Below are 53,235 nucleotides of genomic sequence, written 5' to 3'. Positions count from 1 at the left end.
GCCGCCCTCCCGCCGCCCGCCCGCATCGCCGTATCCCCTTGAAAATCCCGCCCTTTTTCCCCAATCCCGCGCGCATCGGCGTGCCCGTGCGCACCGCCCGATCTCCCGCGTCACCTCCATGCGACGCTTTTCCACGACTTACATCACCCCGCGCGCACCGGGCGCGCACTTGTGTCATACCGATGCGCCATTCGTGCAACCCCTATGCGAAAACCGACCAAATCCCCATCCCCCGATCCCCACTTCCGCGTCACCCCCCCCGTTTAGCCGCGAGCCAACGGCGAGCGCTCGCGGAAGCGCTATCCTGCGGGTCGCGGTTAAACGGTCGCGTTGATTTGTCTTGCATCGTGCGGCGGCGGTGTTGGCGGATGGTCATGGATGGATGATGCAGGTGAGAAATCGGGGAATTGATGTTGACCCTGGTCCGGGCGGGGGGTAGGGTGAGGTCATCGGGTTTAGGCGCAGTTCTGTTGTCGGCAAATCAATCGCGGCAGGCGTGACTGGAGGGTTACGCGGATGGACGTCAAACGACACGGGCGCGTGGCGGGTTGTGGCATCGGGCCTGGCGGGGCATCGGGCTGGGCCGGCGGAATGCGGGCGGCGATGGGGTTGTGCGTGCTGCTGGCGATGGGGCCCGGCGCGAAAGGGGCGCAGACGTTTTATGTGGATTTCGTCGGACCGGGCACGGCTGCGCCGGACGAGATGTACACCTACTCGGCGCCGCAGATCGAATTCGTGATCGACTATCTCAACACGCGCTTCATGCAGCACGGGATGACGTTCATCGCGGGCGAGCGGCCGGATGCGGAACTGTTCAGCGCTTCGCTCATCACGCTCAACACGCCCGGGTCGTCCAGCGGCGCCGAGCACATCGACTTCCGCAACGAGGACCACCACGATCACGCGGACATCAACGCCTACACGACGTTCACGACGTTCCTGGGCGTGGCGAGTCCGAGCGCATCGGACATGGCGATCGGGACGGCGAACCTGATCGGGCACGAGGCGGAACATCTGATGGGCATGCGGCACCACGATGCGCTGACGCCGGTCGGTGCGGGGCTGGGCGCGGGGATCGTGCCGGGCGATTTTTCGCCGAGCTATCCCGGCCCGTCCGGCGCGACGGGCAGCGGGATCACCTTCGCCGACCTGCACGCCGGCGGATCGCTCTCGTATGCGACGCTGACAAGCGATCTGTACGTCGGGGAGCGGACGGCGGCGCGACTGGCGGCGGCTCAGTTTCCGTTCACGCACACGGACGAGACGGCGACGATGAACCACATGGTGAGCACGGCGATGGAGGTGCCGACGCCGCTGATCGCGCTGCCGTATCCGTATCGTCCGCCGACGCCGCCGGGCGAAGCGGAACTGGTCGCGCTGAATGTGAACATGGCGAGCGTGTCGGGCATGCTCGATCCGATCCCCGACACGGGCGCATTCATGGGCGACTACTACAAGTTCTTCGGATCGGCGGGCCAGCGCTGGACGATCGAGGCGATGAGCTACCTTCTCGAAGAGGCAAGCCGCTACGCCGACAACGCCGACGTCGCCATCGCGCTGCTCGACGGGCGCACCGGGTTGCCGTCGGAAGGCGAGTTGATCGGCTATTACAGCGGGTCGGCGCTCAACGATGACGATGACGACAAAGCGCCGGGCGGAGGATCGTATCTGGGGTCGACGCTGCTGGATGTCATTTTGCCCTACACCGGGTCATACGTCATCGAAGTCTTCGCCGCCGGGCCGTCGCTCGGACTCGGCAAGCCCGGAACCGACGGCGGGAGCTACGAACTGTTCCTCTACAACACCGCCCCGGTCGCCATCCCCGAACCGACGAGCGCGATGCTTTTGACGATCGGCGCACTGACACTGGCGCGCCGGCCGAAGCGCTCCCCTTCGGGTCGCGGCTAAACGGTCAGATCGCGCGGCGGCGGCGGGTCAGGGGGGCGAAGGTGAAGAGCGTGAACAGGAACACCGTCGTGGGCTCGGGCGTGGGCAGGGCGAGCGTGTTGGGAAATTCGCCCGAGGCGGAGAAGGTGTCGGTGCCGTCGGGGGCGATGTAGTCGGTGTCGAGGGTGTGGGAGAAGTCGAGCGTGGCCGAGACATTCTGATACGACGAATCGATCTGAAGTTCGGTCGTGAGCTGGGCGACCCAGTCAAAGTCGCCGCCGGGTTCGAAGAAGTAGTCGATGAGGGCGTGGCCGGTCGCGTCGAGGGGGACGACGTGGGCGGGGTCGATGGTGAAGGGCGTGATGGCGTCGCCGATGTACCAGTATTCGAAGGCGATCCTGTTGGCCTGGACCTGGTTGTTGAGGTCCTGGACTTCGGGGCTGTTGAAGTCGCCCATGTCGTAGTGATGGTTGAGCTGCTCAATGAGATCGAGTGTGCCGGCCTTGTAGATGTTGAGGGTGAAGGCGGTGAAGATGTCGTTCTTGGGCTGACCGGCGGCGTAGCTGGTGGGGATATCGACGTCGGGGATGGACTGGGAGCCGGAGACGTTGAACTTGAATTCGCCTTTGGAGCCGTTGGACCAGAGGTAGGGCGTGCGCGTGCCGGCGTTGACGGCGTAGAACGTGTCGGCCATGGTGCTGATGACGGAGGCGTTGGCGTCGGATCGTCCGAGGGGGACGACGACCTGCGGGTTCTGTGCCGCGCCGAGCGCGAGCATGGAGAGGGCTTTGAGCTGGCCGGTGGCGAGGGAGGCGACGCCGTGGACTTCGTCGGTGGTGGGCTTGGCCTGGAAGTTGCCGTTGCCGTCGCCGTAGGCGAGCGTGTGCGTGCCGGCGGCGGAGCGGTCGAGGGTTCCGCCGGTGTAGTCGGTCTGGCCGTTCTCGACCATGTCGAAGTTGACGCTGGTGGCGGAATTGATGTAGACGGAGGTGTAGTGCGTCACGGGCGGGGCCATGACGACGGCGAAGGACGCGGGGGCGAACGCCAGACAAGCCAGCGCGGTAGCACACGCCGCACGACCCGAACGCAACACATTCGATACGAACATCCGCGACTCCTCCCCGCCCGGCAAGCGGGCTGAGCAATAGCGCCACTTCCACCACGCCCGGACACGACCGCGGCCACACGCCGCCGCCCGCGCGGTTTCGCAAGCGCGAATTGCAAAGCCCATGCCAATGCGATCCCCCGCGTCATGGTTCGATTCAGGCGATTCAACCTGCCGCGCGCGCCAATCCGGCACAGCGCGGCGGGGCGCCGGATGATCCATCACGGGACAAAATAAGTTAAGAAACTCGGGGGAATTCAGGGGTTTGTCATTGACGCGGCGCCTTGAAGCGAGAACAGTTTCACTAAACATATCGCGTCCCCAACGAGCCGCGCGCGTCAGCAAGCGGTCGAGCCCGCGTCCAATCACGTTCCTTGACCGCTTCCTCACGGTCGCGGCTCGTTGGGACCGCCATTATATTTGTGAAACCGCTGCTAAAATGTGTCAATGCATCCCGCGCGTCGAGCCCGAGCAATCAAATCGCTCTACATGACAATCGTTCTCGTTTGCTTTAGCTTCGTCATCGGCGGACTCGGTTTCGCGGCGATGGCGGCAATCGGTCTCTGGATTGACGTTGGACAGGTTGATTGGGGATTGGTATTGATCGTCGCCATTGCCGGCGGTGTCGCTGGAGTTTTGCAGTTCATTTTAGATTTCATTCGGCCTCGCCATATGCGTCGGCGATATTCGAAACATCCGGACCTACTACGGATGCGCTCTCGGCGGAAGGGCGCGGGGCGAACCACTCGGCCCATGCGATGAGGCGAAGCGACATGGCGGTCGATTCTACTGCTGGGCGGCGTCTTCGGCGAGGAGTTTTTCGATGACGTCTTCGACGTGGGACGTTTTGACGCCGATGATGCGGACGATGCCTTTGCGGTCGATGAAGGCGTAGGTGGGCCACCACATGACGCGGAAGGCGGGGGCGGAAGTGTTGTTTTCATCGCGGGCGGTGGCGTACTGGATGTTGTGCGCTTTGGCGGTGTCCTCGAATTTTTCCTGACCGCGCGTCGAGCCGCACACGCCGACGAAGACGACGCCTTTGTCTTTGTACTTGGCGGCGAGTTCGTTGTTGTGCGGGATGGCGGCGAGGCAGGGGCCGCACCATGTGGCCCAGAAATCGAGGACGACGATTTTGCCTTTCATGTCGTCGGCGGTGACGGGGCCGTTGATCCAGTGGGAGAGTTCGAGCGCGGGCATGGGCTTGCCGATCAGTTCGGCGTGCCTGGCGCGCTGCTCATCGGTGCGGTGCCAGGTCCAATCATCGGGAAATTCGCCGGCGAAAACGAGGGAAGTCAGCAGGGCGAACGCGGCGAGGATCGCGAGGGTGCGGCGCATGGGGCGGCTCCATGATCTGGTGCGGCGGATGCGGGATTGTAGGGGGGAAATTCCTGATGGGGTCAAAAAGAAGACCCACGCTTGAAAAGCGTGGGCTTCGGAGGGGGGATTCATCGTGTGACGATCAGCGGCGGCGGCGCGCGGCGGTCAGTGCGAGCAGGGCGAGGCCGGCGGGGAGAGCGGCGGGGGCGGGGACGCCGGTGACGAGTTGCCGGGCGGTCGGGTCGTTGGAGAGGGTGATGAGATCGACGTTGCCGCCGACGGTTCCGCCGGAGCGGTAGGATTCGACGCCGAGGGTGGTGATGCTGGTGGTGATGATGTTGATGGAGTTGAGCGTGGCGGTCGGGGCGCCGAGGTTGTTGACATCGGGGTCGATCCAGACTTTCAGATCGTCGTTGCCGGCGGTGTTGATGATGAGGTTTCCGAGGACGAGATGGGTGGTGTTGAGCGTGAAGACGCCGTTGAATGCGTTGTCGGTGGAGCCGATGAGTCGGAGGTTGTTGTCGACGGAGATGATTCGGAATCCGCTGTTGCCGCCGGTGCCGTAGGTGGGGTTGAATTCGATGCCGCCGCGTGCGCCGGAGACGGGTATGAGGAGGAAGGAGAACCAGACGTTTCCGGTCATCGCGGTGGTGAAGGTTCGCGAGTCGGCGGAGGAAGTATTGGCGTCGCCGCGGAGGGATTGTGCGGTGCCGGATTGGGTGAGTGCGAAGTTGGTTGAGCCGGGGGCGGCGAGGTCGCCGGCGATGACCTGGGGATTTGTCGAGCCGGCCCAGTTGTTGGCGAACCCGCTGCTTCCGGCCTGCCCATTGAGGTTGCCGGCGGACAGGTCGTTGAAGGTGATCTGGACGGTGGAGCCGAGGGCGAGGGACGGCAGGACCCATGCGACTGCGACCCACAATGATGCAAACACGCGCGTCTTCATTCGATGACCTCCCATAGTCGATTTGTCTCGTTCATCCATCCGTCGATGCGAAATGTGCCGCCGGTCCGCCGACGCCTCTTGCGAAGCGTCCATTATAAAGGACGGGCCGGTGGGGATTCAAGGAAAAATTCCATGTGGATCGTGAGCGAAATCGGGCGATGAGGCGGGGTCCCACGCTTGAAAAGCGTGGGCTTCGGCGGCTTGGCGGGCGAAGGTACAATGGCCGCGCCATGAGCACGCGACCGGCGATCAACGATCCGAAGTTCGACGACCTGGAGCGCATCGGCAGCTTCGAAGGCGCGGCCCTGCGCAGCGAGCGCGTGCGGATCATCTGCATGATGGTCGTGCTCGTCGTGTTGGGGGTGCATGGCGTGCTGCGCGTCTTCGATCCGGTGTTCGGGACGACGACGGTCGGCTGGATCCTCGTGTGCGTCACAAGCACGTACCTCGTCATCGAAGCGGCGATGCTCGCGCATGTGCAGCGGCTGATTCTCGCGGACCGGGCGATCAAGCGGTCGGTGCTGATGGGGCTGGCGGTGGTGGAGTGTCTGATGCCCACGCTGGTGCTGCTCCTGGTGTATCGGATGGTCGAGATCAATCCGCGCGTCGTGCTTGTTTCGCCGGGGTTTTCGATTTATCTGATGTTGATGCTGCTGGCGGTGCTGCGACTGGAGCCGATGTTGAGCGTCGTCGTCGGCGCGACGGCGTGCGTCGGGTACGGGTATACGGTCGTGACCGTGCTGTCGGGCTCGGGGAAGTTCATCGACGACGGGATTCCGCCGGTGATATTTCCGACGCAGTTGCTCGTGCTGGTGCTCGGCGCGGCGTCGTGCGTGTATGTGACGCACCGCGTGCGGCGGTACGTCGTGCTGGCGGTGCGCGAAGCGGAGGCGCGAAGGCAGCGCGAGCGGCTGGAGCGCGATCTGCAGATGGCGCATCAGATTCAGCAGCGCCTTTTGCCCGACGAAATGCCGCGGGTCCCCGGCTACGAAATCGCCGCGTTCAATCGGCCCGCCGATCAGACCGGCGGCGACTATTACGACTGGCAATCCCTGGCGGACAACCGCCTGATGTTCTCCGTCGCCGACGTGACCGGGCACGGCATCGGCCCCGCGCTGATCACCGCGGCGTGCCAGGCGTATGTGCGCGTCATGGCGATGGAGTCCGCCTCCGTCGAGCGCGTGCTGGAGCGCGTCAACGAACTGCTCGTCAAGGACCTGTCCGACGGGCGATTCGTCACGCTCGCGCTCCTCGAATACGACTTTGCGCAGCATGCCGGTCGGCTTCTTTCCGCCGGTCACGGCCCGACGTTCCTCATCACCGGCGGCGACGGACGCATGAAGTCCATCGCCGCACAGGGACTGCCCCTGGGCATCGCCGCCGGCGTTCCGATGGATCAGCCCATCGCGATCGCCCTCGAAGTCGGCGACGTCATCGCCATGTTCTCCGATGGTTTTTTCGAATGGGTCGGACCCGAAGGCAAGCAGTTCGGCCTGTCGCGCCTCAGTGCCGTCATCACCGAGCATCGCCACGCCTCGGCTCAACAGATCATTGAAGCGATGGATCAGGCGATCACACAGTTCGCCGCGGGGCTGTCGCAGCCGGATGACATGACGGCGCTATTGATCAAGCGCGTGGGGTGAAGGGGCGGGGGGACCCACGGTTGAAAACCGTGGGCTTCAGGGGGATGTCGTCGGCGGATCGGCGAAGATGGCTTCCGAGCTGACGATGTCGCCGCGCTGGTCGGTGGCGTTGAAGAACCACATCTTCGCACCGGCCGGCGGAGCGGGAGCCGTGAGGTGATCGCCTTCGATCGTCGCGGGGACGGTGATCCACTTGTGCTTGTTCATCGCGGCGTCGTCGATGGTGTAGTTGAGCACGGCGGAAGTGAGCGGCAGCGGGGCGGTGAATTTGCATGTGATCTGTTGGCCCATCACGACTGGCGCGTCGAGCTTCGCAAGGTCCGGCCCGTGCATCAGGCGGGCGTCGATGAAGCGGGCGATCTCCGGCGGGGCCCAGCCGGCGGGGTGACTGTGCGGCATGTTCACCGTCACGCGCACATTCCGATACGTCTCGCGCGGCACGGTATGCACGCTTTTCATCAGCGAGTCGAGCGGATACGCGAAGTCGTTGGTCCCATCGACGAAAAGAATCGGCATCGACACCGCCGGCAGATAACGCGACGGGTCCCAGAGGTTGACCCACTTGTCGCGCTGCTGCGGCGTGAACTTCTGATTGAACCACGGGAGCCAGACGCTGTTCTCATGCAGGTACCCGCAGCCATAGACCGGCACCGCGGCTTTGAATCGCGCATCGACGCCGGCGACGATGCACGTCAGATACCCGCCCCATGAAATGCCCGTCACGGCCGTGCGGTCGGTATCGACGAGGTCGAAGCTGCGGATCAGCGAATGGGCGCGGATGACATTGGCGACGGCGTGATACTCCCATTGTTCGGTCAGCGGCTTGTCGATGGCGCCGAACTTCTCCGCGTCCGTCTGATCGGGTCCGCCGTCGGGCAGCGCGGCACGATTCTTGCGATCGTTGGCGTCGCCGGTCCCGAGGGGCATCATGCCGCCCAGGTCCATCGCGATCGCCGCATACCCATGTTTCGCCCACAGTTCGACCCATTCGCGAAACGCCGACCCGCCCCCGCCATGCACCAATACCACCGCCGGCAACATGTGCGGCTTGTCCACATGATTGCCCAGCGTCGAGGGATCCGCGTAATATGCAAACACGCGCGTCGCATGACCCTGATACGGCTCCCCCGCATAAAACAACGACCGCACCGGCCCATCCGCATCGATCCATTCAAACTGCGGCACCTTGTCCAGCTCCGCAATATCCCACGGCGTCGCGGGGGGAATGGCATGCGCGTTCGAAACAAGCGAAGCAAAAACGAGCAAAACGATTGCTATGCGTCGAATCATGCGGCGCTCCATCGGTGGCTCAGGCAACGTCGGATTAATCAGCTTTCCTGGCGCGACTGATCATATTCTTCACTTGCGGACTCGTATTAATCGGATGGATTTGCGTATCCGGATGCTGATTGGCGAACACTCGGAATATCTCGTCGGCAAATGCTTGCCCAATCGACTCCACGCCTTTGAAGTCCAAGAACACTTCGTCAAAACGCTCAAAGCGCGAGACAACACGCTTGGCCTGCGAGCGCGAAATCAAATTCTCGTCCCCGAATTTCGCCAGTTCGACCGGAAAATGCGTGCGATTGAATTGATAATCCTCGCCGGAGAATCGATCGAAGACGTCCTTGAGAGTGACGTTTGTAAAAGGGTTGATCGTCATCCTGATGCCCGTTCCAAACCCCGAGTCGGCCTCATCCTCAAGCACCCAACTTTCGCCCGAACGGCTGACACGACAGAAAAATCCGTTGGCAATCATCGTGAACACCTCACAACTCCGAGATGTAAGAACGTGTGTGAGAAGGGGGCGTTTAACGAGCCGCGACCGTGAGGGAGCGGTCACGGCGCCGCTCATTGTTACCTGTTTCGACCGCTCCCTGACGGTCGCGGCTCGTTGATCCATGGCCTTCTCACACGCGTTCTAAAGAAAATGCCTTCACCTGTATGTCGGGACGGGTCCGTTGTGAATTTACCTTTCGCCAATTCAATGACGGCATCACGTGGATCGGTCAGATTGAGGGCATCACCGATTTTCTTGAAAATACCGATACCGTTGTCCACGACGCTCAATTCCACGATCGCCGCGGTTCTGATCAATTCGATTCGAACCAGCGAGCCATTCGAATGGTCGATCGCATTGTTGACCATCTCTGTCAGACCATAGTGGCAAAGGGTTTGAATCTCATCGGGAAGGTCATTTACTAACGGCGCGACAAAGTTGGTCCAAACACGGTCTTCTTCAAGCATGCCGTCGAGGGCAAAGGTATCCTTCCAGTGCCTGAGCACGCGCAGTTCATAGACGCGCCGGCGTGTCTCACCGCGTGCGACAAGTTCGCCGGCGTCGACAAGCTTGCGGAGATGCCGACTGACGGCCTGACGCGAAATCTGAAAGTGAGATGCCGTGAAGGTGGCGATATCCGCGCTGTGGTCTTGAACAGACGTGAGAATGAAACGTCGAACTTCATCATGGCCGGGTTTGTGAACCACGAAGCTATTTTACCCAATTGTCAACATCAGCGGATAAGAATGTTGACAATCGCCGCAACCCATTGATGATGATGATTTAATGTCGGAAATGTCGCCGGCCTGTGAGGATGAGGGTGGTGCCCGATTCGTTGCAGGCGGCGATGGTTTCGTCGTCTTTTTTGGAGCCGCCGGGTTGGGCGATGGCTTTGACGCCGGCGGCGATGAGGAGGTCGGGGCCGTCGCGGAAGGGGAAGAAGGCGTCGGAGCCGACGTAGGCACCCTTGGCGCGTTCGCCGGCTTTTTCGATGGCGATGCGGCAGGAGGCGACGCGGTCCATCTGCCCGGCGCCGGCGCCGACGAGGGCGTTGTCACGCACGAGGCAGACGGCGTTGGACTTGATGTGCTTGACGGCGGTCATGGCGACGCGAAGCTGAAGGAGGTCGGCGTCGGACGGGGCCGGGCCGGCGGCGTGTTTCCATTCGCTCAGGTCGAACGGCGCGAGGTCGCGGCTCTGGATGAGCAGGCCGCCGGTGATGCGTTTGGCATCGTACTCGGCGGGGTCGCGCTGGGCGGGGGCGGGCAGGGGGCCGGTCTCGAGAATGCGCACGTTGGCCCAGCGTTCTTTGAGCAGGGCGAGGGCGTCCTTGTCATAAGCGGGGGCGATGATGACTTCGAGGAATTTCTTGCCTTCGACGATCGCCTGCGCGGCGGAAAGGTCGATGGTCTGATTGAGCGCGACGATGCCGCCGAAGGCGGCGAGGGGATCGCCGGCGTAGGCATTGGTGAACGCCTCAGCGGGCGAGGCGGCGATGGCGAACCCGCAGGGGTTGGCGTGTTTGATGACGGCGGCGGCGCAGCGCTCGGCGGGGTCGATTTCCTTGACCAGCTCGAGCGCGCCGTTGGCATCATAGAGATTGTTGAAGCTCAGCTCCTTGCCATGAAGCTGGCGCGCCGCGGCGACGGAGGGTTCGGTCGCGCGGGGATCGACGTAGAGCGCCGCCTGCTGATGCGGATTCTCGCCGTAGCGCAGCTCCATCGCGCGCTCCAGGCGAATGAGCTTGGACGCCGGGAAGGCGGCGGTGGACGTGCCGGCCATCCACTCGGCGATCGCGGTGTCGTAAGCGGCGGTGCGTGCGAACGCCGCGAGGGCGAGTCGGCGGCGGAGGGCGAAGGTCGTCGCGCCCTTGGTGCGGTCCAGCTCGCTGACGATCTGGTCGTACTGCTTGGGGTCGGTGACGACGGTGACGGAGCGGAAGTTCTTGGAGGCGGAGCGGATCATCGACGGCCCGCCGATGTCGATCTGCTCGATGGCCTCGTGCTCGGCGACGCCTTCTTTGGACACGGTCTGCTCGAACGGATACAGGTTCACGCAGACCAGGTCGATGGGTTCGATGCCATGTTCTTTCATGGCGGCGACGTGCGACGGCTCATCGCGCAGGCCCAGGAGTCCGCCGTGTACGCGCGGGTGCAGGGTTTTGACCCGGCCGTCCATCATCTCGGGGAACCCGGTGACCTGGTCGATGGTGGTCACCTTGAGCCCGGCTTCTTCGAGCTTCTTGGCGGTTCCGCCGGTGGAGATGATCGTCACGCCCAGATCGGAAAGCTTGCGCGCGAAGGGGACGAGGTCCGTCTTGTCGGAGACGGAAATCAGGGCACGTTTAATTGGGACAAGGTCGATCATGATGGGAGTGCGGAGTTGGGAGTTCGGAGTGGGGATTGAAATACAGATCGCGGTCCCGGTTCGATGCAACCCGCAATCTGCAATTCGAAATCGATTTACCTTGGTGTAAGCTTCATGATCACACCATTGAGACGGATCAGGTACAGGTCGCCGTCGCGGGGGGCGCTGGCGACGATGTGCTGGACGGCGGGGACGGGGACGGATCGGACGATGTCGCCCTTGACGGGGTCCAGGAGGTCGACGCGGCCGGGGTTCATGATGTAGAGCAGATCATTGTGAATCCCCAGCGGCCGGGCGTGGGGCATGTCCTTGGTGAAGAGCTTGTCGCCGGTGATGGAGTCGAGGCAGACGAGGCCTTCGGAGGGGACGTAGGTCAGCAGATAATCGCCGACGAGCGTGGGCGGCGTGATGAGGGGGTCACGGGCGTAGTAGCGCCAGCGCTGGGTGCCGCTGGTGCGTTCGAGTGCGTAGAGGGATTGATCCTCGGAGGCGACGTAGACCATCAGATCGCTGGCGGCGGGCTCGGCGCTGACGCGTCCCCACGCCTTGGTGCGCCACAGGACGACGCCGGTGAACGGATTGAACGCCACGACGGCGCCGAGGGAGTCGGTGGTGATGAGGGTCGGGCCGGCGATGACGGGGTTGGTCGACACGGCGGAGCCGACCTGGTAGGTCCATCGCAGAAGGCCCTGGCTCACGTCCTGCGCGAAGACGACGCCGGTCGGGGAGCCGAAGATGAGCAGTCCGCCGACGACGACGGGCGTGGTGTTGGAGACGTAGGCGAGGGGGAAGACCTTCAGGAGGTCGCCGCCTTCGATGTCGTAGACGTAGGCGTGGATTTCGGAGCTGATGACGACGCGTTTGTCATCGCGGACGGGCTTGGAGAATCGCTCGATGTCGGAGCCGACCTTTTCGCGCCAGAGGATTTGTCCGGTGTCGGCTCGGATGCACGAGAGGATGTTTCCGGTTTCGAAGGTGACGAGCTTGTCGCCGAGGAGTTCGGCGTAGATGAGGCGCGAGCCGCGCGGGACGGCGAGGTTGCTGGTCCATTGGATGCCGTAGCCCATGTCCGCGGCGGTCTGGGGCTGGACGAGGAGTCGGCTGAGGATGCTCGTCTCCTGCTCGCAACCGCCGGCGCCGAACAGGGCGAGGATCAGAATCACGCTGGCCAAAGCTCGGCATCGGGTCATGCACCGGCCTCCGAATCGGCGTCCGGGCTGGGGTTGATCAGCTCGGACAGTTCCACTTGGTATTGCTCTTCCACGCAACAAAGCTGTTGAATCCGCCTCAGGTCGTCCTCGATGCGCTCGGCGAGTCGGAACACGTGGGGCCGACCGGCCAGGCGATTATTGAGGTCCGCAATCATCGGCCGCCAGTCACCGTCGTAAAGCTGATGCTTGAGCGTCAGCAGCAGCTTGTGCTCAGGCGTCAGCGCCGCGACGAACCGACGCAGCGGCTCGGGCAACCGATCAATCGCAGCTGGCTCTTTCACCGGCATGGGACACTCGGCTCCCGGGCGGCTCAGTATCGCCGTAAATGACCGATTGGTCAAGGGCTAGTGGGATGATCACGACCGAGGCGGGGGGGACTGAAGTCCCCCCGCCTTGGGGGAGTGAACGGCGTTAAGCGAGCGCAAGACCGTGCACGTGCACGTGCACGATTTGACGCATTGACCGGCCGGGCCTGTTGATCGGCAGATTGAGACAATTGATTCTGTCAAAGGTATTGGGGAGAATCGCATTGATCCGAGGCCGCATGTACAAGCTTCGGGATGGAGCAGGTCCATGACTCAGGCGGCCTTCGGCGGTGTTGCATTTTCCACGGACGTCGAGCTTTGGCTTGAATGCGGTGCGGCCCGTATCCCGCTCACGCAAGTCGCCCCGACATTCGTCCGCACCGATCATCCACGCGATCTTCCCGCGGGTCGTGCGACCATCATCATCAGTGTTGACGGACAAATCCAGTCCGTTCCAGTCATTCTGTGCAACGGCATGAAGTCGTCGGACGGTGAAACAACGATTCGACCCAATGACGCCGTGCCATTCTGAATTAAAGACGGATCAGGCGGCGCCGGCGTCGGCGGGCAGCGCCGCAGCGGCGAGGGCGGGCCAGTCGATGGGCGCTCCGGCGGCGGTGCGGTCGTAGATATGGTGCATCCGCTGCGCGTAGCGATTCAGATCAAAGCATTCGGTGGCGGCGGTCTGAGCGGCTTGCGAAAGCTCGCGCCGGCGGGCGGGGTCGTCGGCGAGGCGGCAGATGCGCTTGGCCAGTTCGCCGGGCGAATGCGGAGGGGCGAGCAGGCCGGCCACATCAGCTCGGACGTACGCCCGCACATGTTCGCTGTCCATCCCCGCGATCGCTTTGCCCGCGAGCATCGCCCATGCCAGCGGCAGCCCGCCGCCGACGCCGATCGCCAGATCGCAGCCGTCGATGACACGCCACAACTCCGCCAGGTCGGGCGTGATGCGCATCCGTTCACCGCGCCGCGTCGCATCCATCAGCCGCCGCGCACGCTCCGAAGCCGTCGAACCGGCCCGCAGCATCACGCGCAGTTTCCGGCCCGCTTCCTCGACAAGTCCGACCGCCAGCGCGCCGCGCAGTTCGTCCTCCGGCTCCGCCGCGTCGCCGAGCACGGTCGCCATCAGCATCGTCTCGTCGGTGATGCCCCATCGCATCCGCATCGCGCGACGGTCGCCGCGCTCGATCCGCCGTGCGTCCAGGCCGGGGGGAATGATGTGTGCTTCGAGCCCGCAGCGCGACGCGATCGCGCCGGCGATCGGCGCGTCGATCGCCGTGAGCGTCATCGCCCGGCGGCGAAGCGCCCGGCGCATGAGCCAGCGTGCATCGCTCGCCGTCGGCATGTGCGCGATCGTCGCCGTCATCGGTGATCTGATTCCGCTCATCGCCCCGATCGCCGCCGCCCGCAGGGACCAGGCATGCACCACATCGCCCGGCTTCGTCCGCCGCAGGGCGCTGCGCAATCGCATCGCCGCCAGCGGACCGGCTTCGACGCGGCAAAGTTCATGGGAAACCCCCGCCAGCGCCCCGGCCAGATCCTCGCGCAGCGCCGTCACGGTCTTTTCTTCGCGGTGATCGATCAGATGAACGATGTGCATGAACGAACGACCTGTGCTCGCCCCCGATTCGGGCTCAATCCTCAAACCCGCTGCCGACTTCCCGTTCCTTGTGTTCGTAGAACAGCTTGCCCACATCCTCCGCCACGCGCTGGGCCAATCCGCGGGCCAGCACCAGGTCCGTCCCGTCGGTCGCGCCCTGCATGTTCTTGTAATACTTCTGCACGCTCACCGGGTAGCCCAGATTGTCGCCCTGCGGGAAAAGTCGCCGGCCGGTTTCGACGTCGATGACCTTGACGCGCACCGCGGCGGTCGGTCGGTAGATCGCCTGCGACTCGGTCAGATCGAAGCCCTCGACCATGATGTAGATCACCTGCTTGGCCCCGACCTGCTTGCCGATTTTGTCGATGGGCCAGTTGGAGAAGTTCTGCTCGTTGACGCGCAGGTCTTCGATCAGGTTGGGCGCGATCACTTCGCTGACGACTTCGTTTTTCTTGAGGTCCGCGCCGATGTTGGCGGCGATGACGGGCGCGAGCGTGGCGTTGGGAATCAGCCGATGCGGGTCATCGACCATGACGACGGTCGATTGCTTGGGCAGCTCGAACACCGCGGGAATCTTGGGGCGGGGCAGGACATTGGTCGCCACGAACGACCCGACCTCGCATCCCCCCGGCGACAGCGCGAGCGTCAGCGTCAGCAGGGCGAGGATACCGGCGGGAATGCGGGTCATTTGGCGTCCCGTTCTTCCTTGTGGTCGTGGAACTTGCCGACGACGCCGCGCGTGAACAGATCGAGCATGCCCAGTCGGATCGTGCGTTCGTCGGCGTTGACCGCGCCCATCGGTTTGTCCGGCGGATAAGCCGCGGTCACGACGGTCGAGTACGCCAGATCGTTGGGGTGATCGGAGTCGGTGGCGGCGACGCTGACGGTGCCGGTGATCGTGCCGCGCCACAGGTGCATGTTGCCCGGCTCGTGGAGTCGGTAGTCGCTGATGTCGATGAGGACGAGGCGATTGACGTTGAGGCGCTTGGCCAGATCGCTGTACGTCGAGGTGTTCCAGTAGATGTTGCGCTGCTGGAACTCGACGACCTGCTTGGCGTCGACGACCTGCACGCCCGGCACGCTCGCGGCGAGCTGCGTCGTGAGCGCCTGCGCGATCTCGAGCTGCGCCATCGGATGCTCGAAGAGCGTCTCGAGCTTGGCGTCCACGAGCACGGCCACGCGCTGATTGTCCAGCGCGGCGTACTCGGCCTTGACATCGATCGGCGGCGGCGTCGGCGTCACGCCCTGCGCCACCCATGCGACCGCCTCGCAGCCGCCCAGCGCTCCCGCCAGCACCAGGCCCAAAAGCATCATGCAAAACCGTCGAGTCATGTTCCGGTCGCTCCTGTGACGATCAGCTTGTACATCCATGAAACCGCGATGACGCTCAGGACGATGAGCATCGTGCGTCCGGGCCGCAGCCACCCGCGCGTGAACCGCCCGCCGGTGTTGCCGGTGAGCATCACGTAGAGCCCGACCCAGATCGCCATCGCCGCCGCCATCGCGCCCAGTCCGCCCGCCGGCTGCGTTTGGATCGCCGCCAGCACGTGTCCGTGCGCCGCCTGCGTGAAGGCGGTGGTCATCCCGCAGGTGGGGCAGAGCATGCCGTGCGCTTCGCGCCACGGACACGCCGGCAGCCCGAGCTGCTCGTGCGTCCCGAACCCGGCCGGGTCCGCGTGAAGCGTCGCCGCCGTGCCCAACAGCACCGCGCACACCGCCGCAACCGCCCCCGCCCAGACTCGCACATGCACTCGTTCCATCGCCCCACAGCGTACGCCTGTACGCCATTTTCAGCAAGCTCCCGCCGCGGAGGAGCACAGCGACGCCAGCCCTGCGAAGCGCTTCGCGAAGCAGGGAGCCCCGGATCGCCTCCCACTCCGCACTCCCCACTCCCAACTCCCCACTCCTAAAGATTCGGCGTCGTCAAAAGCTTCTGCGCCGTCTGCATCATCTCACGCAGCGAAGTCGACTCAACCGTCACCTTGTCCAATGGCCCCGTGATCCGAACCGTCGTGACCTGCGACGCCAACCCCTTGAGCAGCGCATCGACATCCCTCATCATCGGCAGCGTCACATTCTTAAACGGCTGCAACGATCCGATCGCGTTCATCTTCACCGTGCCCTTCATCCCGCTGGCGATGTCGTCGATCCGCCCATCGAGCAGAATCTCCGTGCCCCGATTCTCGTAACGCAGCTTGTCGATCCACAGCGTCCCGCCCTCGAGCCGCATCGACGCCCGGCCGGACCCGACGGGATCCATCTCGCCTTTGCCCATGATTCCCAGCACGCCGCCGATGATGTCCGTGTGACGCAGACTCGAATCGCGGATCGTCACGTCCGCCGTGCCCACCATCGCCGCAAGCGACTGCGTCGGGCCCAGCAAGTTGATCGTCCCTTCGAGCCGGCCCGGCACCGCGTCCTTCTCGTCGTCGCTCAATGATGCATTGAGCACGTTCAGGTCCAGGTTCTCAAAATCCATCCGCACATGGTCGTACCACTGCCCGTCGCGCCGCCGCAGCGAGGCCCACGCCTTGACCTTCCCGTCCGCCATCGACCAGCTCGCTTCGTCGATGATCGCGCGCTGCATTGAGGCGAACGCCGTCAGCGTCCCGCCGCCGATCGGCACATGGCGAATCGCCATCGCCTGCGTCGGGGACCAACGCGCATCAATATGCATCGGCCCGGGCGCCCGCGGATCCGTCGATGGGCTGAACTTTATCTGCATCTCCGCCGCCCCGTCGATCATCGCCGCCTCCGGCCACCACTTCGCCGCCGCGCCCGGCTTTAGACCCGTCCCGCTCAAGACCCCCGTGCTCTGCGTCCAGTCCCGCCCGTCAATCGTCGCCGCGCCGCGAATCCGGCCGAACGCCAGGTCCGCGTCGATCGTGCTCAGCACCAATCGCTCATCCGCCAGCACCCCCGACAGTTTCACGCGCCCCATCGCCTCGCCCGACATCGACACCGCCGCGTCCAGCGTCATGTTCCCGCCCACCCGCGGCTCCACCACGTCCGCATCAATCACCACATCCCCGCTCACCGCCGCCGTGATCGCCTCCGACTCGACCGGCCAGTTCGCCGGCTTCAATTCCGCGTGCAGCGTGCGGCCGTCATGAAGATCGAACGTCGCCCAACCGGCCGCTTCCCCCGCCCCGCGCGTCAATCGCACGGGGTCCAGCCGCAGCACCCCGCGCTCCGTCCGAAGCTCGCCCGTCATCGTTTCGAACGCGATCGCCCCATCCGAAAAATCCTTCACCGACCACGACCCGCTGACGCTCGCCTGCGTGACCTGGCCCCGCGGCAGACGCACGCGCAGCTTCCCGCTCGCCGCCCCGCCCAGCTTCAGATCGCCATTGACCCACATCGACAGCTTGCCCAGCGAAACGTCCTCCGCCGCGATGTTCAATCCCGCCGACTGCTCGTTGAGCACATACTTGCCCGACACGCTCGCCGACCCGCCCAGCAGATCGAACTTCCCGGTCTTCGCCGCCACGACGCCTTCGTCGAGCGATACCTCCAGCCCTGTCGAAATGTCGTCGACCTTCTGCCCGCTCACGCTCAAGCGCTCAATGGTCAGCACGCCCGTCGCGTCCAGCTTCGCCTTCCCGCCGACCGCGCCGCCGATGTCGCCTTCCCATGCGTAGCTCGCCGACGTCGTGTCGTTGGCCGCGTATTCCCCGCTGATTTTCACCGCCAGCGTCATCGGCTTGTCCGCCCCGAACGTGTAAGCGCCCGATCCTTCCGCCGTGAACTTCTCGCCGCGGGCGTCGAAGCGGTCCAGCGCGAGGGTCTTCGCATCGCCGTGCGCCGCCGCGCTGGCGTCGATCACGCCGACCTCGCCCGCGTCCAATTGCTTCACCGCCGCGTCGGCGTGCCACTGCCCGCTGTCCATGTCATATTCGCCGCTCGCCCGCAGAGGCGCCGGCGACTGCGCCGCCAGTTCGGTCACTTCGATCTTCGAGCCGTTGATGCGCCCGTGCGCCGCCGCGCCTTGGATCGGCGTACTGGCGCCCGATGCGTCGGTCCAGTTGCTCTTGTCGGAGGTGATCGACCATGTCATCGCCCGCGGGTTCTCGCCCGTCGCGCTGAGCGTCGCGCCGCCCGTCCATTGACCCCGCGGCGTCCGGGCCGCGCCTTGGGCCTCCGCCGTGATGCGCCATCCGTCGAGCCCGCCGCTTTCGATCCGCACATCCGTCTCGCCATGGTGCGCCAGGTCCATCGCCTTGACCGCGCCCGACCAGGCCGCATGCACCGCGCCGCTCCGCGTGCCCCATGCGTACTGCCCCGTGAGCTTCGCGCGCGTGTCGCCGGCCGTCACGAAAAGCTGATGCGTCTCGACGTGTTTCATGTCGATGACCAGCTCGCCGCCCTCGAGCGTCGCCGCCGCGCCGTCGCCGTTTTCGATCGTCACCCGGCGGGGGTTGATCGTGACGCTGCCCGAGCGCATCGCCATCGACATCGCGCCGCTCAACCGTTTCGCTCCCGCCCGCGCCTCCGTCACCGTCAATTCGCCCAACACCTCGGGCCCCGACACATGACCCGACCATTTCGCGTCGACTGACGCCGGCTTCAGATCATCGCTCAGCCACAGACCCATCACCTTCGCCGCGTCCGTCGCCTTGACGGTCAACTCATGCGTCATATCGCCCGTCGTGCTGAACCGACCCGCCACGTTCAACTCCCCCGGCCCGCTCAGCGCGATCTCGCCGGCGCCCGGCCCGAGCGGGTCGAGTGTGAATTTGATGGGGGTCACCGTTTCACGCCGCCCCGCCCGGTCGCGCACATCGAGCGCGAGGCCGTCGATTTCAATACGCGGCAGAGCCGTCGCGCCGCCGCCGCTGGTTGATGCGCTCAATAGATCGACGAGTCGCTCGATATTCCATCGCCCGTCCGCGCCCTGCGCGATCGTGACATGCACGGGGCCGGACGCGGTGATGACATGAACCTGCGCCGCCGCGCCGAAGAGCAATCGCAGCACGCCCGTGTGCCGCACGGCCAATTGATCAGCCGCGAAGATCGGCTCGTCGCCCGTCGGCAGACGGATCGCGACATCGTGCAGCGTCGACTGACCCGACCAGCTTGTCGTCATCGACCCGATCGTGAGTCGCAGACCGGTCGAAGTTTGAATCTCGTCGACGACCATGTCCCGCGGCGTATCGGTGTGCAGCTCCCATGTGACCGTGCCCGCACCGAGGAGCGCGAGCACGATGAGCAGGATCGCGATTCGTACAAGCCATCGCACCACGGCCGATCACTCCAGCGGTTTGGTCGTGGGGATGTCGCTGATGCTTTTCGGGCCGGACCCGAAGAACCACCAGTCCTCGCGTTCGCTTCGTCCGACGTAGGGGCCGGACGCGGCGATGATCTCGCCCGTGTCGGTCCAGTAGGCGACCAGCGCGATGCTGGCCGTGCCCCATTGGCGCGAATTTTTGATCAGTGCCAGCTCGGGCGTGCTGATGGGGATCGCCGGAGCGCCCGCGGCCGTCGCCACCGCGCCCAGCGGCAACGCCGGTATGCCCAAGAGAAATTCGTATCGATCAATGCCCACGCCCCCCGACCGCACCTCGACGACGACCTGCGCCTTGTCGCGCGACAAAGCCATCTGACAACCGGCCATCAGAAGCTGCGCCCGCACGTCGCCGATCAGGTACGGAAATTCCTTGGCGGGCATGTATGTGTCGTCGACATACACCGTCCGCCCCCGCAGCGCTTCGCCGGACAGTTGCCGCACCGCGTCGGCGGCGGCGGTGGACATGAGAAACTGCTCCGTCGCCGTGCGCGGCGGATCCGTCACGCGCACGGACGTGCAACCGCCCGCCCCCACGCCCAGCAAAATCAGGATGACCATCATTCGCATCCGCATGAACCCTACAGGGTAGGCCGATCGCGTGTCCCTGTAAACGCTGTGTCTGAATTGGGAGGGAGGCCCCGCCCCACTGAAGCGGGGCGGGCCGGTCACGGATTTGTGTCCGCCAGCGCGCGGTCGAGCAGTTCGATCGGGGGCGGGAGGTCTTAGCGGACGGTGTTCCAGAGGACTTGCAGATCGATCTGGTCGTAGGCGTGAATGAGGACGTTGCGCATGGTCACCGCGTCGCGCCAGGGAATGGCGGCGTAGCGGGACTGCATGTCGCGCGGGACTTACGCCGCTGCTTCGCCGACGATTTCGACGAGGCGGACGAGACTCAATTCAAGCATTCGGTCATGGCGAAGATGGTCGATGTCATGGTCGGCGAGGAGTTGGACGGCTTCGGCGGCGTGATCGCGCATGTGTCTGAGGCGCACCGTCGGATCATGCTGCGTCATACTGAACCTCCGCCTCGCTGAGCACGCGATCGCGGAAGTATCGGCTCAGACTGCCGGGCGTGCTGAGATGAACCGGGCGATCAAACAAGTCGGACAGTTCGTGCTGCATGGCGGCCATCGCCATCAGACCCGCGCGGGCGTCGGGCTCGAATTCGACGAGCACATCGACGTCGCTGCGTGGGGTAAAGTCATCGCGCAGGACGGAGCCGAAGAGCGCGAGGCGGCGCACCTTGTGACGTTTGCAGAAAGCCGCGATCGTGCGTGAATCGATGGTCAATCGTGCGGGCATGGCGGCACCTTGCCATGATTATATCGTCAGATCCACTTGAGGAGTTTGGGGGCGAAGTAGGTGAGGATCAGGTCGGCGCCGGCGCGTTTCATGGCGGTGGTGACTTCGACGGCGGTGTGCTGGAGATCGAGCCAACCATTGGCGGCGGCGGCGTGGATCATGCTGTACTCGCCGCTGACATGGTACGCGGCGACGGGCAGGTCGGTGGCGTCGCGCACCTGACGCAGAATGTCCAGGTACGTCGCGGCGGGTTTGACCATCACCATGTCCGCCCCCTCGGCGATGTCCAGCTCGAGTTCCGTGCGCCATTCGCGCGAGCGGCGGTAGTCCATCTGATAGCCCCGGCGATCGCCGAACTGCGGGGAACCTTCACCGGCTTCACGGAAGGGGCCGTACAGCGAGGATGCGAATTTGACGGAGTAGCTGAGGATGGCGGTGTCGGTTCGGCCGGCGGCGTCGAGGGCCTGTCGGATCGCGCCGACCTGACCGTCCATCATCCCGCTGGGCGCGACGATGTCGGCTCCGCTTTCGGCGAGGACGAGCGCTTGTTTGCCGAGCAGGGGGAGCGCGGCGTCGTTGTCGACGGTGATGTCCGGGTCGGCGTGCAGGGGGCCGCAGTGTCCGTGATCGGTGTACTCGCAGAAGCACAGGTCGGCGATGAGGGTCACGTCCAGCCCGGTTTCGCGGACGTGACGGAGCGTGGTGCAGACGGGGTTGGAAGCGTCGAGCGCGGCGGAGCCGAGGGCGTCCTTGTGATCGGGGTCGGTGACGCCGAAGAGAATGAAGGACTTGAGCCCGGCCCCGGCCTGCTCTTCGATTTCCTCGGCGGCGCGGTCGGGCGAGAACTGCGACACGCCGGGCATGGACAGGACGGGCTTGTTGATGTTCTGCCCATTGCGGACGAACAGGGGCATGCACAGATCATCGGGTGTGAGCTTCACATCGGCGACCAGATCGCGCAGCGCCTTGCCGCGGCGCAGCCGGCGCGGACGGAGGTAGGGACGGTAATCGGGGGAGTCGGGCATGGAAGAAGTATAAGGCAGGGGAGGGGGGAATGTTTAGCGACGCCGCTTGCGGCTGGTTTTCGGCGGGAGGAGAAGCACGCCACGAGCGGCGTCGCTCAACGGGGAGCATTTTTTCGTGATACATTCACGCGCATGGGTGAGCCGTCGCTGGGTCGCAATTTGAGTTTTCATCTGCTCTGGTCGAGCACGTTCGCGAGCGGGGTGGGGGACCGGATGGCGATGTTCGCGGCCCTGTCGCTGCTGGGTTACGCGGGCAAGGGGGTGGACAATTCGTCGATTCAGTCGGGGATCGATTTCTTTTTCTTTCTGCCATATCTCTTATGGAGCCCGATCGCGGGTTGGATCAGCGATCGGTTGCCGCGGAAGTGGGTGCTTTTCGCGGCGGATGAACTGAGGGGTGTGGCGGTGCTGGGGGCGTTTTTGTTCATGCCGCAGATGCGCGGGGCGGCGATCGAGGTGAACGATCGATGGATGGTGTGGACGATGATGGGGGTCATCGGCGTGATGGCGGCGACGTTCGTGCCGGCGAAGTTGAGCGTCGTGCCCAACGTCGTCGGCGAAGCGATGCTGACGCGCGCCAACGCCGCCGTCGTGTCGATGGGCATCATCGGCAACCTGATCGGATTCATCATCGGGGGCCCGCTGGCCAAAGAGTCGGCGACGAGCGTCATCGGGATCGCCGCGGCGTGCTACATGATCAGCGGGACGTTCTGGATTTTCATGAAGACCCCGTGGGCCAAGGCCGAGCGGCGGACGGGTTTTGTCGTGCATACGCCGATGCGGACCGTGCGCGAGATTCACGACGGTCTGCGCTACGCCGTCGCGCATCGGCCGGTCACGATGCTGATCCTCACGGCCGCGATCGTCTGGACCGGCACGTCGATTTACATGCCCGCGCTGGCGGTGGTGAACGTCACGCTCTACGGCGGCGACATCGAATCGTTCGGCCTCGTCGCGGCGCCGGTCGGACTCGGCATGCTCATCGGCGCGGTGATCCTCGGCGCGATGAACACACGGCTCGGCACGGAACTGCTCATGACGGTCGGGCTTTTTGGCTGCGGACTTTTCATCGCGCTTCAGATGATCGTGCCGACGTTCGCCATCGGCGTCGCGATCGCGCTGTTGACGGGCATCAGTGCCGGGGCGCTGCTCGTCCCGCTTAACACGCTCCTTCAGCGCATCACGCCCGACTACCTCCGCGGGCGGGTTTTCGCGGCGAAGGAGATCATCACGGAGTTTGGCAAGGTGGTGTTGGCGGGATTGATCTGGAAGCTGCCGTCGACGGATGCGTCCATGCGGCCGGCGGCGATCGTGATGGGCGTCGGGCTGATGTCGGCGGCGGCGTGGGGCGGGTGGCGATACGTGACGAGCGGCCCGGGCGCGACAAGGCGGATCAATGTGCTCTGGCGCTTTTTGCGATGGTACACGCAGGCGGTGCACCGGTTGATCGTGCGCGGGCGTCATCGTCTGCCGCGCCGCGGGGCGGTGCTCGTCGTGAGCAATCACACCTCGGGCGTGGACCCGGCGCTGATTCAGGCGGCGCTGCCGCGCATGGTGCATTGGATGATGGCGCGCGAGTACATGACCGGGACGTTCGGGTGGCTGTGGCGGATCATCGAACCGATCGGCGTGCGGCGGGGCGAGCGCGACGGCCGAGCGGCGCTGGCGGCGATCCATGCGCTGCGCGACGGGCAGGTCGTGGGCATCTTCCCCGAGGGACGCGTCAACCAGACCGGCGGCCCGATGCTGCCGTTCGGTCCGGGTGTCGGACTCATCGCCCAACGCGGCGAAGCATGGATCGTCCCCGTTCACATCACCGGCCCGCGATACACGAACAACCCCCTCTGGGCCTACGTGCGCCCAAGCCGCGCGGTCGTCACCATCGGCGAGCCGTTCCGATTGGACACGTCCGTCGAAAACCGCGCGGAACTGACGGCGATGATCCGGGCGAGAATGGAGCGTTGAGGGGGGATCGGGGGATGGGGATCGGGGGTTTGGGATCGGGGATCGGGGTGGGAGTTCCGGCCCCCTCTCCCGCCGGGAGAGGGCTGGGGTGAGGGTGGCCCCGAAGCCCAAGCGCGCTTCGTCGCGAAATCCGAAACTAGAAACTAGAAACTAGAAACTAGAAACCCCGATCCCCACCCCCCGATCCCCGATCCCCTTCCCCAACCCCCTTCCCCCCGCCCCCCAGTTCTCCTACCATGGTCGGCATGTTTTCACTGGGCGAAAAGCACAAGGCGATTGAGGAGCTGCTCGCGGCGGAGCTGGGCGAGGTCGAAGCGCGCTTCGCCGCCGAGCTGGTGAGCGATTTGTCATGCGTCAACGATCTGGCGCGACACCTGGAGCAGTACCGCGGCAAGATGCTGCGCCCGCTGTTGGTCATGCTCAGCGGGCTGGCCACGTCGAGCGACGGGCAACTGCGCGATGAGCATCGCACGCTGGCGACGGTCGTCGAGATGGTGCACATGGCGACGCTGGTGCATGACGATGTGCTCGACGAGCAGGACGTCCGCCGCAAGGTCACGACGATCAATCAGCTCCGCGGCAACGAGGCGGCGGTGATGCTCGGCGACTACCTCATCAGCCATTCGTACCATCTTTGCTCCTCGCTCGACTCGCAGGCCGCCGCCCGGCTCATCGCGGCGACGACCAACACCGTCTGCGAAGGCGAACTGCTTCAACTGCACAACCGCAACAACTGGTCGCTGGACGAGCAGACGTACTTCGACATCATCCGCCGCAAGACCGCGTCGCTCTGCGGCGTGGGCTGCCGGCTGGGCGCGATGTTCAGCGGGGCGGACCGGCACGTGTGCGACGAGATGAACCGCTACGGCGAACTGATCGGCGCGGCGTTCCAGATCATCGACGATGTGCTGGACCTGACCGGCGACGCGAGCGTCGTCGGCAAATCGCTCGGCAAGGACCTGGAAAAAGGCAAGCTCACGCTCCCGCTCATTCACCGCCTCGAAACCGCCGCGGCGGCGGATCGGCAGATGCTCCTCAACCTGCTTCGCACGCCCGGCCCGGATCAGGCGCGCAAGGTCGGTCAGGTGCTCATCGACTCCGATGCCCTGCCGTATGCGCGCCGCCGGGCCGAGCAGTTCATCGAGCAGGCGAAGGCGGCGTTAATGTGCGTCTCCGATTCCCCGGCCCGCGCGACGCTGATGACGATCGCCGACGCGGTGATCAATCGCAGTTTCTGATCCGCTTCCGGCCGGGAACGCAAGGCGAAGGAGGCCTCGCATGCGTGCAGCATTTCTCACCGGTCTGTTCATCCTCATCGCCGCGCTGCCGTCGTCGGCGGACGAACCGCTGACGCTCGAGCGTTCGATCGCCCTGCCGGGCGTCGAGGGCCGCATCGACCATCTGTTCTACGACCCCGCGTCGCATCGGCTTTTCGTGGCGGCGCTGGGCAATGACACGATCGAAGTCATCGACGCCGCGGCCGGTCAGCGCATCGCCACGCTCAAGGACCTGCGCACGCCGACGGGCATGGTCGTCGATCCGCAGACGCGCCAGCTTTTCGCCGCGGCGGGCGGCGACGGGCGGTGTCACGTCTACGATGCCGACCTCAAACCCGTCGCAACCATCGGCGATCTCGACGATGCGGACAACGTGCGCTTCGACCCGGCCGCCCGGCGCGTCTACATCGGCTACGGCGACGGGGCGCTGGCGGTCATCGATCCCGACCGGCGCGTCGTCGAAGCACGCATCAAACTCGACGGACACCCCGAATCGTTCCAACTCGAATCGCAGGGCGAGCGCATTTTTGTCAACGTGCCGTCGGCGGGGCACATCGCTGTGATCGATCGTCAGAAACATGCGGTGATCGCGACATGGCCCGTCAAAGCCGCCGCGTCCAATTTTCCGATGGCGCTGGACGACGCGAACCACCGGCTCATCGTCGCCTGTCGCCGGCCCGCGAAGCTGCTGGTGCTCGATACGCAAAGCGGCAAGGTCGTTGCCGACGTGGCCTGCGTCGGCGATGCGGACGATGTGTATCACGATGCCGCCCGGCGGCGCGTGTATGTGAGCGGCGGGGCGGGGCGCGTCGACGTGTTCGAGCAGACCGATGCGGACACGTATCGGCTCCATGCCTCGATCCCCACCGAGCCGGGCGCCCGCACCAGCAAATTCGTGCCCGAACTCGCCCGGCTGTTCGTGGCGATTCCGCATCGCGGAGCGCAGGCGGCGGAACTACGCGTGTTCGTCGTACACGATTAGATGAGTCACGCGCCGAGCGGGCTCACGTCACGGCGGGCGGGACCAACAACCGCATTTCGCCCGGTAAAACCCGCAGATTCGCCGGGGCAGCGTTGAAGGGGTCGCCGTCGATTTCGATCGGCACGGGGTAATCGCATTCGATGCGCAGCTCGCGCGCCCGGCCGGTATGCACGTCGGAGCGACGCATGTGACGACGCATGAACACCGACATCGCGTAACCCGCCAGCGCCATCGTGCCCGGCCGCTCGAAGATGACGTAATCGAGCTGCCCGTCATGCGGGTCGGCCTGCGGGGCGAGCGGCATGTTCAAACCGTACTGCGGGAGATTGAACACCATCACGAGGCAGCCGGTGAACGTCTGTCCGTCGGCCGTGACCCTCATCGTGGGGTAGTCGTAATCGAACATCGCGCGGAGGATCGGGCGGGTGTAGCTCAGGCGTCCGACCCGGCGGAGTTTGTCGCCTTGCGCGCGCCAGGCCGCAAGGTCGTGGGCCACGCGCCCGTCGAAGCCGGCGCTGGCGACGATCGTGAACAGCTTGCCATTGCACGAGCCCAGGTCGACGCGGCGTTCGTGACCCGATTCGAGAATCGACAGAAGCTGCGCCGGATCGGCGCGCAGGCCGAACTGCCGGGCGAACAGGTTTTCGTTGCCCATCGGGTACGCCGCCACCGGCGCCGGCGGCCGCGCATTGATCACATGCAGCAGCGTCCCGTCGCCCCCCGCGGCGACGACGCAGCGATACTGCCCGGCGAAATCCGGGTCCGCCAGCGCCTCGCCCAGTCCGTTCTTGTCCCACATCTGCACCGGCTGCCATCCCCCCGCGCGCAGCGCCGCCGTCAGCGTTTCGAGCCGCTGCCGGTTGGCCTTCTTGCCGCTGTAGGGATTGGCGGCAATGGCGATCTTGCGCGGAGCCGTGTCGGTCATGGGCGAACAGTTTAACGTCTGCGATGTTCACGCGCGTCGAGGCGGGGAGACTTGGGTCTCTCCGCCTTCCGGGCAAACCCCAATCGCACAAACGCGCTTCGTCAACGTATTAAAGGATGTGTGGCAGGGAAGGGTATCGCCCGGGTGGCTTCACTGGCCTTCAAAGCGAAGACCCGCCCGTCCGAATTTTTTCCCGACCACCCGTTCGTTTTTGCCCGTGTCAGTGGTCGTCCCCTCCGCTGACGCGGGTTTTCTTTTGAATTGTTTTTCCCGGGTATCGCAAAATGTGCTCATTTTGCCGGGAATTTTGCATGTCATGGAAACCACTTACAGGGTTTCCCCACTCGCAGGCGCGTGCGTTTGTGTCGTATATCTATGTGCCGGGAGCACGAGTCTCCGTCGCGGGCTTGACTGGCCATGACCGCCAGACCCACGCGTCCGAGACTTTCCCCCGATTCTTGTTTCCGCCCGCGTCATGTTCCCATGGCGCGGGCTTCTTTTTTTGGCGGACTGTCGGGCCGGGCGGGGCGCGTTTATAATGTCGCTCCGTTTTGGACCCGCCAACCTCTGAGGATACCCGCCATGAAATTCGCCTTCCGCACCATGCTGCTTGTCGCGCTCTCCGTCGGCGCGTGCGCTTTCGCCCAATCCGACGCCGGTTGGGTCACGCTTTTTGACGGCAAGGATTTGGACGGATGGACCAAGGCCGACGGATCGCCCGTCAAGGACGGCTGGGAAGTCGCCGATGGCGTCATCCACCGCACCACCGGCCACGGCGACCTGTTCACCAAAGACACCTACCTGAACTTCGAACTGGAATTCGAATGGAAGATCAGCTCCGGCGGCAACAGCGGCGTCAAGTACCGTTTCACCAACTACGGCAAACAGGCGCTGGGCCCCGAATACCAGGTCCTTGACGATGAGAAGCACCCCGATGCCAACAAGGGCCCCAACGGCACGCACCGCGCCGCGGCGCTCTATGACCTGATCCCCGCCAACGATCAGAAGAAGCTCAATCCCGTCGGCGAATGGAACACGGCGAAGATCGTCGCCAACGGCTCGCATCTCGAACATTACCTCAACGGCAAGCTCGTCATGCAGATCGACCTGGACAGCCAGCAGTTCAAGGACGCGCTGGCGGCCAGCAAATTCAAGGCGCACGAAGACTACTGCCGCCTGCCCGGGCGCATTCAGCTTCAGGACCACGGCAACGAAGTCTGGTTCCGCAACATCCGCGTCAAGAAACTCGACTGATCGCTTTACGGAAATCCACCATGCTCATCGATGAAGTCAAAGCCCGCATGATCGCGGCGATGAAGGCCAAGGATGTGCTCGCCAAGGAAATCCTGCGCGTCACGCTCGGCGATCTGCAGATGACCGAAACCCGCCAGGCACGCGCCATCACCGACGAGGAGGCCGTGGCGGTGATCCGCAAGATCATCAAGTCCAACGAAGAGACGATCGGCCTCAGCGGCGATCCGGCGGTCAAGGAAAAGCTCGCGAAGGAGAATGAGGTGCTCGGTGACCTGATGCCCAAGACATTGAGCGTCGAGCAGATCGTCGCCGCGCTCGCCCCCGTCGCCGACGCCATCAAGGCGGCGGGCAACGACGGTCAGGCCACGGGCGCGGCGGTCAAACATTTGAAGTCCGCCGGCGCGGCGGTTGAAGGCAAGGACGTCGCCGTGGCCGTCAAGCAGATGCGCGCCGGATGAGTCGGTGTTCGGCGACTATGATGTGACATGTCCGAGACGTTATCGATTGATTTCAACAAGGCGATGCCGCTGTTTCCGCTGGCGGATTGCGTGCTTTTGCCGCATGTGGCGCTGCCGCTGCATATTTTCGAGCCGCGCTATCGTCAGATGACCGGCGAAGCGCTGGACTCCAACGGGCTCATCGCCATGGCCGTGTTCGACGGCCCGGTCAACGAGAAGGAATACGCGGACGGTCATCCGCCGATTCGGCCCAACGTGTGCCTCGGGTACATCGTGCAGTATCAGGGATTGTCCGACGGGCGGTACGTGCTGCTGCTTCAGGGCGTTTGCCGGGCGCGGATCATCGAGGAAGTCGCGCACGAGCCGTACCGGCTCGCCAAGCTCGAGCCCCTGGATGTCGAGCCGCCGGGCGACGAGGCGCTGGCGCCGGTGCGCGAGCAGCTTGAGGCGCTGATCGGTGAGGCGAAGTTCGACGATCGGCCGGGCATCACGGAGCTGCGCGAGGTGCTGGAGCGCGCCGTGCCGACGGTCGCGCTGATCGATCTGGCGATCATGACCTGGTGCACCGGGACCGAGGAACGCTACGTCATGCTCGCCGAGGACGAAGCGGCGGCGCGGGGAAGATGGATCGTCGATCGGATGACGAGGTCGCTGAAAGAGGAAAATGAAAATTGACGATGCTCCCTCTCCTTCCGGGAGAGGGTTGGGGTGAGGGTGGTCACGTAGTATGGCGCGCGGGTTGTCGAAAGCAGTCAGTGATTGGGCGCACCCTCACCCGGCCCTGCGGGCCGACCTCTCCCGGGGGGAGAGGTGAGAACGGAAATTGCGTTATCATGTCCGCATGAATTCACCGATTCGCGTTCCCATCAAGCGTTTGCCCGGCTCCGAGGGCGTCGATCTGCCGGCGGTTCAGTCGGCGCATGCGGCGGGGATGGACCTGCATGCGGCGGTCGAGAAGGACACGCCCATCGCGCCCGGTCAGATCGTGCTCGTGCCCTGCGGGTTCGCCATGGCGGTGCCGGTCGGGTTCGAGGCGCAGGTGCGCCCGCGGTCGGGACTGGCCGCAAAGTTCGGCATCTCGATGCCCAACGCCCCCGGAACGATCGATGCGGACTATCGCGGGCAGGTCATGGTCCCGCTCATCAATCACGGGTCGGCGACGTTCGTCGTGACGCGCAACATGCGCATCGCACAGATGCTCATCAAGCCGGTGTATGTCGCGGCGTGGGACGAAGTCGACGAACTGCCGCCGACGGACCGGGGCGCGGGCGGGTTCGGACATACGGGGCATTGAGGAAGTGGGAAAGGGAGGATCAGGGATCGGGGGTTGGGGATCGGGGTTTGCGGCGCTCAGCCCTTGGCTTTGTAAAATTCGCTTCACCACTTCATAAAAAAAGCGGGGCGACTCAAGTCGCCCCGCTGGTTGGGGTTTGAGGAGTCCGACGAACTTACGGGGTCGGGATGGTGGCGCCGTCGATGATGTCGACGTTGCCGGTGACGTTGACGGTGGGGGCGAGGCCGCCGGTGGTGTTGCCGTTGCCCTGGATGTTTCCGTTGTCGGAGTTATTGAAGGTCATGCCCTGACCGAGGGCGCCGCCGAGCTGGATGTTGACGGTGGAGCCGGAGTTGATGTTGAAGCCGGGGGCGTCGACTTCGTTGTTGGTCAGGTTGAGCTGGAGGGTGGAGGTTCCGGCGCTGGTGGCGCTGAATCCGCCGGTGCCGATGGTGGTGTTGCCGTCGGCGGAGAAGGCGAAGGTATTGGCGCCGGTGGAGTTGGCGCGGATGGCGAAGCCGGTCGCGCCGTTGATGGTGGTGTTGGAGACGAGGGCGACGCCCGCGTCGGTGAGGTCGACGCCGCGGCCGACGTTGCCGATGGTTCCGCCGAGGATCTGGAACGTGCCCATCGAGCTGTTGGTGACGACGAAGCCGTCGTTGTTCATGAAGCTCACGTCGGCGTCATTGACGGTGAAGTTGCCGGAGTTGCCGGTGATGACGACGCCGGACCCGGCTCCGCCGAAGACGGTGAACATTCCGGTGGCGGTGAAGTCGCCGGACATGTTGGTAAGGGAGACGGCGTCGGCGCCGGGGGTTTCGATGTCGGTGGCGCCGTTGACGGTGAAGTTGCCGGAGTGGGCGGTGCTGAGAATGGACTCGTTGTTGGAGTCGGTGATGTTCAGGTCGTTGAAGGTCAGGTTGCTGGCGGAGGTGTTGATGTTGATGCCGTGATCATTGGTGTCGAGGGTGGTGGTTCCGGTGGAGGTCAGGTTGATGTTGGAACCATTGCCGAAGGACAGGCCGTCGCCGGTGGTGTTCATGACGGTCAGGTCGGCGAAGGCGAATGTGCCGCCGCCGTTGCCCAGGTCGATGCCGACGCCGCCGCCGAGGCCGTCGTTGACGCCGTTGATGGTCGTCGCGCCCTGGACGGTGAAGGTGCTGGAGAATCCGGTGGCGGTGATGCCGAAGTCGACGGAGTTGGAGATCATCACGTTGCCGGTGACGGTGATCGGATCGCTGACGGTGTCGAGGGCGATGCCGGTTCCGGCGCCGGAGGTTGTGATGGAGGCGAGCGTCCAGCCGGAGACGCCGTTGGTCTGGAGCGCGGTGTTCTGGATGAACAGGCCGTTGCCGCCGGTGGCGTTGATGACGCTGGTGGGGTTGAGGAGGTCGAAGGTTCCGCCGTTGACCGCGGAGACGGCGGTGCCGTCGGCGGTGGTGACGTTCAGACTGGCGAGGGTGGTGGTGCCGGTGTTGTTGTTGAGTTCGATGCCGATGCCGGTGCCGTTGTGAGTGATGGTGGTGTTGGCGAGGGTGACGTTGCCGGCGGAGTTGACGATGCTGATGCCGCTGTCGCCGAGGTCGGCGGCGTCGACGCTGACCATGGTGGTGCCGAGATTGTAGGTTCCGGAGGCGGTGTCGATGGTCACGCCGTTGGCGCCGTTGGCATTGGTGACAGTGAGCGAGTTAAGCGTGAAATTGTTGGAGGCGGCGGTGACGTTGTTGAGCAGCAGGCCGGTGGTGCCGGTGGTGTTGATCGTCGCGGTCGCGCCGGAGGAGAAGTCAGCGACTTCGATGCCGTCGGAGTTCTGGGCGGAGAAGCCGGTCGTGCCATTGGTGGTCACATCAAGGCCGACGAAACGGACGAGCGAATTCATGCCGGTGTTGTTGTTGATATCGACGCCGGCGGAAGTCGAGGGGTTGGTGACGGTCGCATCGATGAACACGATGAAGTTGGTGGTGTTCATGACGGCGATGTGTGCGTCGCCGCCGTTGAGCGAGACGGTGTCGAGGAATCGGACCTGGCTGTCGGTGGTGTCGAGGTTGATACCCGAGCCGTTGGTCGCCATCAGCGTGCCGTTGTCGAAGTCGATATTGCCGGAGGAATTGCCTTCGACATGGACGAGTCCGGCGTTGGTGGTGACGGTGATGGCGCCGTTGTAGACGACGGCGTCGTTGCCGCCGTCGACACGGAAGGCGCCGCCGGCGGCGGGGTCGGTGATGGAGGCGTTGGTGATGGTATTGGTGGACCCGCCGGTGTTGTTGGCGAAGGCCAGGCCGTCGGAGGCGGAGCCCATGATGGTCAGGCCGGTGAAGGTGCGGGTGTCGGCGTTGGTGCCGTTATCGACGAGGACGCCCTCTGCTCCGGCGTTGTTGACGGTGAGCATCGTGGCGGTGAGGCCGTTGGTGTTGGTCAGGTGGACGCCGGTGCCGGCGGTGTTGGCGACGGTGACGTTGTTGAGGACGAGGCCCATGTTGGCATTGGAGACGAGGCCCTGATTACCGCCGGTGATGGACAGGCCCTTGAGGAGCTGGTTGGAGCCGGCGGCGAGGGTCACGACGTCATTGCCGGCGTTGGTGCCATTGACTGTTCCGGCGGCGCCGGGGAGGACGAGGTTGAAGCTACGGCCCATCGAGTCCTTGACGACGAGTGTCTGTCCGCCGCCGATGAGGGTCGCGCCGCTGGCGAGCTGGATGCCGGCGGCGGTGTTGTTTGTTCCGGTGACGACGAGGACGCCGTTGGCGGCGGTGTTGCCGGCGGCGGTGTCGACGTCCTGCGGGTCGGCGCTGGAGCCGGCGCCGCCGGGACCGCCGGTCGGGGAGGCGAAAAGAATGCCCGAGTAGGCGGCGTTGGTGTTGGGGTTGACGGCGACTTCATCGACGGCGGCGGAGGTGCCGCGTTTGGCGACGCCGGAGACGATGTCGATGTCACGGACGATGCGGCTGGTCATGGCCCAGCTCTTCCAATCGCCCTGCGGGATGGCGGAGCCGCGTCCGCTGGAGCCGATGGGAATGCGGATGCCGATGGTGGCGAAGGCCTCGGAGCCGCGGACGTTGTCATGCTGCCATTCCCCGCCGAACACGGCGTAGGTTCCGGTGGGCATGAAGTCGATCATGTCCAGAGGCAGGAGGTATTCAGCGCGGAAGCGGGGGCCTTCGACGCGGCTGAATCCGTCTTCATGGAAGTTGAAGTATCCGCCGTAGACCCAGAGGTTGTTGCCGAAGACTTCGAATCGGCGTCCGAGTTCGACGTCGAACCCGCCCAGGGCGCGTTCGAGGAACTGGGTGCCGCCGCCGACGATGCGGATGTTGCCGCCGACGATCTGCGCGGTGGGGGCGCCGGTGCCGGAGCCGCCGCCGGCGATGACGTTGGTGTCGCCTTCGGGGAGGTAGTAGTTGCCGTGCAGGCGCCAGTCCTCCATGAACAGTTCGCCGCCGAGCGTGGTCTGAAGGTAGGTGTTGTCGTTCTGGGATTCGAGCACGTCGAAGAAGGCGTAGCCGCCGATCATGAGCCAGTCATTGACCGCCATGCGGTAGCCCATGCCCAGGTTGTACTCCTGCGTGTCATGATCATCGAAGCGTCCGCGGAAGTCGCCGAAGAGCATGCTCGACTCGTTCTGCACGACGGGGATCATGAGGTTGCCGGTGCCGATGTTGCGATCCGTGCCGGGCTTGGCTTCGATGTACAAATGCGCGGGCCAGTACGACCACATCGCCTCTTCCTGACCGGCGAGGACCTGATCCATCTTCTTGTCGCCTTCGGCCGGGGCCTGCTGCGGCGGCGGAGCGGCGTCGGCGGGCGACTCCGCAGCCCACGACTGCACGGCAACGCTCAGAACAAACAAGGCAAACGCGACTTGGATCATGCTCTTCAAGGTAAAGCTCCCTGGTCGATTAGGTGTCCCGGCGAAAATCACATTCAGACCTGGCATTTATCGGTCACTGTCCCGCTGATGCGACAACGATTCTAAATCTTCCCCCAACCATCCGTCAATACGGTCAGTTATGGGTCGCTTCAACCTCCCTTAAAACAACCGCCCCCGCGAATTTAGACCAGCGGGGGGGCGGCGGGGGATCGTAGAATGTCGCAATCGGGACTCAGACTTCCAGAATCTCCTTCCGCTTCGACTCCGTCGCCTCGTCGATCTTGCCCTCGAACTTCTTGGTCAGCTCCTGCACCTGATCCTTCGCATCCTTGGCCTGGTCCTCCGCGATGTGCTGCGTCTTGTCCTTCTCGAGCGTGTCGATCTGCTTGTTGGCGTCGCGGCGGACATTGCGGATGGCGATCTTGGCCTGCTCGGCCATCTGCTTGACCGATCCGACGAGCTGCTGCCGCCGCTCGCCCGACAACGGCGGCAGGTTCAGCCGAATCTGCTTGCCTTCGACGTTGGGATTAAGCCCCAGCCCCGACGCCTGAAGCGCCTTGGCGATTTCCTGAATCGCCCCCGCATCGTAGGGCTTGATGAGCAACTGCGTCGGCTCAGGCACCGACACCTGCGCGAGCTGACGCAGGTCCGTCATCGAACCGTAATAGTCCACCTTCACAAACTCCACCAGCGCCGGCGACGCACGACCCGTGCGAATCCCCTTCAGTTCGCCGGCCAGATAATCGACCGCTTTTTCCATCTTGTCTTCGCAGTCGAGCAAAACTTCATCGAGGTCCATGGCGATTCTCCGCTTGCATGGGAAGCGGGCGATTGTAAACGGTACACCCGACGCCGACAACCGACACGCTCAATCACTCCCCCGCCCGAACCACCGTCCCGTGCGGGTCGCCCGCCACGACCCCGGCGATGTGACCGGGCTGCTTCATGTTGAACACCGCGATCGGAATCTGATGCGCCCGGCACATGTCGAACGCCGACAGATCCATGATCTTCAGATTCTTGTTGATCGCTTCGTCGTAGGTCAGCTTCTCGTAGCGCACCGCTTCGGGATGTTTGACCGGGTCCTTGTCGTACACGCCGTCGACTTTCGTCGCCTTGAGCAGAATGTCCGCGCCGATCTCCACCGCCCGCAGCGCCGCCGCCGTGTCGGTCGTGAAAAACGGATTGCCCGTTCCCGCCGCGAAGATCACCACCCGGCCTTTCTCCAGATGCCGGATCGCCCGGCCCCGGATGAACGGCTCGGCCACCGCCGTCAGATTGATCGCCGTCAGCACCCGCGCCGGCTGCCCCAGCTTGTCGAGCATCTCCTTGAGCGCCAGCCCGTTGATCACCGTGCCGAGCATGCCCATGTAGTCGGCCGTCGCCTGCGGAATGCGCCCTTCTTTGGCGAGCCGGGCGCCGCGGATGATGTTCCCCCCGCCGACGACCACGGCGATCTGCGTCCCGAGCTGACACGCCGCGAGAATCTCCCGCGCCAGCGTCTCGAGCTCCTCGCCGTCGATCCCCTTGCCGCTGGGGCTGCAGAATCCTTCGCCGCTGATTTTGAGCAACACACGTTTGTACTTCGGAGATGTCATGGCGCAGATTGGACGGGTTTTTCACTCAAACGTCAAGCGCCCCGCACGCGCGTTTTTCACCATCGCCGGGCCGCTACGCGGCCCCGGTCAAAAGCTCACCTTCGGAACCGCGCGCTCCGCTTCGTCGGCGATCTCGAAGAACGGCTTGGCGGTGAAGCCGAACATGCCCGCCACGATGTTCGCCGGGATCGTCGCGATCGACGTGTTGTAGTCGCGCACCGATCCGTTGTACGACTGGCGCGCCGAGCTGATGGCGTTTTCCGTCGTGCCCAGTTCGCCCTGAAGCTGGAGGAAGTTCGTGTTGGCCTTCAGGTCGGGGTACGCCTCGGACAAGGCGAAGAGCTTACCCAGCGCGCCGGTGAGCAGACTCTCCGCCGCCGCCGTTTCCTCGACGCCGTTGGCAGCCACCGCCCGGCTCCGCGCATTGACGACCGCTTCGAGCGTTCCGCTTTCATGCTTGGCGTAACCCTTGACCGTTTCGACGAGGTTGGGGATCAGGTCGTGCCGCCGCTTAAGCTGCACATCGATCCCACTCCACGCCGTCTCGACCCGCACGCGCTTGGCGATCAGGCCGTTGTAGATGGCCACGAACATGAGGACCAGAAGAATGATGACGCCGAGCACGATCCATCCGACCATGATGCACCTCCGAGAAGAGCATTGAGCTTTCAGGCGTCAGCCGTCAGCTTGTCCGCTCTGGCTGACGCCTGACCGCTGATCCCTGACCGCTGTCGCCCCAGTGTATCACGACGCAACGGCCGCGCCCGAATGGTTTGCCATTTCCGCCGCGCTCTGATGTTTGTTTGCCGCTCGTGGTAAAGTAGGGGCCGATGAGCGACGCATCGTACATGAAGCAGGCGCTGCGATTGGCCTGGCGCGGTCAGGGACGGGTCGAGCCCAACCCGATGGTCGGCTGCGTCATCGTCCGCAACGGCAAAGTCGTCGGCCGGGGATATCACAAGCGTTTCGGCGGCGCCCATGCCGAAGTCGAAGCGCTGCGCGAAGCCGGCAAATCCGCCCGCGGCGCGACGGTCTACGTCACCCTCGAACCCTGCTGTCATCACGGCAAGACGCCCCCGTGTACGGACGCCCTCATCGCCGCCGGGGTCAAGCGCGTCGTCATCGGCTTCTTCGACCCGACGCCGTCGCGCTGCGGCGTCGGCGTGTCGCTCCTCGAAAAGGCCGGGATCGAAGTCGAGCGGCAGGCCGTCGACCCCGATGCCGCCCGGCTCGTCGAGCCCTTCACCAAGCGCGTGCTGACCGGTCTGCCCTTCGTCATCGCCAAGTGGGCCGCCACCATCGACGGCGCCATCGCCACGCGGACCGGCGACAGCAAATGGATCAGCAACGAGCGCTCCCGCCGCATCGTGCATCAGATGCGCGGCCGCGTCGACGCCGTCATGGTCGGCATCAGCACCGTCCTCGCCGATGACCCGATGCTCACCGCGCGCGATGTGCCCGTCCGCCGCGTCGCCCGCCGCCTCGTCGTCGATCCCAAACTCCGCACGCCCGACCAATGCAAGCTCCTCAAGTCGCTCGAGGAAGCTCCGCTGTCGATCGCCGTCGCAAAATCGGCGATGCGCGCCGAGGCGGCGAAAGTGAAGCGCTTCACCGAGGCGGGCGTCGAGATCGTGCCCCTGCCGATGCGCGGCAAGCGCGCCTTGGACATGCACACGCTCATGAAGCACATGGCGGACGTGCATGACGCGACGAACATCATGGTCGAAGGCGGGGGGTTCACGATCGGGTCGATCATGGATGAAAACCTCGTCGACGAGCTGCTCGTGTTCATCGCGCCCAAGTTATTGGGCGATCCCGATCGCCGGTCGGCGGTGCAGCTTGGCACGGCGGCCGAATGGATGAGCCGGGCGATGCCGCTGCATCTGCGGCAGGTCCGCCGCGTCGGTGAGGATGTGTGTCTGCGGTATCGGTTGCAATGACTGTGCCGATTGTGCCGGGGGCTGAGCGACGGGGAATCGGGGTTTGTAGGTAAAGTTCATATTCAGCCGGGCCGATCAATGGCATGGGTTCGTACAAAGTGCGTCCGCACCACGTGTGAGAAAAACGCGCCCATTCGGGCATTCGGTGGAGAAAATGACATGCACGCATCCATGAATCGTCACGCCGCCTCGCACCGCCGCGCGGGTTTCACGCTCGTCGAAATCCTCATCGTCGTGGTCATCCTCGGCATCCTCGCGGCGATCGTCATTCCGCAGTTCTCCAACGCCTCCAACACCGCCCGCACCAGCACGATGCTCGAACATCTGCGCGTGCTGCGCACGCAGCTTGGCGTCTATTACGTGCAGCACAATGAGACGTACCCGAAGGTTGAGCAGATGTGGGACGTGATGACCAAGAAGACCGACGCTGCCGGCAACGTCGTCGCCGACGGCCCGCTCGGGCCTTACCTCGAACGCGCCCCGCGCAATCAGTTCACCGAGAGCAGCACCGTCGTCGCCCCCGGCGCCGGCGCCGCCACCGATGGCTGGGAGTACAACGAAACCACCGGCGAACTCACCGCCGTCGGCTTCAACGAAAAGACCGGCGAATACACCGCCCCCGGCGACTCGGGCAACGGCGGGAATCCGTAATTCGGGGATCGAGGATCGGGGATCGGGGTCAAAACACGTGACCTTCCCCCCGTTTAGCGACGCCGCTTGGGGCGGGCTTCTTCTTCTCACTTGCTCCGAATCAACCGCGTTCGATCAATATTCATCACCCGGATCATCGGCTCGATCTCCGCCAGGAATCGTCGCCCGTCCTGCACATAGCCCGCGGTCGGTTTGATCGCCGGTTGATGCGAACGCCAGAACGCATTGAACCGCTCCATCAATAATTCGCGTGTGTATTTGGCGGTCATGCTCGCCAGCGCGGCCGGAAGATGGTTCGCATCGCACTTGACCTCGAAGCTGATCGTCATCGCTTTGTCGCCCCGGCGAATCGTGTACTTGCTGATGTCGTCGGATTCGTCGAGCAGGCGGAGTTCCGCGCCTTCGAAGATCATCTGCAAAAGCCGGTGATACACCTTGCGCCCGCCCTGCCGGTCGACGACGACATAGGGGTGATGCGCACCGTAGTGTTGCCAGATGTGCCAGAGATGCTGGCTGACGAAGGTCCAGGCGCACGACGCTTTGGAGCGCGTGGCGGCGACGATCTGGTTGAAGCGATCTTCATAGACGACCGCCGCCCGCACGTCGGCGACCTGCACGCCGGTCTGCTCGCAGGTGGTGCGCAGCATGGACTGCGCGATGGACAGGGCCGCCGCGTCGCCGCACATCGGCAGGGGGGGCCCGCCGGCGTCGTCGTGATACCAGAGCAGATTCGGCACGCGCGAATCATCTTCGTGTCCGATCGCACTCAGCCAATCGTCGAGCGTCGCCGCGGCGCGGCCGGCCTGATGGGCGAACGTGAGCACGCCGCGTTCCAGATGCCCCATCCCCGCCGCGGGGGTGTAGAGCTTTTTCGAGTCATTGACCGCGATCCGCCGGCGTTTATCCGAGGGCGACTTGCACACCGCCCCATGCAGGCGATCCCATAAGCATCCCGGGTCGCCCTCACCGTCCGCGTCCATCGTAAACACCGCGCGCGCGACGACGAATGGCCCGAACATGGGCCCGTACCCCGCTTCGTCAATCCCCGCATAAACGCGCAACGTGTTGCTCCGTTTATCGGCTTTTACCGTTTAGCGGTCGGGCAACGCCCGACGCTTCTTCTTCATCTTCGCATGTCGCGCCGCGCCCGTCACGAAGCGCGGGGCGATGCCCCGCCGCTAAACGGGGTGGTAAACGCCCAATGTTGCGGGCGCAATCCGTCCTTGATCGGATTGCGTTCAACGTATTCGATCGCGCGGCGAATGTCATCCTCCGTGTCGAGAAACACCTTCCAGCACCTCCGCACCCACGGCGTTGCAGCGGGCGGATGGAGATTCTCCGATTTCATTTGTTTCGTCGCCGCGCCTTTGAGTTGTCCGACGATGGTTTCGATTTTCTGCGCATGCCGCGCGACGACGAGATGGACGTGGTCGGGCATGATCGAACAGGCGTGAATGACGTAACCGGATTTTTCAATCGCCGAGGCGAACCCGCGCCCGATGGCACGGGCTTGGATGCCGTTGAAAATGACCGGCGCGAAACGCAGATCGCGCTTGGCGTTCAATCGCTGCGTTCGATCATGTTGCGTATGCGCCACGCTGCGGCGGACATGGGTTTTCGTGGCGTGTCCGTGACGGAGAAGGTCCCAGTTGCGGACGAAGTCGGACCACGAGCCGCGCGGGTCATTGGGGAGCCAGAACCCGTACGCCGCGAAAATGGCGTGAGACGCGAGAATCATGATGGGCCCCCTGTTTAGCGGTCGGGCAACGCCCGACGCTTCTTGTCTTAACGCTGCTCTCGTAATTTACCACAAATAAGAAGAAGCGCGGGGCGGTGCCCCGCCGCTAAACGGGGAGGCGGCATAACATTGGGACATGCCTGTTTCCCGCGGGAAAGTCCTGGTGGCGATGTCCGGCGGCGTCGATTCGTCCGTGGCGGCGGCGATGCTCATGCGCGACGGCTACGACGTCGTCGGCTGCTTCATGCGCCTCGGATCGCCCGGAGAATCCCTCGCTCAAACCGAGGCGTGCGACCCTCATGTCAAAATCGGCCATCAGGGCTGCTGCTCGATCAACGATGCGAAAGACGCTCAGCACGTGGCGGCCAAACTCGGCGTCGGGTTCTACGTGCTCAACTTCAAGCGCGATTTCGGGCGGATCATCGACTACTTCGCCGCCGAGTACAACGCCGGGCGGACGCCCAATCCCTGCGTCCGCTGCAATGACTGGCTCAAGTTCGGCAAACTCGCCGACTACGCCCGGTCGATCGACGCCGACTTCGTCGCTTCGGGACACTACGCGCGCGTTCAAACGATCGACGGGAAGCCCGCCCTCCTGCGCGGCGTCGATCACACGAAGGATCAAAGCTACGTCTTGTTCGGCGCGCCCCCGGAAAAACTCGCGAAGATGCTGCTCCCCGTCGGCGGGTATCACAAGCGGGAGATCCGGGCGCTGGCCAAAGAGTTTGATCTGCCCGTGTTCGACAAGCCCGATTCGCAGGAGATCTGCTTCGTGCCCGACATGGACTACGCCCGCGTCGTCAAAGCCAAGACGCCCGGCGGGTTCGCCCCCGGAAGTATTTGCGACATGGACGGCCGCGAGGTCGGGCAACATGAAGGCCATCAGCATTTCACCATCGGCCAACGCCGCGGCGTCGGCGTCGCGCTGGGCTACCCCATCTATGTCGTCGGCAAGGATGCGGCCAGCAACACCATCACCGTCGGCCCGCGCGAAGCACTGGCGACGACCTGGTGCACGGCGGATCAAATGAACTGGCTCATCGACCCGCCGCAAACCCCGCGGCGATGCACGGCCAAGATTCGTTACAACGCGGTTCCGGTCCCGGCGACGGTGCAAGTCGAAGGCGATCGGATGATCGTGCGCTTTGACGCCCCGCAGGACGCGGTCGCGCCGGGGCAGGCGGTCGTGTGTTATGACGGCGAGCGCGTGCTGGGCGGCGGGTGGATCGCGGCGTCAGGGCGGTGAGACAACAAAAAAGGCGTCCGGTTTTCGCCGGACGCCCAAACATGGGCATCGCGGGGGGCACGATGCCCGTGGTCTGAGAGCGGCATGGGGGACGTCATGCCGCTAACATCGCGAGGCACAAGGAGATGGGGTTTGGGTAGCGCCTCGCGTGACCGCTGTTTTTACGCGGGGCTTACAAAAAAGTTCGGGTGAAAGCGGGGGGCGAGCCGATCAGGGAGGGATAACCCTAACGGTTGGACCGTTTTGGCATAAATCGGACCTCGGATGTGCCAACCTGGCACGCACGATAGACTTACCGCGGGGCGGTTTTCCACAATTGTGGAAAAAATATCTTCGCCGGACTCTATGCAGACCGATGTTCATAAGGTATAAATGAGGGCGGAGATGCGATGTGATCGGCGAACGGAACGACTCCAGCGTGGAAAGAGATTTTTCCCCTGTGGGGTGCAACTTCTGGCCGGTTGGCGCAACTAAGTCTGTGACGAGAATGTGTTTGAGGCATGGCCTCGTCATGGATGGGCAAAGCCCCGGTCCGATGGATGGCACGAAGATTGCCGGACGATCCATGACCGATTGATGGCAAACTTTCGCTGCGGAGCAGCGTACAACCCACGGTGGGCGGCGACGGAACTGCCTGTAGACCCACTGGAGATTCGCAATGCGTACGACTTTCAAGACCGATTCCCCCCTGGACCAAATGCGCCGCCGGCGGACCGTGGCCCTCAAGCCCTCGGCCAAGGGACTCAGCCCGCTGGAGCAGGAGCAGCTTAAGGCCATCCTTGACGAGCCGATGGACTACGTCACCGATGTCGCTTTCAGCAAGTCCAACGCCCAGAAGAAGCTCTTCGACGAGGCGCCGGAGATTCCCAAGCCCAACACGAGTTGGTATCACCCGGTGATGGAGGATCTCTCCAGCACGCCGAACATGAAGAGCGTCGTCAACGTGGTCCTGACCGCCAAGCAGGAACAGGCCCTGTTCCTTCAGTTCAACTACGCCCGCTACCGCGTGGCGAAGCTGCAGAAGGCCATCGGCGACAAGCCCGTCACCGACAAGCAGGCCGCCGAACTGCTCGAGTGGTACAACCTCTCGCGCAAGCTGCGGGATCAGATCGCTCAGTCCAACCTCGCGCTGGTGCTGGCGATGGCCAAGCGCGTCCGTCACAGCGACATGGACTTCGCCGACCTGATTTCCGAAGGGAACATGGCCCTGCTCCGCGCGATTGACAAGTTCAATGTCGCCCGCGGGTTCAAGTTCTCGACCTACGCCTGCCGCGCGATCCTCAAGGCCTTCTCCCGCTCGGGCATGAAGCACAGCCAGTACCGGCAGCTTTTCCCGACGGACTTCGACCCGGCCCTGGAGCGCAGCGACTTCACCCGTCGCAAGTTCGACGAGCATGAAGGCGACTGCGCCGACGAAGTGAGCCGCATCGTGCGGGACAACCGGGCCGAGCTGACGGACGTGGAGCTATCGGTGATCAATCACCGCTTCGCCCTCAACCGGCGCGAGGACGACAACTCCGTCCCGCTGACCCTCGAGCAGGTGGGCCAGATCGTCGGCCTCACCAAGGAGCGCGTCCGACAGATCCAGAACAAGGCCCTGGAAAAGATCCGCACCACGCTCGAAGAGTCCTTCATCGACGGCCAGAAGCCCGAGGAAATCCTCGAAATCGAAAAGGCCGCCCGGTAAGCCGGATTTTCATCCCAAACCCCTCAAGGCCCGACCTTTACGGTCGGGCTTTTTGTTTAGCCGCGAGCCATCGGCGAGCGCTTCTCCCCCAAGCGCTCGCCTTCGGCTCGCGGCTAAACGGGGGAGTGATTTTTCGATTTTCCCCTTCCAACTTTCCCCCGAACCGTCATATTCATTCGGACCACCTTCCGGGCTGGGGTTATTGCATGGCGATGGACAAACGTGATCGTGTGGATGAATTCGTTCGGCTCTTCACCGAGTTCGAGCCGCGGGTTCACGCCTACGTCCTCTCGCTCGTGCCCGACTGGACCGAGGCGGAGGAAGTCCTTCAGGAAACCAACGCCGTGCTCTGGCAGAAGTTCGACGACTTTGAGCCCGGGAGCAATTTCTTCGCATGGGCGTGTCAGATCGTTCGCTACAAAGTGCTCGAACATCAGCGCCGCCGGGCCCGCACGGGCATGCACTTAAGCGAACAGGCGATGGAAGCGATCGAATCGAACACGATCGACATGGCTGACGAACTGGGCGCCCGTCAGCGGGCGCTTTCAAGTTGTCTGGCGAAGCTGAGCCCCGCCGACCGCGACCTGATCGAGCAGCGGTACGCCGAGGGGGCGACGACGCAATCCGTCGCCCGATCCGTCGGCCGCTCGGTTGACGCGATCTACAAGGCGGTCAACCGCATTCGCCGCGCGCTGGGCGAATGCGTCTCGCGCGCGATGCGTCTGGAGGGCGAAGCATGAACAGCCGCCTCGCCGAGTTGATCGACGTGCTGTGCGACCGCCCGTTGTCGCCGGACAGGGTCGCCGAACTGGATGCGCTTCTGCTGGCCGACCCGCAGTCGACGCGCGACTACATCCGCGCGATTCATCTGCACGCCACACTGACCCGCCACGTGCGGAACCAGACGCTTCGGCTCAAAGCCGCCTCAGCGTCGGCGTGGCGCGCTGCGGACGACTCCCCGACGCCGACGCTGAGCGGCGCCTCGCCGCGAAGCGTCTGGTACCTCGCCGCGCTGATCATGCTCGCCGCCGCGCTGACTTATGTCTTCCTGCCTTCCACTCCCCACTCCCAACTCCCCACGCCGCACTCCGCCGCCCCGGCGACTTACGCCATCCTCAGCGACCTCTCCCCCGACGCCGCGTTCGCCGATGGCGACCTCCCCCTCGGCGAAGGCCTCACCGCCCCGATCAAACTCACCGCCGGCCGCGCGCAGCTCATGTTCAAATCCTCCGCCGTCGTCGACCTGACCGGCCCTTGCGAATTTCAGATGACCGGGCCCAACCGGGGGCGCCTCACGTCTGGGAAGCTTGAGGCATACTGCCGCCCCGAAGCACATGGGTTCACGGTCGATCTGCCCGACGGGTCGTCCCTCATCGACCTGGGCACGAAGTTCAGCGTCGATCTGAACGTGCAGCAGGTCCGCATCGCCGAGGGAAGCGTGCGGCTGATCGATCCCGCCCGCTTCATCAATGCCGTGCTGCATCAGGGGCAGACCGCGGTCATGGATGCGACGGCGGGCGGATGGACGAGCAGCCGCCCCGTCGAGCTGGCGGACGGCGGGTTCGAATCGGAAGCGGATCACGATGCGTGGATCATGGACGGCGTGCTGCTGCGTCAAAGCGCGGCGCGGCTGCGTCCGCATGCCGGCGAGCGCATGATCGCGTTTTACTCAGGCGGTCCGACCCGGCCGCAGCTTGTGCGAATCCTCCGCACGTCGCCGGGTAAAACCTACGAACTGAATTTCCATCTGGCGCGACAGACCGGCAGTGGACAGCCGATCCTGCAAGTCGACGTCTTCGACGCCGCGAGCACGCCCGACCGCGCCGCGGTCGGCGACCTGGCGCACGAGCGCTTCTTCGCCGATGCTCCGATGAATCAATGGACCGAGGCGCGGACCGTGCGATTCGTCGCCCGTTCGAGCGATACGTGTCTGCGATTCATCGAAGCGGCCGACTCGCCGACCCGCGATGTGGACGTGTTTCTGGACGACGTCTCCCTGAACATATTTGAATCGCTCGCCGATTCGGCGGGCGTCCTGTCGGAACCCACCCCCGATCCATCCTCTGTGAAAGGAGCAGAAAAGTGAACGTGCATTTCATCCGAATCGGTAGTCTGGCCCTGGTGCTGGCGGCGATGAGCACCGTCGCGCCGGCGGCGATCATCACCAACGGCGACTTCGACAGCTACACTTCGCCGACCGACGGCGCCGCGATCAGCTCGCTCTCGCCCGCCTCGTGGGTCGGCAACAATTCCAACGTGCAGTACAAGACCGCCGCCGGGCCCGGCAACGTGGTGGTCGCGCAGTCCGGCACCGGCTTTCTGGCCATCTTCGGCACCGTCACCGGCAACAACGCCTATCAGACCTTCTCCACGCTCGCGACCGGCAGCTACACGCTGACGTTCTTCCTGACGCGGCAGAACACCAACACGCCGACCGTGACCGTCGATGTGTTTGACGGCACGAACCAGGCCGTGACCCCTTTGAGCACCGGCGCCTTCAGCCCCAGCGGCGCGGCGGGCAACTGGACGCAGAAGACGCTCAACTTCACCGCCGCCTCCGCCACCACCACGATCCGCTTCAAGGACACCGGCTCCACCAGCAGCGTCGACCTGTTCATCGACAACGTCGTCGTCACCGGCCCCTCGCCCGTCACCGTGCCGACGCCCGCGGCGTTGCCGGCCGGCTTGGCCCTCGCGGGCGCGCTGATGATGCGCCGCCGTAAATGAATCACGCACCGCGCCATCTCGATCATCATTTCGCGGCGGGGCTTTTTCACCGTGAGCATGTCGAACGGGCCCCGCGCGGCTTGATGCGCGCGCCTTCGAGGCGGGGTGACTTAAGTCACCCCGCCGTGCTCGATGCGCAACATGGCTTCACCCTCATCGAACTCCTCGTCGTCGTCGCCATCATCGCGATGCTCATTTCCATTCTCCTGCCGGCGATGAGCAATGCCCGCGAGCTGGCGCGACGGACGGTCTGCGCGAGCAATCTGCACCAGCAGGGCGTGGGCATCATCGCCTTCTCCGGCGATTACCACCTCAGCACCCCGCCGGCCATCGTCAATCAGCAGAACAACAGCGTCGGGTTCGAGTCGGCCTGGCTCAAGCAGGCGTCCAAACACCCCGAGTTCGGTTACTACGCCGGGCTGGGCATCCTCATCCATTTCAACTACGCCCCCAGCGACGCGATCGCCTACTGTCCGTCCCATGTGCTCAAATACTGGGTCGCACCGGGCGTCATCCACCCCGTCTATACGGGCATCATGGGCTTCATCCAACCCGAGAGCAAAATCCCGCCCGCCGTCGGATCCATGTCGGTGACCTACGGGTACCGCGGCTCCATCGATGCGCCCAAATACCGACCGGCGAACCTGAGCACCGATCCCGCCGCCATGCCCCTCTGCGCCGACAGCTTCGGCCTCCAGCGACAGGCCCACGAAAAGGGCTACAACGTGCTCAAAGTCGGCGGCAGCGTCACCTTCGCCGACGACCCCAACGACAAAATCCTCAGCTACGGCGTGATCAACGCCGGGGCGGCGGGATACCTCATGCAGGAGCAGCTCTGGCGGGGCATCCTCAGCCAGTGACGCCGCTCTGTCATCGAATCCGGCCGTTCGACGCCGCAAACTCGTCCCGCCGCCCGGCCATATCCGCCGCCGCGCGGGACCCTCGCCGTCCGCGGGTGTTCCGCGAACGGGAGAATTTGAGAATCCGATTTCGAGAAAGGATCGTACCGTATGCCGCGTTCAAACCGAATCATTTGTGCATGCCTGGCCCTTGCGATGGTCCTCGGCCTCGGCGCCGTCGCACCGGCCCGGGCGGCGCTGATCGTCACCTCCGACTTCAACCCCAATCTCAACGGCTCGGGCACGTTCACGATCGGCAATAAAATCCAGATCGGCGCATCGGCGATCACCATCAACGCACTGGGCGTTCAGGACACCGGCGCCAACGGCATCATCGCCAACACCAAGGTCGGGCTCTGGACGACCGGCGGCACGCTCCTGGCGTCGGTGACGGTCCCCAGCGGCGCCGGCAGCACGCTGATCGACGATTACCGCTACGTGCTGCTGGGATTCTCCATCACCCTCACCGCCAACACCCAGTACATCATCGGCGCCGAGTCGGCCACCAACGGCACGAAGGAAAACGCCGGCGACGGATTCAGCGTGGGCGGCTACTACTCCGGCGGCACCGGCGTGACCCTTGTGGATTCGCGCTTCATCGCCGGCAGTCTCGCCATGCCGACCACCACCGCCACGCCCACGGCACGCTGGGGCCCCGGCAACGCGACGCTCATCATCCCCGCGCCCGCGGCGCTGCCGGCGGGGGCGGCGCTGTTGATCCTGTCCAACCTGCGCCGCCGTACGACACGGCTCACGGCCGGCGACCGCCGCGCGTGATCGATGTCCGCCTGTGCGCGGCCGGTCCGCGCCGACCGCGAAACGCTCATCGAAGGGAGCGTGTGACTTGGCGAGTCTCCATGCAGGAATCGTCAAACGCCCGAAGCATGTTCAGCGTAGCAAGACGACGCGATGCCGCGGCCGATCCCTGCATGGTTTCACGTTGATCGAACTGCTCGTCGGCGGAGTTCCGTCGGCGATTTTTCACCTGCCGGGCGCATCGTGATGTCGCAATTCGCGCACGGGGATGGCCAATTTGCCACGGGGGTGCGCACACGTTTCTGTAAGTCCTTATTCGGTCGCGCACCAGCGCGCCGGGGCCTCCGCGCCGGTGCGCACGGGCGGGCCTGTGCGCGCGGTTTGCCGGGTGAAAAGCGAATAAAACGGCGATTCTGATGCGGAAATGGGGCGACGCTTCGGACGTGCGGCGGAGCGAAGTGTTGCCGCGCCGGTGCGAATGGGCAATGGGCCACGGGCGGGGCGACTATTGGTGTAATCCCTGAGGGGTGAATTTTGTGAGATTTGGTCGGTTGGGCCTATTTTCATATAGCGGCCGGTTCGGCGCTGAATGAGGCATTCATGGATCAGATTCCGCACACCGAGCAGTTCGTCGCCGACCTGACGGCTTACCAGAGCCGGCTTTACGCGTATATCTGCGCGATCATGGGCGGGGCGGATCAGGCGCATGATGTGCTTCAGGAAACGAATATGGTGCTCTGGCGGAAGGCGGGGGAGTTTGAGCCGGGCACGGATTTCGGGGCTTGGGCGGCGAAAATCGCGTATTTTCAAGTGCTGGCCCATCGCAAACGCCGGTCGGGGGATCGGCATGTGTTCAGCGACGATCTCTTGGTGGACATCGCTGACGAGTTCGACCGGCAGAACCCGACGATCGACGAGCGTCAGACGGCGCTGCGGCAGTGCATGGACAAGCTGCCGGCGATGGAGCGGGACATGGTCCGCCAGCGCTACGAAGCGGGCGGATCGGTCAAGCGCATCGCGGCTCAGATCGGTCGGTCGGTCGGGGCGGTGTCGCAGTCGCTGTATCGGATTCGGGCGGCGCTGGCGGAGTGCGTCGAGCGGACGATCACGGGGGGTGAATCATGAACGATCACGACCCCAAGGCGGCTGAAGCGCTGCGCCCGCTGCTGATCGGGCTCGTCGAAGGCACGCTCACCGCGATGCAGGCCGTCGAGCTTGACACGCTGTTGCGACACGACCCCGAAGCCCGCCGGCGGTACGTGCGGTTCATCACGGTCGATGCCCTCCTGCACTGGCAGCACGCCCCGATGCCGATTCCGGCGGGTCGGCCGATCGCCAAGCCCAGCGTGGCGGTCGGCTCGCGGCGATTCGTATGGCGCTCCGTCGCCGCGGTCGGTGCGCTGGCGGCTGCGGTGGCGCTGATGGTTGCACTCAACTTCGCGACCCAACCCCGGCCGATCGATCCGACGCAGACCTTCATCGCCAACCCCTCCGCCATCGCCATGCTCAGCGACCTGTCCGACGATGCACAGTTCACCGACGAGATGGCGAACCTGGCGCTGGGTGCGGACCTGCAGGCCGGTCGGCTCAAGCTCGCGCGCGGGTCGGCCCAGCTCATGTTCCGCGGCGGGGCGGTGGTGGACCTGATGGGGCCGTGCGATTTTGAAATGACCGGCCCCGGCCGCGGACGCCTCACGCGGGGCCAGCTCAGTACGTATGTCCCCCCCGAAGCACGCGGGTTCACGATCAGCGGGCCCAACGGCGTGGAAGTCATCGACCTGGGCACGCGCTTCGTCATGCGGGCCGATTCGACCGGCGCGATGCGCGTCGATGTCGTCGAGGGCCGGGTGGCGATCGCGGTTGACGGCAAGGTGCGGGATTTATTGACGCTGGGGCAGTCGTGGTCGATGTTCAGCACGGCCGAGGGCATGCTCGTCTCGGCGGGGCGTGTCGTGTCGGTCGGGCTCAACTTCGGCGCGGACCAGCAGGCGATCGGCGAAGACGAGTCCGCCGGTCACCCCTGGGTCGCGCAGTCGCATTGGAACAATCTGTTGGGCCCCGCGGGCACGCAGACGAACCTCACGGATCAGAGCGGGGCCAACACCGGCATGACCGTCACCTGGTCCGGCGCCGCCAAGACGTTCGCCCTGCCCGGTGCGGCGACAACCGGGTCGGACAAGGTGATGAAGGGCTATCTGGATTCTTCGGATCGCTCGACGACGACGATCCGCGTGTCGAACATTCCGCTGGGCGACTACGACGTGTACGTCTACTTCGACGGCGACAACGGCCCGTCATGGCGCGTCGCGCAGTTCACGATCGACGATACGACGTTCGAAGGCGAGGACTCGGAAAATCGCGATTACCTGACGACCGCCAAGGCGCTTCAGATGGCGCTTCCCGGGGCGGGCGATAGCAACAAGCCCTATGAGGAACGCTTCGATTATCGCAACACGTCGGGCAACAACGGCGAGGGCAACTTCGTGGTGTTCGCGCACCGCAGCGGCGATCAGTTCGTGTTGACCGCCGTGCCCGGCCGCAGCAACTCGACCCCGCGTGCGCCGATCAACGCCATTCAGATCGTCGGACATCTCGCCGGCGATTCGCATCCCGTCGACAGCACCACACGCGTGAGCGGCATTGAGATACCCGCTGACGCGAGGACGAACTGAGGAAACCCCATTTTGGACGGAGGACTTTCACCTATGCAACGCCAAACCCGCATCATCTTCGCACTGTTCGCCGGCGCGTTCGCCGCCGGTTCCCTCCAGGCCTCCACCTACAACCAGATGATTCTCGCCGACAACCCGATCGGCTACTGGCAGTTCAATGAAACGAGCGGCTCCTCCGCCGCCGATTCATCGACCAATGCCAACACCGCGACCTACAACAGCGTCGGCCTCGGCGCTCAATCCGCCAGTCTCCGCCTCGGCACCGCCGGCGCGTTCAATGGGTCCTCCAGCAACGTGCGCATTCCCGACATCGCCGCTTACGACATGGGCACCGGCGCGTTCAGCGTCGAGTTCTGGTACCAGACCAATTCCGACAGCCGCGGCGACCTGTTCACTTACAAAGGCACCGGCGGCGACTTCGGCATTCACTCCAATTCGCAGGGCGATCCCGCCGGGTTCAACAGCTCGGTGAGCGTGTATCACGGCGCCTTCATCACGCAGGGCGGCGCCGAGCGCCCGCTCTGGCATCACGTCGTCTATACCCGCGCCGGCACGGGGGCGAATCAGGCGACGCTTTACGTGGACGGCATCGCCGCGTCGGTTGGGACGGATACCCAGACGATGAACATCGTCAACGACATCCTCATCGGCTCCAACCACAACGGCAGCCCCTCCAGTCCCAACACCTTCCTCAACGGCACCATCGACGAAGTCGCCATTTACAATAAGGCGCTCAGCGCCGATGCCGTGCGGGCGCATTTCCTGTCCGCGCTCGGCACCAGCATCGGCATCAACTTCGGCTCCGATCAGCAGGCGCTGGCCGCCTCCGACGTCGCCGGCCACGTCAGCGTCGAGCAGGCCAACTGGAACAATGCCGCCGGCGCCTCCGGGTCCGTGGCGAATCTCGTGAGCAACCTCAACGTCAACACCGGCGCGGCCGTCTCATGGTCCGGCTCCACCAACACCTTCGCCATCGGCGGCACCGCGACCAACGGCGATCAGAAAATGATGAAGGGCTACCTCGATACGTCCAGCTCCTCGACCACCAGCGTCACCGTCTCCAACATCGCCTTCCACAACTATGACGTCTACGTCTACTTCGACGGGTCCAACGGCAATGAATGGCGCAAAGGCACCTACACCATCGCCGGCTTCGGCACGCAGGACGGCGAAGACTCCGAGAACCGCGATTTCATCACCGATGTCAACGACAACGCCTTCCAGCTTCCCGTCCCGACCGGCACGGGCAATCTCGCCTACGCCGAACGCATCGACTACTGGAACACCGCCGGCAACAACGATGAGGGCAACTTCCTGGTGTTCCACAACGTCACCGGTTCGAGCTTCACGCTGACCGCGCTCGCCGGGGCGCACGGCAACACGAACGGCAACGCCGGCCGCGCCCCGATCAACGGCATCCAGATCGTCGGCGTCGTCCCCACGCCCGCCGCGCTGCCCGCCGGACTGGCTCTGATCGGACTGCTCGCGCTGCGGCGCGACCGATGAAAAGTTGAAAATCGTCGCAGGATGACATGAGAAACCGCACTCGATGAAAGGTTGGAAAATGGCTCGCAACAAGACCCGCATCGTGACCGCACTGGCAGCAACGCTGATGGCCGCCCCTTCGCTTTTCGCCTCCGCGATCAGCATCAACTTCACCGGCGGCGGAGCCAACGGCACCGGCACGGTCACGGGGACAGCCGGCGTGGCGGGCGTCGGCAACTGGAACAACGTCGCCAACGCATCGGGCTCGAGCATCGCCCTCAACGACAGCACCGGCGCCGCAAGCGGCGCGTCCATCACCACCTTCACCTCCAACGGCGTCTACGCCACGACCGTCACCAACAACGGCTCCAGCGCTTCGCTCATGAAGGGCTACCTCGACGACACCGGCACCGCCGGCAACACGAGCGTCACCGTCGCGTCCATCCCCTACAGCAGCTACATCGTCGTCGGTTACGTCGGCTCCGACGCCTCTGGCCGCACCGGCTCCATCAACATCGGCGGAACCACCTACTTCTACAGCACGCTCAACAACTATCCCTCCAACGGCTTCGTCCGCACCACCGACACGAGCGGTACCAACCCCAGCGCCAACTACGCCGTGTTCACCAACCAGACTGCTTCGAGCTTCACGCTCACCAACACGCGCAACAGCAACAACACCGGACTGCACGGCCTGCAGATCATCGACACCTCGCAGGGCACGGGCTTCGGCGTCAACTTCATCGGCGGCTCCAGCACCGCGGGCAACAACAACGGCGTCGTCAACGCCTACGCCGGCGCCGGTCAGTATGCACAGGCCTATTGGAACAACGTCGCCCCGCGCGGCACGAACACCGGCACGATCGGAGCCGGCTCCGTCCTGGACCGGCAGGGCAACGCACTGGGCTCCACCACCGTGTCCTGGTCGACGACCAACACCTGGGGCGAGACGCAGGCCGACACGTCCGTCCCCGCCAATGACGACTTCGCCCTGATGAAGGGCTACCTTGACGACTCGGGATCCGGCTCGACCGTGACGGTCAACAGCGTCGGACTGGCGCAGTACGATGTCGTCGTGTACGTGGCGGGCGATCAGAATACCGTCGGGCAAGTCGATGGGCAGTACTGGCTGGAAACGACCGGCGGCACCGTCATCACCAACAAATCCAATATCCGCGAAGGCACCAATGGCTCGGGTACATTCGCGGGTGTCTATCAGGGCGGACAGGCCACCGCCGCCACGACCAGCAATGCGCCGACCGGCAACTATGTGGTGTTTCACGGCGTGACGGCGACGGACTTCGTGCTCCGTGCCGCCAAGACCACAGGCAACCGCGCCCCGCTCAACGGGTTCCAGGTCTACCAGACCAACAATCCCTCGATCGCCATCAACTTCGTCGGCGGCGGGAACGGCACCGCCGGCACCCCGGCGTCGATGAACGTCCAGGAAATCGCCGGCGTCATCGGGCAGTCGCACTGGAACCAGGTCGCCAACAACGGCTCGACCACCACCGGCGGCGCACAGAGCGGTTCGTCCCTCGACCTCGTCGACAGTCTGGGCGCGACGACGACCGCCGACGTGTCATGGACGAGCGGCAACACGTACAACGTGACCAACGGTTCGACGGCGGGCGACAACCGCATGCTGGCCGGGTACCTGGACAATCACGGGACCGTCAACGTCTCGCAGATTCAGTACTCGTATTACGACGTATACGTCTACACCGACTCGGATCGCCCCACGAACGTCTCGGATACGTACAAGCTCACCGATGCGTTGAGCAATCTGTTCACCGCGGTGAGCGTGGAAGGAACGTTCGACGGCATTCTCACGCAGGGCCGGGATTATGTCGTATTTCATAACATCACCGGCTCGACGTTCAGTCTCACCAGCACGCAGTTGAGCGGCAACGGGGCCGGTCCGATCAACGGGATTCAGATCGTCGCCGTGCCGACGCCCGCCGCGCTGCCGGCGGGGATCGCGCTGATCGGTTTGGTCCTGATGCGCCGACGCAAATGAGACAACGACGAATCCATCCCGAAGCGCATTTCGCGGCGG

General features: G+C 64.4%; 46 protein-coding genes and 3 pseudogenes. 24 read left to right on the top strand and 25 right to left on the bottom strand.

All coding sequences use genetic code 11. The features are described 5' to 3' along the window. The first annotated feature begins 516 nt into the window (after nt 1-516). Entirely contained in the window at nt 517-1,908 is a 1,392-nt protein-coding gene (locus GC162_19450; protein MBI1370815.1) for a hypothetical protein, read from the top strand. Between the two features lie 4 nt (nt 1,909-1,912). Here GC162_19450 and GC162_19445 read toward each other — a convergent pair whose 3' ends face one another. The 3 genes from GC162_19445 to GC162_19435 form a co-directional block, all read right to left on the bottom strand. Beyond that, complete coding sequence (locus tag GC162_19445; protein MBI1370814.1) at nt 1,913-2,995, bottom strand: hypothetical protein; 1,083 nt, start codon at nt 2,993-2,995, stop codon at nt 1,913-1,915. Between the two features lie 783 nt (nt 2,996-3,778). Next, the gene (locus GC162_19440; protein ID MBI1370813.1) at nt 3,779-4,444 is read right to left on the bottom strand and encodes a redoxin domain-containing protein; all 666 of its coding nucleotides are present in this window, start codon (nt 4,442-4,444) and stop codon (nt 3,779-3,781) included. A 10-nt stretch (nt 4,445-4,454) separates the two neighbouring features. Continuing rightward, nucleotides 4,455-5,255 (bottom strand): hypothetical protein, encoded by an 801-nt coding sequence (locus tag GC162_19435; GenBank protein MBI1370812.1) that lies wholly within the window; start codon nt 5,253-5,255, stop codon nt 4,455-4,457. Between the two features lie 158 nt (nt 5,256-5,413). Between GC162_19435 and GC162_19430 the strand changes: the two genes are divergently transcribed. Next, a complete protein-coding gene (locus GC162_19430; GenBank protein ID MBI1370811.1) occupies nt 5,414-6,898 on the top strand; it encodes a SpoIIE family protein phosphatase in 1,485 nt (494 codons plus the stop codon). Between the two features lie 36 nt (nt 6,899-6,934). Here the strand turns inward: GC162_19430 and GC162_19425 are convergent, their stop codons facing one another. The 6 genes from GC162_19425 to GC162_19400 form a co-directional block, all read right to left on the bottom strand. Beyond that, nucleotides 6,935-8,200: a prolyl oligopeptidase family serine peptidase gene (locus GC162_19425; GenBank protein ID MBI1370810.1), complete on the bottom strand. Its 1,266-nt coding sequence runs from the start codon at nt 8,198-8,200 to the stop codon at nt 6,935-6,937. A 22-nt stretch (nt 8,201-8,222) separates the two neighbouring features. Then, entirely contained in the window at nt 8,223-8,801 is a 579-nt protein-coding gene (locus GC162_19420; GenBank protein ID MBI1370809.1) for a DUF4325 domain-containing protein, read from the bottom strand. After that, a complete protein-coding gene (locus GC162_19415) occupies nt 8,756-9,385 on the bottom strand; it encodes an ArsR family transcriptional regulator (GenBank protein ID MBI1370808.1) in 630 nt (209 codons plus the stop codon). The genes GC162_19420 and GC162_19415 overlap by 46 nt, the downstream gene beginning before the upstream one ends. A 76-nt stretch (nt 9,386-9,461) precedes the next feature. Then, nucleotides 9,462-11,045, bottom strand: a complete 1,584-nt coding sequence (gene purH / locus GC162_19410) for a bifunctional phosphoribosylaminoimidazolecarboxamide formyltransferase/IMP cyclohydrolase (GenBank protein MBI1370807.1) — start codon at nt 11,043-11,045, stop codon at nt 9,462-9,464. Nucleotides 11,046-11,140: 95 nt separating this feature from the next. Then, on the bottom strand, nt 11,141-12,235 hold the full coding sequence (locus tag GC162_19405; protein ID MBI1370806.1) for a PQQ-binding-like beta-propeller repeat protein: 1,095 nt from the start codon (nt 12,233-12,235) through the stop codon (nt 11,141-11,143). Then, entirely contained in the window at nt 12,232-12,543 is a 312-nt protein-coding gene (locus GC162_19400; GenBank protein ID MBI1370805.1) for a hypothetical protein, read from the bottom strand. The genes GC162_19405 and GC162_19400 overlap by 4 nt, the downstream gene beginning before the upstream one ends. A gap of 286 nt (nt 12,544-12,829) precedes the next feature. Here GC162_19400 and GC162_19395 point away from each other — a divergent pair, with 286 nt between their 5' ends. Continuing rightward, on the top strand, nt 12,830-13,093 hold the full coding sequence (locus tag GC162_19395) for a hypothetical protein (protein MBI1370804.1): 264 nt from the start codon (nt 12,830-12,832) through the stop codon (nt 13,091-13,093). Nucleotides 13,094-13,105: 12 nt separating this feature from the next. Here the strand turns inward: GC162_19395 and GC162_19390 are convergent, their stop codons facing one another. The 9 genes and pseudogenes from GC162_19390 to hemB form a co-directional block, all read right to left on the bottom strand. Beyond that, on the bottom strand, nt 13,106-14,161 hold the full coding sequence (locus GC162_19390) for a hypothetical protein (GenBank protein MBI1370803.1): 1,056 nt from the start codon (nt 14,159-14,161) through the stop codon (nt 13,106-13,108). Between the two features lie 34 nt (nt 14,162-14,195). Next, a complete protein-coding gene (locus GC162_19385) occupies nt 14,196-14,849 on the bottom strand; it encodes a hypothetical protein (protein MBI1370802.1) in 654 nt (217 codons plus the stop codon). Continuing rightward, a complete protein-coding gene (locus GC162_19380) occupies nt 14,846-15,493 on the bottom strand; it encodes a hypothetical protein (GenBank protein ID MBI1370801.1) in 648 nt (215 codons plus the stop codon). Before GC162_19380 ends, GC162_19385 begins: the two co-directional genes overlap by 4 nt. Next, nucleotides 15,490-15,921, bottom strand: coding sequence for a DUF2752 domain-containing protein (locus tag GC162_19375; GenBank protein MBI1370800.1), 432 nt, complete (start codon nt 15,919-15,921; stop codon nt 15,490-15,492). The genes GC162_19380 and GC162_19375 overlap by 4 nt, the downstream gene beginning before the upstream one ends. 146 nt (nt 15,922-16,067) lie before the next feature. Further along, nucleotides 16,068-19,403, bottom strand: coding sequence for a hypothetical protein (locus GC162_19370; GenBank protein ID MBI1370799.1), 3,336 nt, complete (start codon nt 19,401-19,403; stop codon nt 16,068-16,070). A gap of 6 nt (nt 19,404-19,409) precedes the next feature. Further along, the gene (locus tag GC162_19365; GenBank protein ID MBI1370798.1) at nt 19,410-20,021 is read right to left on the bottom strand and encodes a hypothetical protein; all 612 of its coding nucleotides are present in this window, start codon (nt 20,019-20,021) and stop codon (nt 19,410-19,412) included. Nucleotides 20,022-20,170: 149 nt separating this feature from the next. Beyond that, a pseudogene (locus tag GC162_19360) lies at nt 20,171-20,353 on the bottom strand (DUF86 domain-containing protein). 94 nt (nt 20,354-20,447) lie between these two features. After that, nucleotides 20,448-20,750, bottom strand: a complete 303-nt coding sequence (locus GC162_19355; protein MBI1370797.1) for a nucleotidyltransferase — start codon at nt 20,748-20,750, stop codon at nt 20,448-20,450. A gap of 26 nt (nt 20,751-20,776) precedes the next feature. Then, nucleotides 20,777-21,775, bottom strand: a complete 999-nt coding sequence (gene hemB / locus GC162_19350) for a porphobilinogen synthase (GenBank protein ID MBI1370796.1) — start codon at nt 21,773-21,775, stop codon at nt 20,777-20,779. A gap of 132 nt (nt 21,776-21,907) precedes the next feature. Between hemB and GC162_19345 the strand changes: the two genes are divergently transcribed. The 3 genes from GC162_19345 (at nt 21,908) to GC162_19335 (ending at nt 25,999) form a co-directional block, all read left to right on the top strand. Further along, nucleotides 21,908-23,740 (top strand): MFS transporter, encoded by a 1,833-nt coding sequence (locus GC162_19345; GenBank protein ID MBI1370795.1) that lies wholly within the window; start codon nt 21,908-21,910, stop codon nt 23,738-23,740. Nucleotides 23,741-23,976: 236 nt separating this feature from the next. After that, nucleotides 23,977-24,978: a polyprenyl synthetase family protein gene (locus GC162_19340; protein ID MBI1370794.1), complete on the top strand. Its 1,002-nt coding sequence runs from the start codon at nt 23,977-23,979 to the stop codon at nt 24,976-24,978. Nucleotides 24,979-25,087: 109 nt separating this feature from the next. After that, nucleotides 25,088-25,999, top strand: coding sequence for a hypothetical protein (locus GC162_19335; GenBank protein MBI1370793.1), 912 nt, complete (start codon nt 25,088-25,090; stop codon nt 25,997-25,999). A 22-nt stretch (nt 26,000-26,021) separates the two neighbouring features. On the opposite strand, the gene GC162_19330 is transcribed toward GC162_19335, so the two are convergent. Beyond that, complete coding sequence (locus GC162_19330; GenBank protein ID MBI1370792.1) at nt 26,022-26,924, bottom strand: hypothetical protein; 903 nt, start codon at nt 26,922-26,924, stop codon at nt 26,022-26,024. Between the two features lie 417 nt (nt 26,925-27,341). Here GC162_19330 and GC162_19325 point away from each other — a divergent pair, with 417 nt between their 5' ends. From GC162_19325 to GC162_19305, 5 genes and pseudogenes are all read left to right on the top strand, one after another. After that, nucleotides 27,342-28,178 carry a DUF1080 domain-containing protein gene (locus tag GC162_19325; GenBank protein MBI1370791.1) on the top strand — a complete coding sequence of 279 codons (837 nt, stop codon included), beginning with the start codon at nt 27,342-27,344 and terminating at the stop codon, nt 28,176-28,178. 20 nt (nt 28,179-28,198) lie between these two features. Beyond that, a complete protein-coding gene (locus tag GC162_19320; GenBank protein ID MBI1370790.1) occupies nt 28,199-28,636 on the top strand; it encodes a hypothetical protein in 438 nt (145 codons plus the stop codon). A gap of 27 nt (nt 28,637-28,663) precedes the next feature. Beyond that, nucleotides 28,664-29,311, top strand: a complete 648-nt coding sequence (locus GC162_19315) for a hypothetical protein (protein MBI1370789.1) — start codon at nt 28,664-28,666, stop codon at nt 29,309-29,311. A gap of 166 nt (nt 29,312-29,477) precedes the next feature. Continuing rightward, nucleotides 29,478-29,930 (top strand): dUTP diphosphatase, encoded by a 453-nt coding sequence (locus tag GC162_19310; protein MBI1370788.1) that lies wholly within the window; start codon nt 29,478-29,480, stop codon nt 29,928-29,930. Nucleotides 29,931-30,314: 384 nt separating this feature from the next. Then, nucleotides 30,315-30,443: pseudogene (locus tag GC162_19305) on the top strand (PE family protein). Between the two features lie 2,704 nt (nt 30,444-33,147). On the opposite strand, the pseudogene GC162_19300 reads toward GC162_19305, so the two are convergent. The 4 genes and pseudogenes from GC162_19300 to GC162_19285 all read right to left on the bottom strand — a co-directional run bounded on the left by GC162_19300 (nt 33,148) and on the right by GC162_19285 (nt 36,014). Next, nucleotides 33,148-33,843, bottom strand: a pseudogene (locus GC162_19300) (hypothetical protein). Between the two features lie 166 nt (nt 33,844-34,009). Beyond that, nucleotides 34,010-34,576, bottom strand: a complete 567-nt coding sequence (locus GC162_19295) for a ribosome recycling factor (protein MBI1370787.1) — start codon at nt 34,574-34,576, stop codon at nt 34,010-34,012. 73 nt (nt 34,577-34,649) lie between these two features. Then, a complete protein-coding gene (locus GC162_19290; GenBank protein MBI1370786.1) occupies nt 34,650-35,375 on the bottom strand; it encodes a UMP kinase in 726 nt (241 codons plus the stop codon). Between the two features lie 87 nt (nt 35,376-35,462). Then, the gene (locus GC162_19285) at nt 35,463-36,014 is read right to left on the bottom strand and encodes a LemA family protein (GenBank protein ID MBI1370785.1); all 552 of its coding nucleotides are present in this window, start codon (nt 36,012-36,014) and stop codon (nt 35,463-35,465) included. Between the two features lie 191 nt (nt 36,015-36,205). Between GC162_19285 and ribD the strand changes: the two genes are divergently transcribed. Both ribD and GC162_19275 read left to right on the top strand, forming a co-directional pair. Then, nucleotides 36,206-37,315: a bifunctional diaminohydroxyphosphoribosylaminopyrimidine deaminase/5-amino-6-(5-phosphoribosylamino)uracil reductase RibD gene (gene ribD / locus GC162_19280; GenBank protein ID MBI1370784.1), complete on the top strand. Its 1,110-nt coding sequence runs from the start codon at nt 36,206-36,208 to the stop codon at nt 37,313-37,315. Between the two features lie 171 nt (nt 37,316-37,486). Continuing rightward, a complete protein-coding gene (locus GC162_19275) occupies nt 37,487-37,966 on the top strand; it encodes a prepilin-type N-terminal cleavage/methylation domain-containing protein (protein MBI1370783.1) in 480 nt (159 codons plus the stop codon). A gap of 86 nt (nt 37,967-38,052) precedes the next feature. Here GC162_19275 and GC162_19270 read toward each other — a convergent pair whose 3' ends face one another. Next, the gene (locus GC162_19270; protein ID MBI1370782.1) at nt 38,053-39,027 is read right to left on the bottom strand and encodes a hypothetical protein; all 975 of its coding nucleotides are present in this window, start codon (nt 39,025-39,027) and stop codon (nt 38,053-38,055) included. A gap of 89 nt (nt 39,028-39,116) precedes the next feature. Then, complete coding sequence (locus GC162_19265) at nt 39,117-39,704, bottom strand: hypothetical protein (protein ID MBI1370781.1); 588 nt, start codon at nt 39,702-39,704, stop codon at nt 39,117-39,119. Between the two features lie 136 nt (nt 39,705-39,840). Here GC162_19265 and mnmA point away from each other — a divergent pair, with 136 nt between their 5' ends. The 11 genes from mnmA (at nt 39,841) to GC162_19210 (ending at nt 53,196) form a co-directional block, all read left to right on the top strand. Further along, nucleotides 39,841-40,950 (top strand): tRNA 2-thiouridine(34) synthase MnmA, encoded by a 1,110-nt coding sequence (gene mnmA, locus GC162_19260; GenBank protein ID MBI1370780.1) that lies wholly within the window; start codon nt 39,841-39,843, stop codon nt 40,948-40,950. 658 nt (nt 40,951-41,608) lie between these two features. Next, nucleotides 41,609-42,637: a sigma-70 family RNA polymerase sigma factor gene (locus GC162_19255; GenBank protein MBI1370779.1), complete on the top strand. Its 1,029-nt coding sequence runs from the start codon at nt 41,609-41,611 to the stop codon at nt 42,635-42,637. Between the two features lie 206 nt (nt 42,638-42,843). Continuing rightward, entirely contained in the window at nt 42,844-43,377 is a 534-nt protein-coding gene (locus GC162_19250; protein ID MBI1370778.1) for a sigma-70 family RNA polymerase sigma factor, read from the top strand. Next, nucleotides 43,374-44,723, top strand: coding sequence for a hypothetical protein (locus GC162_19245; protein MBI1370777.1), 1,350 nt, complete (start codon nt 43,374-43,376; stop codon nt 44,721-44,723). Before GC162_19250 ends, GC162_19245 begins: the two co-directional genes overlap by 4 nt. Continuing rightward, the gene (locus GC162_19240) at nt 44,720-45,364 is read left to right on the top strand and encodes a DUF642 domain-containing protein (GenBank protein ID MBI1370776.1); all 645 of its coding nucleotides are present in this window, start codon (nt 44,720-44,722) and stop codon (nt 45,362-45,364) included. The genes GC162_19245 and GC162_19240 overlap by 4 nt, the downstream gene beginning before the upstream one ends. A gap of 125 nt (nt 45,365-45,489) precedes the next feature. Then, nucleotides 45,490-46,224, top strand: coding sequence for a prepilin-type N-terminal cleavage/methylation domain-containing protein (locus GC162_19235; GenBank protein MBI1370775.1), 735 nt, complete (start codon nt 45,490-45,492; stop codon nt 46,222-46,224). A 150-nt stretch (nt 46,225-46,374) separates the two neighbouring features. Continuing rightward, nucleotides 46,375-47,040 carry a hypothetical protein gene (locus tag GC162_19230; GenBank protein MBI1370774.1) on the top strand — a complete coding sequence of 222 codons (666 nt, stop codon included), beginning with the start codon at nt 46,375-46,377 and terminating at the stop codon, nt 47,038-47,040. A 579-nt stretch (nt 47,041-47,619) separates the two neighbouring features. Continuing rightward, nucleotides 47,620-48,144 carry a sigma-70 family RNA polymerase sigma factor gene (locus tag GC162_19225; GenBank protein ID MBI1370773.1) on the top strand — a complete coding sequence of 175 codons (525 nt, stop codon included), beginning with the start codon at nt 47,620-47,622 and terminating at the stop codon, nt 48,142-48,144. Next, complete coding sequence (locus GC162_19220; protein MBI1370772.1) at nt 48,141-49,691, top strand: hypothetical protein; 1,551 nt, start codon at nt 48,141-48,143, stop codon at nt 49,689-49,691. The genes GC162_19225 and GC162_19220 overlap by 4 nt, the downstream gene beginning before the upstream one ends. 33 nt (nt 49,692-49,724) lie before the next feature. After that, complete coding sequence (locus GC162_19215; protein ID MBI1370771.1) at nt 49,725-51,197, top strand: hypothetical protein; 1,473 nt, start codon at nt 49,725-49,727, stop codon at nt 51,195-51,197. A gap of 58 nt (nt 51,198-51,255) precedes the next feature. Next, nucleotides 51,256-53,196 carry a hypothetical protein gene (locus GC162_19210; GenBank protein ID MBI1370770.1) on the top strand — a complete coding sequence of 647 codons (1,941 nt, stop codon included), beginning with the start codon at nt 51,256-51,258 and terminating at the stop codon, nt 53,194-53,196. Nucleotides 53,197-53,235: the final 39 nt, after the last annotated feature.

This window comes from Planctomycetota bacterium (genome assembly GCA_016125255.1).
Classification (GTDB): domain Bacteria; phylum Planctomycetota; class Phycisphaerae; order Phycisphaerales; family Zrk34; genus RI-421.
This window is presented reverse-complemented; position numbering and strand designations above follow the sequence as displayed.

Bases quoted from the DNA above. Each gene is read 5' to 3' on its own strand.
- hemB (MBI1370796.1), bottom strand. From the start codon at position 21,775: ATGCCCGACTCCCCCGATTACCGTCCCTACCTCCGTCCGCGCCGGCTG.
- GC162_19385 (MBI1370802.1), bottom strand. From the start codon at position 14,849: ATGACCCGCATTCCCGCCGGTATCCTCGCCCTGCTGACGCTGACGCTC.
- GC162_19355 (MBI1370797.1), bottom strand. From the start codon at position 20,750: ATGCCCGCACGATTGACCATCGATTCACGCACGATCGCGGCTTTCTGC.
- GC162_19340 (MBI1370794.1), top strand. From the start codon at position 23,977: ATGGTCGGCATGTTTTCACTGGGCGAAAAGCACAAGGCGATTGAGGAG.
- GC162_19330 (MBI1370792.1), bottom strand. From the start codon at position 26,924: ATGACCGACACGGCTCCGCGCAAGATCGCCATTGCCGCCAATCCCTAC.
- GC162_19445 (MBI1370814.1), bottom strand. From the start codon at position 2,995: ATGTTCGTATCGAATGTGTTGCGTTCGGGTCGTGCGGCGTGTGCTACC.
- GC162_19250 (MBI1370778.1), top strand. From the start codon at position 42,844: ATGGCGATGGACAAACGTGATCGTGTGGATGAATTCGTTCGGCTCTTC.
- GC162_19420 (MBI1370809.1), bottom strand. From the start codon at position 8,801: ATGGATCAACGAGCCGCGACCGTCAGGGAGCGGTCGAAACAGGTAACA.
- GC162_19290 (MBI1370786.1), bottom strand. From the start codon at position 35,375: ATGACATCTCCGAAGTACAAACGTGTGTTGCTCAAAATCAGCGGCGAA.
- GC162_19310 (MBI1370788.1), top strand. From the start codon at position 29,478: ATGAATTCACCGATTCGCGTTCCCATCAAGCGTTTGCCCGGCTCCGAG.
- GC162_19225 (MBI1370773.1), top strand. From the start codon at position 47,620: ATGGATCAGATTCCGCACACCGAGCAGTTCGTCGCCGACCTGACGGCT.
- GC162_19440 (MBI1370813.1), bottom strand. From the start codon at position 4,444: ATGAATCCCCCCTCCGAAGCCCACGCTTTTCAAGCGTGGGTCTTCTTT.
- GC162_19430 (MBI1370811.1), top strand. From the start codon at position 5,414: ATGAGGCGGGGTCCCACGCTTGAAAAGCGTGGGCTTCGGCGGCTTGGC.
- GC162_19450 (MBI1370815.1), top strand. From the start codon at position 517: ATGGACGTCAAACGACACGGGCGCGTGGCGGGTTGTGGCATCGGGCCT.
- GC162_19380 (MBI1370801.1), bottom strand. From the start codon at position 15,493: ATGACTCGACGGTTTTGCATGATGCTTTTGGGCCTGGTGCTGGCGGGA.
- GC162_19400 (MBI1370805.1), bottom strand. From the start codon at position 12,543: ATGCCGGTGAAAGAGCCAGCTGCGATTGATCGGTTGCCCGAGCCGCTG.
- GC162_19395 (MBI1370804.1), top strand. From the start codon at position 12,830: ATGACTCAGGCGGCCTTCGGCGGTGTTGCATTTTCCACGGACGTCGAG.
- GC162_19390 (MBI1370803.1), bottom strand. From the start codon at position 14,161: ATGCACATCGTTCATCTGATCGATCACCGCGAAGAAAAGACCGTGACG.
- GC162_19255 (MBI1370779.1), top strand. From the start codon at position 41,609: ATGCGTACGACTTTCAAGACCGATTCCCCCCTGGACCAAATGCGCCGC.
- GC162_19345 (MBI1370795.1), top strand. From the start codon at position 21,908: ATGGGTGAGCCGTCGCTGGGTCGCAATTTGAGTTTTCATCTGCTCTGG.
- GC162_19320 (MBI1370790.1), top strand. From the start codon at position 28,199: ATGCTCATCGATGAAGTCAAAGCCCGCATGATCGCGGCGATGAAGGCC.
- GC162_19295 (MBI1370787.1), bottom strand. From the start codon at position 34,576: ATGGACCTCGATGAAGTTTTGCTCGACTGCGAAGACAAGATGGAAAAA.
- GC162_19215 (MBI1370771.1), top strand. From the start codon at position 49,725: ATGCAACGCCAAACCCGCATCATCTTCGCACTGTTCGCCGGCGCGTTC.
- GC162_19365 (MBI1370798.1), bottom strand. From the start codon at position 20,021: ATGCGGATGCGAATGATGGTCATCCTGATTTTGCTGGGCGTGGGGGCG.
- GC162_19405 (MBI1370806.1), bottom strand. From the start codon at position 12,235: ATGACCCGATGCCGAGCTTTGGCCAGCGTGATTCTGATCCTCGCCCTG.
- purH (MBI1370807.1), bottom strand. From the start codon at position 11,045: ATGATCGACCTTGTCCCAATTAAACGTGCCCTGATTTCCGTCTCCGAC.
- mnmA (MBI1370780.1), top strand. From the start codon at position 39,841: ATGCCTGTTTCCCGCGGGAAAGTCCTGGTGGCGATGTCCGGCGGCGTC.
- GC162_19325 (MBI1370791.1), top strand. From the start codon at position 27,342: ATGACCGCCAGACCCACGCGTCCGAGACTTTCCCCCGATTCTTGTTTC.
- GC162_19230 (MBI1370774.1), top strand. From the start codon at position 46,375: ATGCCGCGTTCAAACCGAATCATTTGTGCATGCCTGGCCCTTGCGATG.
- GC162_19210 (MBI1370770.1), top strand. From the start codon at position 51,256: ATGGCTCGCAACAAGACCCGCATCGTGACCGCACTGGCAGCAACGCTG.
- ribD (MBI1370784.1), top strand. From the start codon at position 36,206: ATGAGCGACGCATCGTACATGAAGCAGGCGCTGCGATTGGCCTGGCGC.
- GC162_19265 (MBI1370781.1), bottom strand. From the start codon at position 39,704: ATGATTCTCGCGTCTCACGCCATTTTCGCGGCGTACGGGTTCTGGCTC.
- GC162_19245 (MBI1370777.1), top strand. From the start codon at position 43,374: ATGAACAGCCGCCTCGCCGAGTTGATCGACGTGCTGTGCGACCGCCCG.
- GC162_19275 (MBI1370783.1), top strand. From the start codon at position 37,487: ATGAATCGTCACGCCGCCTCGCACCGCCGCGCGGGTTTCACGCTCGTC.
- GC162_19315 (MBI1370789.1), top strand. From the start codon at position 28,664: ATGTCCGAGACGTTATCGATTGATTTCAACAAGGCGATGCCGCTGTTT.
- GC162_19220 (MBI1370772.1), top strand. From the start codon at position 48,141: ATGAACGATCACGACCCCAAGGCGGCTGAAGCGCTGCGCCCGCTGCTG.
- GC162_19425 (MBI1370810.1), bottom strand. From the start codon at position 8,200: ATGGAGCGCCGCATGATTCGACGCATAGCAATCGTTTTGCTCGTTTTT.
- GC162_19375 (MBI1370800.1), bottom strand. From the start codon at position 15,921: ATGGAACGAGTGCATGTGCGAGTCTGGGCGGGGGCGGTTGCGGCGGTG.
- GC162_19285 (MBI1370785.1), bottom strand. From the start codon at position 36,014: ATGGTCGGATGGATCGTGCTCGGCGTCATCATTCTTCTGGTCCTCATG.
- GC162_19435 (MBI1370812.1), bottom strand. From the start codon at position 5,255: ATGAAGACGCGCGTGTTTGCATCATTGTGGGTCGCAGTCGCATGGGTC.